General features: G+C 75.2%; 31 protein-coding genes, 1 pseudogene and 1 riboswitch. Of the genes and pseudogenes, 9 read left to right on the forward strand and 23 right to left on the reverse strand.

The genetic code is table 11. From position 1 onward, the window contains the following. From ACIGZJ_RS15415 to eccD, 9 genes and pseudogenes are all read right to left on the reverse strand, one after another. Positions 1-3,182, reverse strand: a pseudogene (locus ACIGZJ_RS15415) (hypothetical protein); the annotation flags it as partial. 74 nt (positions 3,183-3,256) lie between these two features. Next, positions 3,257-3,556, reverse strand: coding sequence for a hypothetical protein (locus ACIGZJ_RS15420; RefSeq protein WP_396457675.1), 300 nt, complete (start codon positions 3,554-3,556; stop codon positions 3,257-3,259). Beyond that, the gene (locus ACIGZJ_RS15425) at positions 3,549-4,013 is read right to left on the reverse strand and encodes a YbaB/EbfC family nucleoid-associated protein (RefSeq protein ID WP_396457676.1); all 465 of its coding nucleotides are present in this window, start codon (positions 4,011-4,013) and stop codon (positions 3,549-3,551) included. Before ACIGZJ_RS15425 ends, ACIGZJ_RS15420 begins: the two co-directional genes overlap by 8 nt. Positions 4,014-4,054: 41 nt before the next feature. Continuing rightward, a complete protein-coding gene (locus ACIGZJ_RS15430) occupies positions 4,055-6,328 on the reverse strand; it encodes a hypothetical protein (RefSeq protein ID WP_396457677.1) in 2,274 nt (757 codons plus the stop codon). 144 nt (positions 6,329-6,472) lie between these two features. Beyond that, positions 6,473-6,817 (reverse strand): hypothetical protein, encoded by a 345-nt coding sequence (locus ACIGZJ_RS15435; RefSeq protein WP_392934236.1) that lies wholly within the window; start codon positions 6,815-6,817, stop codon positions 6,473-6,475. Positions 6,818-6,862: 45 nt separating this feature from the next. Further along, positions 6,863-7,165: a hypothetical protein gene (locus tag ACIGZJ_RS15440; protein ID WP_396457678.1), complete on the reverse strand. Its 303-nt coding sequence runs from the start codon at positions 7,163-7,165 to the stop codon at positions 6,863-6,865. A gap of 111 nt (positions 7,166-7,276) precedes the next feature. Continuing rightward, positions 7,277-7,633 carry a hypothetical protein gene (locus ACIGZJ_RS15445; RefSeq protein WP_396457679.1) on the reverse strand — a complete coding sequence of 119 codons (357 nt, stop codon included), beginning with the start codon at positions 7,631-7,633 and terminating at the stop codon, positions 7,277-7,279. A 125-nt stretch (positions 7,634-7,758) separates the two neighbouring features. Then, positions 7,759-9,207 carry a type VII secretion protein EccB gene (gene eccB, locus ACIGZJ_RS15450; RefSeq protein ID WP_396457680.1) on the reverse strand — a complete coding sequence of 483 codons (1,449 nt, stop codon included), beginning with the start codon at positions 9,205-9,207 and terminating at the stop codon, positions 7,759-7,761. Between the two features lie 50 nt (positions 9,208-9,257). Next, positions 9,258-10,637 (reverse strand): type VII secretion integral membrane protein EccD, encoded by a 1,380-nt coding sequence (gene eccD / locus ACIGZJ_RS15455; RefSeq protein WP_396457681.1) that lies wholly within the window; start codon positions 10,635-10,637, stop codon positions 9,258-9,260. Between the two features lie 340 nt (positions 10,638-10,977). Between eccD and eccCa the strand changes: the two genes are divergently transcribed. Beyond that, complete coding sequence (gene eccCa / locus ACIGZJ_RS15460) at positions 10,978-14,967, forward strand: type VII secretion protein EccCa (protein ID WP_396457682.1); 3,990 nt, start codon at positions 10,978-10,980, stop codon at positions 14,965-14,967. An 85-nt stretch (positions 14,968-15,052) separates the two neighbouring features. Further along, positions 15,053-17,656, forward strand: coding sequence for a hypothetical protein (locus tag ACIGZJ_RS15465; protein ID WP_396457683.1), 2,604 nt, complete (start codon positions 15,053-15,055; stop codon positions 17,654-17,656). 60 nt (positions 17,657-17,716) lie between these two features. Here ACIGZJ_RS15465 and ACIGZJ_RS15470 read toward each other — a convergent pair whose 3' ends face one another. Next, positions 17,717-18,127 (reverse strand): tautomerase family protein, encoded by a 411-nt coding sequence (locus ACIGZJ_RS15470; RefSeq protein WP_396457684.1) that lies wholly within the window; start codon positions 18,125-18,127, stop codon positions 17,717-17,719. Positions 18,128-18,227: 100 nt separating this feature from the next. On the opposite strand from ACIGZJ_RS15470, the gene ACIGZJ_RS15475 reads away from it, so the two are divergent. Continuing rightward, the gene (locus tag ACIGZJ_RS15475) at positions 18,228-18,569 is read left to right on the forward strand and encodes an ArsR/SmtB family transcription factor (RefSeq protein ID WP_396457685.1); all 342 of its coding nucleotides are present in this window, start codon (positions 18,228-18,230) and stop codon (positions 18,567-18,569) included. A 66-nt stretch (positions 18,570-18,635) separates the two neighbouring features. Here the strand turns inward: ACIGZJ_RS15475 and metE are convergent, their stop codons facing one another. Then, positions 18,636-20,972, reverse strand: coding sequence for a 5-methyltetrahydropteroyltriglutamate--homocysteine S-methyltransferase (gene metE / locus ACIGZJ_RS15480; RefSeq protein ID WP_396457686.1), 2,337 nt, complete (start codon positions 20,970-20,972; stop codon positions 18,636-18,638). 137 nt (positions 20,973-21,109) lie between these two features. Beyond that, positions 21,110-21,330, reverse strand: a riboswitch (cobalamin riboswitch). Positions 21,331-21,625: 295 nt separating this feature from the next. Here metE and dhbA point away from each other — a divergent pair. From dhbA to ACIGZJ_RS15510, 6 genes are all read left to right on the forward strand, one after another. After that, positions 21,626-22,369, forward strand: coding sequence for a 2,3-dihydro-2,3-dihydroxybenzoate dehydrogenase (dhbA, locus tag ACIGZJ_RS15485; RefSeq protein WP_396457918.1), 744 nt, complete (start codon positions 21,626-21,628; stop codon positions 22,367-22,369). A gap of 81 nt (positions 22,370-22,450) precedes the next feature. Further along, complete coding sequence (locus ACIGZJ_RS15490) at positions 22,451-23,626, forward strand: isochorismate synthase (RefSeq protein WP_396457687.1); 1,176 nt, start codon at positions 22,451-22,453, stop codon at positions 23,624-23,626. Continuing rightward, positions 23,623-25,233, forward strand: coding sequence for a (2,3-dihydroxybenzoyl)adenylate synthase (locus tag ACIGZJ_RS15495; protein WP_396457688.1), 1,611 nt, complete (start codon positions 23,623-23,625; stop codon positions 25,231-25,233). The genes ACIGZJ_RS15490 and ACIGZJ_RS15495 overlap by 4 nt, the downstream gene beginning before the upstream one ends. A gap of 20 nt (positions 25,234-25,253) precedes the next feature. After that, the gene (locus ACIGZJ_RS15500; protein ID WP_396457689.1) at positions 25,254-25,886 is read left to right on the forward strand and encodes an isochorismatase family protein; all 633 of its coding nucleotides are present in this window, start codon (positions 25,254-25,256) and stop codon (positions 25,884-25,886) included. After that, a complete protein-coding gene (locus tag ACIGZJ_RS15505; RefSeq protein WP_396457690.1) occupies positions 25,883-26,695 on the forward strand; it encodes an ABC transporter ATP-binding protein in 813 nt (270 codons plus the stop codon). Before ACIGZJ_RS15500 ends, ACIGZJ_RS15505 begins: the two co-directional genes overlap by 4 nt. Beyond that, the gene (locus ACIGZJ_RS15510; RefSeq protein ID WP_396457691.1) at positions 26,692-27,189 is read left to right on the forward strand and encodes a GNAT family N-acetyltransferase; all 498 of its coding nucleotides are present in this window, start codon (positions 26,692-26,694) and stop codon (positions 27,187-27,189) included. The genes ACIGZJ_RS15505 and ACIGZJ_RS15510 overlap by 4 nt, the downstream gene beginning before the upstream one ends. A 137-nt stretch (positions 27,190-27,326) precedes the next feature. Here the strand turns inward: ACIGZJ_RS15510 and ACIGZJ_RS15515 are convergent, their stop codons facing one another. From ACIGZJ_RS15515 to argB, 12 genes are all read right to left on the reverse strand, one after another. After that, positions 27,327-28,439, reverse strand: a complete 1,113-nt coding sequence (locus tag ACIGZJ_RS15515; RefSeq protein ID WP_396457692.1) for a FecCD family ABC transporter permease — start codon at positions 28,437-28,439, stop codon at positions 27,327-27,329. After that, a complete protein-coding gene (locus tag ACIGZJ_RS15520) occupies positions 28,436-29,500 on the reverse strand; it encodes a FecCD family ABC transporter permease (RefSeq protein WP_396457693.1) in 1,065 nt (354 codons plus the stop codon). Before ACIGZJ_RS15520 ends, ACIGZJ_RS15515 begins: the two co-directional genes overlap by 4 nt. Next, on the reverse strand, positions 29,497-30,336 hold the full coding sequence (locus ACIGZJ_RS15525; RefSeq protein WP_396457694.1) for a siderophore-interacting protein: 840 nt from the start codon (positions 30,334-30,336) through the stop codon (positions 29,497-29,499). Before ACIGZJ_RS15525 ends, ACIGZJ_RS15520 begins: the two co-directional genes overlap by 4 nt. Before the next feature lie 147 nt (positions 30,337-30,483). Further along, complete coding sequence (locus ACIGZJ_RS15530) at positions 30,484-32,244, reverse strand: ABC transporter ATP-binding protein (protein WP_396457695.1); 1,761 nt, start codon at positions 32,242-32,244, stop codon at positions 30,484-30,486. Continuing rightward, positions 32,237-34,063 (reverse strand): ABC transporter ATP-binding protein, encoded by a 1,827-nt coding sequence (locus ACIGZJ_RS15535; RefSeq protein WP_396457696.1) that lies wholly within the window; start codon positions 34,061-34,063, stop codon positions 32,237-32,239. Before ACIGZJ_RS15535 ends, ACIGZJ_RS15530 begins: the two co-directional genes overlap by 8 nt. 99 nt (positions 34,064-34,162) lie before the next feature. Beyond that, positions 34,163-34,375 carry an MbtH family protein gene (locus ACIGZJ_RS15540; RefSeq protein WP_396457697.1) on the reverse strand — a complete coding sequence of 71 codons (213 nt, stop codon included), beginning with the start codon at positions 34,373-34,375 and terminating at the stop codon, positions 34,163-34,165. Between the two features lie 40 nt (positions 34,376-34,415). Continuing rightward, positions 34,416-40,997 (reverse strand): amino acid adenylation domain-containing protein, encoded by a 6,582-nt coding sequence (locus tag ACIGZJ_RS15545; RefSeq protein ID WP_396457698.1) that lies wholly within the window; start codon positions 40,995-40,997, stop codon positions 34,416-34,418. Further along, positions 40,994-53,485 carry an amino acid adenylation domain-containing protein gene (locus tag ACIGZJ_RS15550; RefSeq protein WP_396457699.1) on the reverse strand — a complete coding sequence of 4,164 codons (12,492 nt, stop codon included), beginning with the start codon at positions 53,483-53,485 and terminating at the stop codon, positions 40,994-40,996. Before ACIGZJ_RS15550 ends, ACIGZJ_RS15545 begins: the two co-directional genes overlap by 4 nt. 130 nt (positions 53,486-53,615) lie before the next feature. After that, positions 53,616-54,605 carry an ABC transporter substrate-binding protein gene (locus ACIGZJ_RS15555; protein WP_396457700.1) on the reverse strand — a complete coding sequence of 330 codons (990 nt, stop codon included), beginning with the start codon at positions 54,603-54,605 and terminating at the stop codon, positions 53,616-53,618. Positions 54,606-54,720: 115 nt separating this feature from the next. Then, entirely contained in the window at positions 54,721-54,981 is a 261-nt protein-coding gene (locus ACIGZJ_RS15560) for a phosphopantetheine-binding protein (RefSeq protein ID WP_396457701.1), read from the reverse strand. Next, on the reverse strand, positions 54,978-56,411 hold the full coding sequence (locus ACIGZJ_RS15565; RefSeq protein ID WP_396457702.1) for a lysine N(6)-hydroxylase/L-ornithine N(5)-oxygenase family protein: 1,434 nt from the start codon (positions 56,409-56,411) through the stop codon (positions 54,978-54,980). The genes ACIGZJ_RS15560 and ACIGZJ_RS15565 overlap by 4 nt, the downstream gene beginning before the upstream one ends. Before the next feature lie 259 nt (positions 56,412-56,670). Next, on the reverse strand, positions 56,671-57,612 hold the full coding sequence (argB, locus tag ACIGZJ_RS15570) for an acetylglutamate kinase (protein WP_396457703.1): 942 nt from the start codon (positions 57,610-57,612) through the stop codon (positions 56,671-56,673). Positions 57,613-57,671: the final 59 nt, after the last annotated feature.

The following is a 57,671-nucleotide window of genomic DNA, read 5'->3' on the forward strand; positions in this document are numbered from 1 at the left end:
CGATCCGCCGTCGGCTCACCCGCCGCCCGCTTCTGCTCCTGCCGCTCCAGAACCAGCTTCGCCGTATCCGAACGCGCCGCATCACCCGACCCACCCAGGCCACGACCCTTACCCGGGAACGGCTCCGGCTTCGGAGCCGCATCACCCCGGCCCTCGACATCCGTCAGCGTGACGATGTTCGAATCCTTCTTCGGGGCCTTCCCCGCGTTCTCCGGCTTCACCGGAGCAGGCGTATCCGCCGTCGGCTCACCCGCCGCCCGCTTCTGCTCCTGCCGCTCCAGAACCAGCTTCGCCGTATCCGAACGCGCCGCATCACCCGACCCACCCAGATCACGACCCTTACCCGGGAACGGCTCCGGCTTCGCAGCAGCCTTCTCGGAACCCGTGTCACCCCTGCGCGCGACATCCGTCAGCGTGACGATGTTCGACCCGTCCTTCGGAGCCTTCCCCGCGTTCTCGGGCTTCACCGGGGCAGGCGTGTCCGCCGTCGGGCCGCCTGCGGCCCGCAGCTGCTCCTGCCGCTGCAGGACCAACGCTCCCGGCGACAGGGCTTCCTCGACCTGGTTCCGGAGGTTGCCGGAGGCGGCCGAATCGCTCTTCTCGGACGGGTTCGGCGCGGGGTCGGACTTCTGGCCGGGCTTCGGGGCAGGCGCGGGCTCGGGCTTCGGCTCGGGCTTCGGCTCCGGCCGATTGGAGGGGGGCTTGACGTCTGAGCCGTTCGGGCCGCCGTCCCGCTGTGCGCCCGGGCCGCCCTCGGTCCGCGGCAACGGGCCGCCGCCACCGCCGCCGCCCTTCGGGCCGGGGCCCTGGTCCGGCCGAGGGGGGTCGGGCCTGAGGTCGGGCCTGAGGTCGGAGCCGTTCGCGCCCCCGTCCCGGCGCCCGCCCGGACCACCCGGGCCGCCCTCGGTCAGCGGCGGCGTACCACCACCACCGTCCTTCGGCGGCTGACCGCCCTTCGGGCCGGGACCCTGGTCCGGCCGAGGGGGGTCGGGCCTGAGGTCGGAGCCGTTCGCGCCCCCGTCCCGGCGCCCGCCCGGACCACCCGGGCCGCTCTCGGTCAGCGGCGGCGTACCACCACCACCGTCCCTTGGCTGCTGACCGCCCTTCGGGCCGGGACCCTGGTCCGGACCGGGACCGGCGTTGGGCTCCGGGTGCGGCTTCGAACCGCCGCCGTGCCCGGCGCCGTTCCCGCCGGTGGAGCCGGACGGCACAGTGGCCCCGGAGGTCGCGGTCGAGTTGCCGAGGCGATTGTCGCCGCCCGTGATCCGCCGGGCCTCGGGTCCGCCGTCACCCGAGGACTCGGTGCCGCGCTTGGTGGCGGGCTCGGGGGTCTTCTGACCGCCCGAACCGTCCTTCGGGACGGAGCCGGACTTGTCGCCCCCGCCGGACTTGTCGCCGCCCGACCGGTCGCTGCCACCGGACCTGTCGCCGCCGGACTCCGTCACGACGCCGTGCTTCGGGGCCTCCGGCTTCGCCGGGCCGCCGGAGGAGGACGAGGAGCCGCCACCGCTCTTGTGGTCCGAGCCGGAGGCGTTCGCCCCGCCCTCGGTCCGGTGGGAGGCCGGCGGCGGGGTGAGCGAGGCGGTGGAGCCCGCGGCGTCGCCGCTGTGGAGGTGCACACTGCCGGGGATCTGGTCGTGCCCGCCGGGCCGGGGCACCGGGAAGGGCGCGGGGTGCCCCGCGATGTTGCTCATCGCCGACAGCAGGTTCAGCGGGTGCAGCGCGCCGTAGTACTTGCCGTTCGTGGCGTTGATCTGGGCGCTGTCGAGCCCCCGGACGAAGTCCACGTACTTCGTGGTCAGCGGCGAGGCCAGCCCCAGGATCATGTGGCGGGCGCCGCCCATCATGAAGCCGCCCAGGAAGCTCATCCCGCTGGCCGACCACTCGCCGTAGTAGATCTTGTTGAAGAAGCCCTCGGTGAGGTACTGGTTGGTCCCCATCTTGATCTGCTCGCCCAGGACGTGCCCCAGGACGAACATGGTGTTCATCCGGTCGATCCGGCCCGCGAGTTCGGGCAGCTTCTCGGCCAGCGCCCGCAGGCCCGCGGACGGCGCGTGGGCACCGCCCTCGGCGATCTCGCGCAGGGCGGTGCCGAGCGCCGTGCGGCCCGCGGCCGACCTGGCGCCGTTCTCCACGAAGGTCTTGCCGAACCGCTCCCCGAGCTCCTTGGCGGTCGCGGCGCCGAGCTCCTTGCCGAGGCCCTTCTCGAAGATCCTCCCGAGGTTCGTGGTGAACCGCTCCCCGGCCGCGGCGGCCACCTTGCCGCCGGCCCCGAAGCCCTTCGCCAGGTACTGGGCGTTCTCCTTGAGGAGCTTGCTGATGTTGACGGCGAACTCGGACGCCGCCTTGTTCGCGACCAGGCGTCCGGCCTCCTTGCCCGCGCCCTTGGCGGCACCGCCCGCCGCACCGCCCGCGGCGCCGGCCCCGAGCTCCTTGATCAGGGTGGTCAGTTCCTTGGTCACGAAGATCTTGGCGAGGCCGGCGCCCAGCAGCTTGCCCAGGCCCATGCCCAGCAGGTGCAGCGGGCCCGCGATGGCACCGCTGATCGCGCCCATGATCGCGGCCTGCTTGGTGAGGTCCTTGTCCCACTCGTGCCGGTTGCCCTGGCCGAACTGGATGCCCTGGAGGATCGAGTCCAGGACCAGTCCGCCCAGCACGCCGAAGAAGGTGTGCGTCAGGATCACCTGGACGAGCTTCTTCAGCAGGTTGATGATGATCACCTTCACCACCTGCTTGAACCCCTCCGCGGCGGCCATCGAGGCCCCGAAGGTGAACGGGAAGAAGGCGATGGCCAGCGCGATCTCGATCAGCAGCTGGACGATCTGACCGATGATCATCCACTTGGTGTACTCGACGGTGTTCGCGACCTTGCCCGCGAACTCGCCCAGCTCTCCGGCGAGTTTGCCCGCCGTGGCGAGGTAGTCGATCTCCTCCTTCTCGCCGATGAACCGCCCCATCTCCTTGGCGAACGCCTCGGCGGCCTCCCCCTCGAACTGGGTCCGGCAGCTCGTCACCAGCTCGGAGATGTACCCCCGGAGGGTCGGCAGGTCCTCGGCGAGCGCGGCGTACTCGTCCCGGACGTCCCGCAGCAGGCCCTCGTCGGACGTCGGCCACGGCATACCGGTGAGGATGTGGAAGAACGTCGCGACGCCGGGCGAGACCTGGATCGACGAGTGGGCCATGGCGGGGAGCCTCCGACTGCGAAGCTGGCTGGTGCGGGTGGGGAAAGGCGCGGGAGGCTGCTACCGGTGGGCGGTCAGACCAGGTCGGCGGCGTGCTCGTCGGCCGCGTCGAAGCTGTCGGCGGTGTTCTGGCCGTGCTCTCCGACGCTCAGCAGCTTGAGCCTGATGCTGTCGACCAGGTCGTTCAGGCTCACGGTCGGTTTGTCGACCTTGCTGTGGTACTGCATGCCGATCTGGTCGCTCCCGCCGCCCTTGAGGTTCTTCGCCCCGATGTCCTTGAGCTCGCGCCCGATCTTCTCGATCAGCGCCGCCATCTCCGGGAACTTGGTGAACTCCGCCTTGAGGTCCTCAAGTTTCTTCAGCTGCTTAGCCATTGAACTCCTCCTGCTTGTCGGAGCGCTTGGACCCGTCGGCCCCCGGCCGCATCGCGGTCAGCGGGGCGAGCAGCGCGTCCAGGTCCAACCCACCCGATCCGCCGAGCAGTTCGTCCTCCCGCTCGCCGGTGAAGGCCAGCCGCATCGACTCGCCCACGCCGTCGAAGGAGCGCATCGCCGCAGCGACCTTCTCCCCCATCCGGGCCTGGGCCTCGTTGAGCACGTCCTTCAGGACCGCGGCGAGGTGCGCGGGGGCCATGTCCTGGTAGGCGGTGGTGTGGAAGGTCAGCGCGATGACCTGGCCCTGCGGGCCGACCTGCGCCGTGACCAGCCGGTCCTTGGTGGTCACCGAGGCGCTCGACCGCTGCAGCTCCCCGGTCATCGCGGCCATCCTGGCCTGCTGCTCCTCCAGGGACGCCATCGCCTTGGCGAGGTGCTCCTCGAACGAGAACTCCATGTGTCCGTACCCTTCTCGACTGTGGAAAGCGCGGGACCGGCTCAGCGGCCGATCACTCCGTGCACCGCACCGGTGTCGGTGCCCCAGACGTCCTCGTCCTCGGACAGCCAGGTGGTGCGCTGACGGTCCTTCTCGCCCTGGGCGCCCATGCCGCCGCCCATGCCGCCGCCCATCGGCATCATTCCGCTGCCGGTGCCGCCGCCGCTGGTCGCCACCGAGCGGCCCCGCATCGCGGCCTCCTCGGCGGCGAGGGCCTCGGCCTTCTGGGCCGCCGCCTTGGCCTCCGCCTCCCCGCCGGCGAGGAGCTTGTTGGTGGGTGCGATGCCGTTGCTGTTCTCGATGCCCTTGGGGCTCATCCCGCCGCCGGAGCTGACCAGCCGCGGCAGTTGGCCGGAGCCGCCACCGCCCCCGGCACCGCCGCCGAAGACGCTCCCGTAGGAGCCCGGCACCAGGGTGCTCGAACCACCGGAGCCGTCCGAATCGCCGGACCCGTAGCTCCCGTAGCTCCCGTAGCCGCCGGAGCCGCTTCCGAGGCCGCTGGACCCGCCCCCGAGACCACCGAAGATGTTGGGGTCCAGGGTCCAGGTCGACCCGGTGGACGGCGGACGGGAGATGACCGTCCCGCCGCCGCCCGCGCCGATGGCGTCGAGCGCGTGCTGCTGGTCGCGGTACCGCTGGATGGAGTCGGCGATCGGCTTGCCGCCCGCGTCCAGCAGGGTGCCGTCCGCGGCGATCGAGCCGCCCTTCTCCAGCACCACGGGGTTGCCGTAGGCGTCGAGGACGGGCTTGCCGTCCGGGCCGAGCACCGTGCCGTCCTCCCGGACGGTCGAGCCCTTGGGCACCTTCGCGTTGGGACCGTAGATGCCGCCGCCGGCTCCCGGCGCGACGGTAGAGCCCTCGGGCACGGTGACCTGCTTGCCGTTCTTGTCCAGAACGGGCTTGCCGTTGGCGTCGAACAGCTTGCCGCCGGCGCCGATGTACCCGCCCGGCGGGAGCAGCACCGGCTTCTTGTCGGCGCCGAGGACCGGCTTGCCGTTCTTGTCCAGGATCTGGGCACCCGAGCCGGGGCCGCCGCCGAGGCCTCCGCCGCCGCCCCCGAGGCTGCCGCCGTTCGGGTTCGGCGGGAGCTTGCCGCCGGATCCGCCGCCGATGTCGGTCTTGGGCCCGCCGCCGCCCGCGCTGAGGGACGGCGGCTTGGGGCCGTTCTCGCCCGTGGGCGGCGGCTTGGGGCCGCCCTCACCGGTCGGGGGCGGCTTGGGGCCGTCCTCGCCGCCGGGCCCGGCGGGGGGCTCGACCGGGGGGAGCTGCAGCGGCGTCTTCCTGAGGCCGGCCTCGTACTTGGCGTTCGCGGCCGTGAACTTGCCGTCCAGGAGGTCCAGTACGGTCCGTGCGCCCCACTGGACGGTGTTGTCGATGTGGGCGGACCAGAGCCGCTTGGCCTCCTGCTCGATCTTGTCGAAGAAGTCCTGGTTGTGCGGGTCGCCGTACGAGCTCGTCACCTTCACCACGGGCGGGGCCCCCTGGTTCGACATGGTGACGGTGACCCGCGCCTTGGACAGGACGGTGGTGAGGAGGTTGTAGGTGACCAGGGTGGGCCAGGCGTCGTCGCTGTGGTACCAGTTGAAGTAGGCGCTGTAGATACCCCCGATCGCCTTCGTGAGCTCCGTCTTCAGGGTCTCCAGGTCGGCGGCGAAGTTGCCCCGGGCCAGCTGGTACTGCAGCGCGTCGAGCTCGTCGCCGAAGGACTGCAGCAGGGCCTTGAACTCACCGGCCGCGCTCCCCTGCCAGCTGCTGTCCGGGGCGTCGGTCCGCTCGGCCCACCTCCCGACGGCGTCCTTCCAGGTGCCCAGCCACGTCGTCACGTCGGTGATCGCCTTGGCCGCCGTGGTGAAGGTGTCGGCGTTGACCGTGTCGGTCCACTTCGGGGCCGCGCCCAGCATCGGGTAGAACACCTCGTCGCCGAGGTGCATGAACTTGGAGAGGTCGCCGGCCGGGTCGTTGCCCCAGTCGGTGTAGTTGATGGAGATCCCCACCACGAAGCTGTGCGGGTCCCCCCAGGCGTCCAGGTAGTTCCAGGCCCACCAGACGTCCGTGGGCGCTCCGTCGTGCCCCTTGTCGGTCAGCGTCGCCTTCTTCGTGTACGGGGCCTTCGACCCCGTGAAGTGCTTGTAGTGCTCGACCTTGAGGTTGCTGCCGCTCTTGTACCAGCTGGGCAGACCCGCGCCGATGATCTTCTTCCGGTCGGCGAGGCCGCCCTTCTGGGAGGCGGAGGACGCGAACGCGGCGGCGATCTGCTCCCACGTCAAGTCGGACAATGCTGACACCCTCTCAAGGCGTGCGAAACGGCGGTGTACGGAGGAGTTGCGGGTCTCGGTGCGGAGCCGGTGCACCCGGTCGGCCGCCCCTGCGGGTGGCCGGTCCGCCGGGACGGGTCCGCACACCGCCGCCGGAGGGGAGGGCTACTTGCCGCCCGCCATCACCTTGTTCAGGACTTCCATCATCTGCGCGGCCGTCAGCGCCTCCTCGTGAGCCCGCTTCATGATCTCGATGGCCCGGTGGATCGCCAGTTCGGCATCGAGCATCTGGGTGTCGAAGCTCTTGAGGATCTCGTGGAGGGCCTTGGAGAAGGCCGCGAACCTGGCCTGGATGTCCGCCCCGGCCTGGAAGGGCGCGGATCCGGCCAGCAGCTTGAGCTGGCCGCCCTCGAACTTCATCACGGCCTGGTACCCGGTGTCGGCCAACAACGCCGTCTGGAAGGCCTGGAGGCACTCCTTGATGAAGGTGTTGAGGTCCTCCTCGTTCATGCTGAGGGTGGGACCGCTGCCGATCGGCTCGTTGCTCCCCACCTGTCAGCCCGTCGCGGCGGCGGCGCGGTAGTCGGCGTCGCGCAGGAGGCCGTGCATCTCGCGCAGCTTGTTGGCCGCATCGGTGATCTGTCCGCTCATGACGGTGTCGAGCGCGTCCAGCTTGTCGGCGAAGGACTTCGCGGCGGCGGCGAGTTCACCGCTGAGCTTCAGCTGCTCCGTCCGGAGCGAGTCGCGGAAGCTCTCCATCTCCGTCTGCATCTTCGCGCCGGCGGCCTGCAGGTCGTCCGCCGCGTCGTCGATGTTGGCGTGGTTGAGCATGATGCCCGAGGGCGCAGGGGTTGTCATCAAACGTCCTTTCGATTGGTCGCCGTGCGGCCTCGCGAGGCCTGCGCGAGCAGGCGCGGGGCGGTGCGGGGCCGGACGGTGCGGATCAGGTGGGAGGCGGCGGCGGGACGGTCAGCCGGTGGGGTTGAGACCGGACTCCACCATGGCGGAGTAGCCGCCGCCCATGCCCCCGGCCACGTGGTAGGCGGCGTCGTGGCCGGAGAAGACCGTGTTGCTGCCCGCCGCCAGGTCGGCGTGGAAGGTGTCGTACTGCTGCGTCAGCCGCGTGTACTCGTCGTGCCACTCCTTCATCTTCTGCACGTAGACGCTGCTGCACGCGGCCTGGAAGTGCTGGTGGATCTCCTTGTTGATGTCCTCGACGGCGGTGGCGGCGGACCGCATGGTGCCCATGTGGGTCTCCACCGTCTGGAGCACGTTCTTGATGGTCGCGTTGTCGATCTGGAGAGTGCCGGGGTTGGGAGTGGTCACCGGATTCCCTTCGTCGGTGGGTACGCCCGCGGCGGTTGCCGCGGGAGGGGTCGCAGGACCCGACTAATCCGTTCAACGGGACGACGGCGCAGGCGGGTTCAACCGGCCGCCGGTCCGGCCCGGGGTCACCGCGAGCAGGCCGGGGCGGCGGCTCGCGCGGCCGGGGCGGCGGCGGTCAGGGCGGTCGGGTCGAGGCTGGGCCCGGTCGGGAGCAGGGTCAGCAGGGCCTCGGGGGCGGCCGAGGGGGCGGGCCCGCCGTAGCCGAGCTGTTTGGCGACGGCCGCCGAGGCGAGCGGGTACTTCACCCCGGAGTCGGTGACCAGGTAGAGGGTGCCGCCGAGGCCCGCGCTGGACAGGGCCCGGACCAGGGCGCCGCCGCCGGGCCGCACCGCGATGCTGTCGGCGCCCGCGCAGGCCGGCTCCACGCCCGGCTGGGCGGCCGGCGGCGGGCCCGCGACGGCGGCGGCGTCGAGCAGGGTGACCGAGGTGGTCGGCGCCTGGTCGGTGAGCCTCGACTCGGCGCAGACGCCCCGGCCCTGGGGGACGGTCACCAGCTCCGGCGGCGCGGTGGGCAGCCCGGCTGCGGCGGGGGTCGCCGGGACGGCCGGAGCGGTGTGCCCGGCGAGGTCGGCCGGGCTGAGGGCGGCGGGGGTGACGGCCGCTCCCCCGTAGGCGGCGCTCTGGGTGCGCAGGTCGTTGCGGAGCAGCTCGAAGGCCATCCGGCTGAGCGGGGTGAGTCCGGCCTGGGTCAGCAGGTACGGGTCGCCGCCGGGGCCGGTGAAGAGCTGGCCGAACCGGGTCGGGCCGGCGGTGAGCTGCGGGCCCGCGGTGCCGCGGGAGTCCACCTCGGGGGCGGCCAGGTCCGGGCCCGCGGGCAGCGAGTTGAGGAAGGCGGCCGTCACCTGGTAGGCGGTGACGGCGCTCTGGCCGAGGGCCTGACGGGCGCCGTTGCGGCTGTCCAGGCGCAGCCGGCGGCCGTGCCAGAGCAGGTACTCGGCGCCGTCGGGGGCGGCCACCAGGGTGCCCTGCGCCTCGGTGAGGCTGGTGCCCCGGCCGCCGGTGCCGATGGCGAGGGCGAGTTCGGTGCGGCGGCCGCCGGAGGGGCCGGGCCGGCTGACGGCGCAGGCGAGCCAGGGCGCGTCGGCGAGCCGGTCGGGGCCGGGCAGGCCGTCCGGGGCGCCGAGGATGCCGATCGGGGCGCCGCGCGGGGTGTCGGCCAGCGAGTTCACGCTGACCTGGTCGACCACCAGCTGGTCGCCGGCCAGCAGCCGGGCGCTGGCCTCGTTCAGGACGGGGCGCAGGCTGCCGTCCAGGTAGAGGTAGCGGGCGCCGCTCTCCTTGACCACCACCAGGGTGCCGGGCTTGCGCCAGCCGGTGGCGCCGCCGGGGACGAGCGCCCCGTACACGGCGACTCCGAGGCAGACCAGGACGGCGATGACCAGTCCGGTCACGGTGCCCCGCGAGGTGCGCCCGGACGGGGTGTCGGGGGCGTCGGGCTCACCGCGCAGCATGCCGGTGGCGAGCCTGCCCATCACGAACAGGTGGGCCTGCACCTGGTCGCGCTTCGACTGCATCTCGTGGTTCTCCTCGGGGCGGCGGAAGGTGGTGGTGCGTCAGGGCCGGGTCAGCCGGCGATGGCCCGCAGCGCGTGGTAGACCCCGGCCACGGCCAGTGCCAGCGGGAGCACGGCGATCGCCGCGGCCGAGTGCAGCAGGTCGGCGGCCCGGCCCCAGTAGGGCAGCAGCCGGCGGCCGGGGATGGTCCAGGCGGTGATCGCCAGGGCGGCGGCCACGGCGAGCAGTCCGGCCAGCAGCAGCAGGCGCCCGCCGGTCGGCTGGTCGAGGACGGCGCCGCCGAACAGCAGCGCCAGCCCGTAGACGCCGGGGAGCAGGACGGCCAGCCGCTGCGGGATGCTGCCGACGGCCCGGCCGTGCAGCAGCAGCAGGACGGACAGGGCGGCCGTCAGGGACGGTGCGGCCCAGCCGGCGACGCCGGCCAGCTCGGTGGTGCACAGCGTGAGGATCAGCCCCAACGCCAGGTGGAAGGAGGTCAGGTAGCCGTCGGCGACGTCGCTGCGGCTCAGCACGGTGCTGCTGGGGAAGGGGGCGATTCCCTCCTGGAGCTCCTCGGCGTTGCGGGGCAGCGCGGGCAGCCGCAGTCCGGACAGCCGGAAGCAGATCCCGGGCACGAACGCGCCGATGACGACGGCCAGCACGGCGAGGGCCGCGGCCGCCTCGGAGGCGCTCATGCCGTTCAGCAGGAGCACCCCGGCCAGGACGGCGTGCAGGGCCACCAGGACGGTGCCGAGGAAGAGCGGCGCCGAGCAGCCGACGGCGGCCACCGCGAGTACCGCCGCGCCGGCCGCGGCGGAGCCGCCGGCCAGCAGCCGGACGCCGGTCGCCCCGGCCCCGCCGCCGGTCGGCAGCAGGCCGCCGGCGAGGGCCAGGTAGGGCACGGCCATGGCCCCCAGCGCGGTGCCCGCGCCGGCGTCGCCCACCGCCCGGGAGGCGCTGAGGGCGCCGAGCAGCAGCAGGACCCCGGTGACGGCGGCGGCGAGGTCCCGGGTGTGCTGCGGGCCGGGGAGCAGCAGCAGGGCGAGCCCGCCGGCCAGGGCGGCGACGGCCAGGGCCAGCGCCAGGTGGTGGGTCAGGGCGGGCCGCCAGGTGTCGGGGCGGGCCCGCATCCCGGTGGCGACGCCGTCCGCCATGTCGTCGAAGTGCACCTCGGGCAGCGGTTCGCGGCGCGGGCGCAGGTGGAGCTCCTCCCCGTCGTGCAGGCCGAGCGCGTCGGCGCCGAGCTCCTCGTCCAGCGGTGCGCCGCCGAGCCGTTGGAGGATCCAGCCGTCGTGCTCGATGCCCTGTTCGTCCACTCCGGGCCCCGCGTAGCCGAGTACGGCCGGCAGCAGGTCGGCCAGGGGAACGTCCACGGGCACCGCGAGCTCGAACACCGTGTCGGGTGTCCGGAACCTCAGGCGGCACAGTCCGGCAACGGCAGTCCCGTTCAAGACTCTCCAATCTCCACCGACCCGGCCGGCGGCGGCGCAGCGCGGCGCCCCGGCGGGATGTCCTGACGGGGTGGGCGCCCCGGCCGCCTGGGGGATTGGCGGGCCGGGGCGCCGCCCGCACCGGGAGATACGGCGGGCGGGGGCCGGGAGGTTCACCGGCCGCCGCAACCGGTCGGGGCGGCCCGTCCGCGGCAGGCCGGGGCGGCAGGCCCGTGCGGCAGGCCGGGGCGGCCGGTCCGTGAACCGCCGGGGGTGCGCCATCCGTGCACCTGGACGGACGACACGCGTCCCGGGCCGCGGATCACCGGCCGGCCGTCCCCCCATCGCGAGGAGCCCTGCGTTGAGCGTGGTGCTGGTCAACCGTCCGCCGAGGCGCCCCGGACCGGAGATGCCCGACGGCGAGATCCAGTTGCAGGAGCCGCCCGCCCTCCCCGAGGCGCAGAGCGGCATGGCGAGCGTGATCAGCATGGCCCCGATGGCGCTGAGCTCGCTCTCGATGGTGTTCATCTTCCTGCGCCCGGGTGAGGGCGGCGGCATCCTGATGTACATCGCGATGGGCATGATGGGGCTCTCCGCCGTGGGCATGCTGGTCACCCAGCTGATCCGCGGCTCCAGCGACCGCAAGCGGGAGCTGCGCGCCGAGCGCCGGGACTACCTGCGCTACCTGTCCCAGATCCGCCGCCAGGTGCGCGGCCACATCGCCCGTCAGCAGGAGGCGCTGGCCTGGCGCCACCCCGCGCCGTCCGTGCTGGCCGCGGTGGCCCGCACCTCCCGGCTGTGGGAGCGGCGCAGCGCCCACCCCGACTTCGGGGACGTCCGGATCGGGACGGGTCCGCAGCGCCTCGCGGTGCGGCTGGCCCCGCTGGCCACCAAGCCGGTGGAGGACCTGGAGCCGCTCTGCGCGCACGCGCTGCGCCGCTTCATCAACGCCTACGGCACCGTCGCCGACCAGCCGATCGCGGTCTACCTCCGGGGCTACGCGCAGATCCTGCTGCGCTCCGACGACCGCGCGGCGGCCCGGTCACTGGCCCGGGCGGTGCTGGCCCAGCTGGCCGTCTTCCACGCCCCCGACGAGCTGCGGATCGCCGTCGTCACCGACCCGGAGCACCGCGCCGAGTGGGAGTGGACCAAGTGGCTGCCGCACGCCCTGCACCCGGTGGACACCGACGGGGTGGGGCCGGTGCGCCTGGTGGCGGGCTCGGTCGCGGAGATCGAGCAGCTGCTCGGCGAGGAGTTCGGCGCCCGGCCGCCGTACGAGCAGGACGCCCAGCCCGGCCGGGACGAGCCGTACACGGTGATCGTGCTGGACGGTCCGCAGGTCGCCGCGACCAGCCGGGCGGCGCTGGCGGGGTACCGCAACGCCACGCTGCTCGACCTCGGCGACACCCTGGAGTGGAAGCCGCTGCGGTACCGGCTGCGGCTGCGGATCGAGGACGGCGCGCTGGCGATGGTCGGCGCGGACCGCAACCACCGGGACGACATCACGCCCCTCGGCCGCCCCGACGCCCTGTCGGCCGCCGCCGCCCGCCGGCTGGCGGTGGGCCTGGCGCCGTTCCGGATCGGGGACACCACCGAGAGCGGCGAGCCGCTGGAGACCGACTTCGACCTCGCGATGCTGCTCGGGATCCGCGACCTGAACCAGCACGACGTGGTCGAGACCTGGTCCCGGCGCGGCATCGCGGACCGGCTGCGGGTGCCGCTGGGTATCGCGGGCGACGGCTCGCCCGTCGAACTGGACATCAAGGAGTCGGCGCAGGGCGGCATGGGCCCGCACGGCATGCTGATCGGCGCCACCGGCTCCGGCAAGTCCGAGCTGCTGCGGACCCTGGTGCTGGCGCTCGCCGTCACGCACTCCTCCGAGGTGCTGAACTTCGTCCTGGTGGACTTCAAGGGCGGTGCGACCTTCCTCGGCCTGGACCGGCTGCCGCACACCTCGGCGGTGATCACCAACCTGGCCGACGAGGCCTCGCTGGTGGACCGGATGCGGGACGCCCTGCACGGCGAGCTGGTCCGCCGCCAGGAGCTGCTCCGGGCGGCCGGCAACTACAGCTCGCTGCTGGACTACGAGACGGCCCGCGCCGCCGGGACCCCCCTGGAGCCGCTGCCGACGCTGTTCGTCGTGGTCGACGAGTTCAGCGAACTGCTCGCCGCGCACCGGGACTTCATGGACCTCTTCATCATGATCGGCCGACTGGGCCGCTCGCTGGGCGTGCACCTGCTGCTCGCCTCGCAGCGCCTGGACGAGGGCCGGATGCACTCCCTGGAGTCCCACCTGTCCTACCGGATCGGCCTGCGGACCTTCTCCGCCATGGAGAGCCGGGGCGTCCTCGGCGTACCGGACGCCTACCAGCTGCCCTCGCAGCCCGGCAACGGCTTCCTGCGCAGCGACATCGCCACCCTGACCAGGTTCAAGGCCGCGTACGTCTCGGGTCCGTACCGGGCCAGGCGCCGGGCGGCCCGCCAGGAGGTGGTGGCCGGCCAGGTCGCCGCCTACGGCACCGAGTACGTGGCGCCGCGCCGGCCGGCCGCGCTCCCCGTGGAGGCGGAGCAGCCGGAGGCGCCCGAGGAGACCCGCACCCTGCTGGACATCGCGGCGGCCAAGCTGACCGACGCCGGGCCGCCCGCCTACCAGGTGTGGCTGCCGCCGCTGGGCGTCCCGCCGACCCTGGACGAGCTGCTGCCGCCGCTGGCCCCGCACCCCGAGTTCGGCCTCACCACCGAGAGCGCGGCCGACCGGGGCTCGCTGACGGTGCCGGTCGGCGTCGTCGACCGCCCCTTCCAGCAGGTGCGCGACCTGCTGGTCGCCGACCTCTCCGGCGCCGACGGCCACGTGGGCATCGCCGGCGGCCCGCAGAGCGGCAAGAGCACCCTGATCCGCACCCTGCTGACCGGGCTCGCCCTCACCCACACCCCGAGCGAGGTGCAGTTCTACTGCCTGGACTTCGGCGGCGGCACGCTCTCCGCGCTGCGCGGGCTGCCGCACGTCGGCGGGGTCACCGGCCGGCACGACCCGGAGCGGGTGGTACGCACCATCGCCGAGGTCAACGCGATCCTGGGCCGGCGCGAGCTGCGCTTCGCCGAGCTCGGCATCGACTCCGTCTCGTCGTTCCGGCGGCGCCGGGCGGCCGGCGAGCTGCCCGAGGAGCAGCACGGTGACGTCTTCCTGGTCATCGACGGCTGGAACACCATCCGCCAGGAGTTCCCGGACATCGCCCCCGCGCTGACCCTGATCGCCCAGCGCGGCCTCAACTACGGCATCCACCTGATCGTCGGCACCACCCGCTGGGGCGAGGTCTCCGGCGCGCTGCGCGACCTGCTGGGCACCCGCTTCGAGCTGCGGCTCGGTGACGCGGTCGACTCCGCGATCAACATGCGGGCGGCGGGGAAGGTCCCGAAGATCCCCGGCCGCGGCCTGACCTCGGACGAGATGCACTTCCTCACCGCGCTGCCCCGGATGGACGGCGGCAGCGGCACGGAGGACCTCGGGGAGGGCGTCGCCGACCTGGTCGACGCGCTGGCCGACCACTGGACCGGTCCGCGCGCGCCCGAGGTGCGGATGCTGCCGCTCTCGTTGGAAGCCGCCTCGCTGCCCGCCCCCGAGGGCCGGCTGCGGATCCCGATCGGCCTCCAGGACACCACCATCGCGCCGCTGTGGCACGACTTCGAGGAGTCGCCGCACCTGGTCGTGGTCGGCGACAGCGAGGCGGGCAAGACCAACCTGCTGAAGCTGGTCACCGCGGCCGTCACCACCTCGTACACGCCCGAGGAGGCGCGGATCATGCTGGTCGACTACCGGCGCGGTCTGCACGAGGCCGTCCCGGAGGAGTACCGGCTGGGCCACGCGGTCGCCGTGGACGTGCTGCGGCAGATCGTCGACGGCGCGGCCCGGGCGATGGCCAACCGGGTGCCCGACGCGGACATCGCGCCGGCCCGGCTCAAACTGCGGGACTGGTGGCAGGGGCCCGAACTGTTCATCGTGGTCGACGACTACGAGCTGGTGTCGGGATCGTCGGGCAGCATGGCGTCCGGGCATCCGTTCGCGGCGCTGTTCGACTTCCTCGCGCAGGGCACCGAGTTGGGCCTGCACCTGATCGTGGCCCGCAGTGCCAACGGCGTCGGCCGCGGCGCCAGCGACGCCCTGATGCGCAAGCTGGAGGAGGTCAACACCCCGGCGGTGCTGCTGTCCTGCCCGCCGAGCGAGGGCTACCTGTTCGGCAACGTCAAGCCCCGGAACCTGCCGCCCGGCCGCGGCCTCTACATCACCCGCCGCCGCACCGTCCAGGTGCAGACCGCGATCGCGACCCCGGTCGGCGACGGGGACGGGGTATAGGCCCTCGGTGAACCCCCGCCGGTCCGGGGCCCGTAGAGCCGGTTGGAGCCCCGCCGATGGGACCGGGCAGGGAGAGGGCGGAACGATGAGCACAACAGCACCGACCGGCGGAGCCGTGGGCGGCACCGACACCGGCCACGGCTCCGCCGCCGGCCCCGGGTGGCGTCGGCTGACCCGCCGCCGCGGCGGCGCCGATCCGGCCGGCTCCTCGGCCCTGCACCAGGCCGGCGACCACTTCGTGATCGCCCCGACCGCCGGGCCGGCCGGGCTGGCGGCGGCGCTGGAGCGGCTGCAGCCCGCCCCGCACGCGCTGATCCTGCTCGCCGCCGCCCCCGACGCGGCGGCCGTCCTGCTCGGGCGGCTGGCGGACCTGACCCGGACCGCCGCCGCCCGGGGTGCCACCACCCTGGTCCTGGCCGCGTCCGGGCTCGCCGCCGCGCCGGCGGTCGGACGGCGGCCGGCCGAACAGCTCGCCGAGCTGGCCGGGATGACGGTGGTGGCCCCGGACGGGATGGTCACGCTCCGGCCCGACGGCACCCTGCTGACCAGCGGCCCGGAGGAGGGCACCGGCTCCTCCTGGTGGCTGTGCCCGCCCGCCGGGGCCGTCCAGGCGCTCGGCCCGGTCTGGCCGCCGGCCGCCCCGGCGGGCGCGGCGGGCGCGGCTGGTGCGGCTGGTGCGGCTGGTGCGGCTGGTGCGGCTGCGGCACCCGCTGCGGTGGCCGCTGCGGTGGCCAACCCGGCGCCGGTCCCCGCGCCCGTGTCCCGGGCCGCGTCCCCCGCCGTACCTGCCATACCGGCCGAGCCGGCCGCCCCCCAGGCGCCCGCCCCCGGCCCCGAAGGCCTGCTGGTCACCACGCTGCCGCACGGCTTCTGGATCAGGACCGGGCCCGGCGAGGCCGGCCGACCCGGCACACTGCAGCGGGCCGACGCCGCCGAGGGCACCTTCGTCCTGGTCGTCGGCCACCCCGGCGGCCCGCTCCCGGCCGCCCCGCGGCTGGCCGCCACCGTCCGCCGGCTGATCCCCTCCGACCAGGGTGAACTGCTGCTCAGCGCACCGTGGTCGACGGTCCGCGCGCTCAGCCGACTGGCCGCCGAACTCGCGGTCGCCCTGGAGCGCGACGTCCGGGCGGCCGTCGGCCTGCCGATGCGCACCGCCGGCGGGTACTCGTCCCGCCTCCTGGACGCCGACGGCAACGCGACCTGGGAGCCGTGGCTGACCGAGCTGACCGCCTCCGCCGAGCTGCGCCGCCTGTTCGCCTCCGCCTGGCGCGACGCGCCGAACGGCCTGGCGTCGTGCGGACCGGCGCTCTTCGAGACCGACGTACCGGGGTGGTGGCTGGAGGCCGTGCCCGCCGGTCTGTGGCTGCGCCCGGCCGACCCCGGCGCGGACCGGGATCCCCGGCTGCAGGAGCCGGACCCGACCCGGCCGCGACTGCTGGTCGGCGCGGGCCGCCAGCCGGTGCCGCCGGAGGTCCTGGCGGGCCTCGGCCGACTGCTGGAGGCGCTCGCCCACCCGGGGGCGGCCGAGCCGGCCCTGATGGTCAACGGCGTGCCGAGCTCGGGGGCCGTGACCTTCGGCCGGGTCGTCGGAGTGCCGGACGAACCCGTCCGACCGGGCGTCACCGCCACGACCTCCTCCGAGCCGCCCGTCGTCGAACCGGCCGTCGTCGACCCGGCCGCTCCCGCGCCGCCCGTCGCCGCACCCCCCGTCCTCGAAGCCGCCGTCCCCGAGCCGCCCGTCGTCGAAGCCGCCGTGCTGGAACCGCCCGTCGTCAGCCCCCTGCACAAGCAGCCGGACGAGCCCGCGGCCGAGCCCCCGGCGGAGCCCGTGGTCGAACTCCCGGCCGAACCCGCGCCCGAGCCCGCGCCCGAGCCCCCCGCCGAGCTCCCCGTAGCGGCCCTGCCGCTCGCCCCCGAGCCGGCCACCGCCTCCCCCCGGCCCGGCATCGCCGCCGAACGCGCCGCGTTCAAGGACCTGTTGGGCAGTCACTTCCAGCGCTGCGCAAGCCACGCCGACCAGGTGGCCATGCGCCTCCCGGCCCTGCGCTCCAGCGCGCGGGAGGACCTGAAGAGCGACCTCGCGGCGGTCTACCTGCACCATGTCGACACCGGCGTCCCGGTCTCCCGCGCGGAGCTGGTCGCGGCGGCCCGCCGGCCCGACCCGGGCCCGCTGGCCTCCTTCCTGGCCTGCCTCGGCTCCGGCCTGCGCAGGCTGCCGAGCCACCACGGCGCCGTCCTGCTCGGCGCCCACGCCGGCGAGTCGGAGCTGCGGCACTACGTCCCGGGGGCGCTGCTGTCCGAGCCCGCCCCGGTCGTCGGACTCCCCTCCCACGAGATCGACTTGGGGACGCCCGTCGAGTTCGCGGTGTGGTCGGTGACCGGCCGCAGGACCGCGGTGTTCGCCGAGGACGGCGAGCACGAGGTGGTCTTCCCGCCCGGCTCGCGGTTCTCCGTCCTGGAGGTCGTCCCCGCCGAGGACGGCCGGCCGACCAGGGTCCTGCTCCGCGAGGACGGCCTGCCCACCACCCCGCAGCCCGCCGGGAGCGGCCTCCCGGACCGCCGGGACCAGCACGCCCGACTGCGCCTGCTCGCCTGGCTGGCCCGCCGGGACCTCCTCACCCCCGAGGAGCGCCGTACCGTCAGCCGCCCGGAGCGCTACCAGCTCACCCCCGGCGTCGCCCGGCAGTAGGGCTTTCGCGTCGGGATGTCGGGGGCCGGCCGGCGCGCACGACAGCCGTGATGCGACGCATCACGGCTCGACGCGGACTCCCGCCACACCACCCAGGTCGACCAGTTGCGCCCTGCCGTTGCCCACCGACCAGTTGTCGAGGGCGTTCTCGACGAGCGTGACGAACACGTCCTCGGGCCGCACGCCGACATCGGCCAGGTTGGCCGCGATCTGTCGGTACAGGGCGAGCTTGACCTCCCGGGGCCGACCCGCGACCAGGGTGATCTGCACGCAGACGACGTCCCGGCGGGCCACGTCGAGGTAGTTCGGGTCGAAGACCAGCTCCTCGGGATCGTGCGGGGTGACGATCTGGAAGCGGTCGCCGGCCGGGATGCCGACGGCGTCGACGAGGGCCTGGTGCACGCCGTCGGCGATGGCGCGCCGGAGGGCGGGCGGCCGGGTGACGGACAGGTCGATACGGACCAGAGGCATGGGAACGCTCGCTTTCCGGAGGGCCCGGGCTACAGTGTTCGACGAGCATCGACCATAACAGTGTACGACGACCGTCGAACACCCTGCCGAGGGATCAACCGTGTCCGCCCGCACCCGCAGCCTCACCCACGCCCATCCGACCGAGGTGTCGCTCCAGGACGCGCTCGACGCGCTCGGCGACCCCGTGCGGCGCACCATCCTCAGGGAGTTGGCCGGCGCCCCCGACTGGACCCGGGCCTGCGGCACGTTCGACCTCCCGGTGACCAAGGCGACACGCAGCCACCACTTCACTGTGCTGCGGGCCGCCGGCCTCGTCGAGCAGCGCGACGAGGGCCCGCGCCGGCTCAACCGGCTCCGCCGCCCCGAGTTCGACCAGCGGTTCCCCGGTCTCCTCGATCTGGTCCTGGCCGAGCCCGCACCGGACCGGTCCGGTGCGGCCTAGGTACGCGCGGAAGTGCCGGGGCGGGTGCGCACGCAGCCGATGCGCGCACCCGCCCCGGCGTGGCGGTCAGCCGTCCAGTTCGGCGCGGACCAGTCGGGCGGCCTCGACCAGGCTCTCCAGCGAGGCGCGGGTCTCGGGCCAACCGCGGGTCTTCAGACCGCAGTCGGGGTTGACCCAGAGCCGCTCGGCGGGGATCGCCGCCAGCCCCCTGCGGAGCAGCGCGGCGGCCTCCGCGGTGCTCGGCACCCGGGGCGAGTGGATGTCGTACACGCCCGGGCCGACCTCGCGCGGGTAGCCGGCGCCGGCCAGCTCATGGGCCACCTGCATGTGCGAGCGGGCGGCCTCCAGGGAGATCACGTCGGCGTCCAACTCGTCGATCGCGGCCATGATCTCGCCGAACTCGGCGTAGCACATGTGGGTGTGGATCTGGGTGTCGGCCCGGACGCCCGAGGTGGAGATCCGGAACGACTCGGTGGCCCAGTCCAGGTAGGCGGGCCGGTCGGCGGCCCGCAGCGGGAGGGTCTCGCGCAGCGCGGGCTCGTCCACCTGGATCACCGCGGCGCCGGCCGCCTCCAGGTCGGCGACCTCGTCGCGCAGGGCGAGCGCGACCTGGCGGGCGGTGTCGCCGAGCGGCTGGTCGTCGCGGACGAAGGACCAGGCGAGCATGGTGACCGGGCCGGTGAGCATGCCCTTGACCGGACGGTCCGTCTGGTCCTGCGCGTAGCGGAACCAGTCGACGGTCATCGGGTGCGGGCGGGAGATGTCGCCGGCCAGCACCGGCGGGCGGACGTAGCGGGTGCCGTAGGACTGCACCCAGCCGTGCTGGGTGGCCAGGTAGCCGCTCAGCTGCTCGGCGAAGTACTGGACCATGTCGTTGCGTTCGGGCTCGCCGTGGACCAGGACGTCGAGGCCGGCCTTCTCCTGGTAGGCGATCACCTCGCGGACCTCGGCCCGCATCCGGTCCTGGTAGGTGCCGGCGTCGATCCGGCCGGCCCGCAGGTCGGCGCGGGCGGTGCGCAGTTCGGTGGTCTGCGGGAAGGAGCCGATGGTGGTGGTCGGCAGCGGCGGCAGGTCGAGGCGGGCGCGCTGGGCGGCGGCACGTTCGGCGTAGGCCTGGTCGCGGCGGGCGTCCCGGGCGGTGGTGGCGCCGACCCGGGCCCGGACGGCCGGGTCGTGGGTGAGTGCCGAGGCCGCGCGGGAGGCCAGTCCGGCCCGGTTGACGGCGAGTTGGGCCGTGATGGTGTGGGTGCCCTCGCGCAGGCCGCGGGCCAGGGTGGTGATCTCGGCGGTCTTCTGGCGGGCGAAGGCCAGCCAGCGGGCGACCTGCGGGTCGAGGTCGCGCTCGGCCTCGGCGTCCAGCGGGACGTGCAGCAGGGAGCAGGACGGGGCGACGTCGACCCGGTCGGCGAGCCCGAGCAGGGTGCCGAGGGTGGCGAGGGACTTCTCCAGGTCGTTGAGCCAGATGTTGCGCCCGTCGACCACGCCGGCGATCAGGCGCTTGCCGGGCAGGCCGCCGACCGCGGCGAGGTCGTCGAGGTTGGCGGCGGCGGGGCCGGTGAAGTCCAGTGCGAGGCCCTCGATCGGGGCCTTGGCCAGCACCGGGAGGGCCTCGCCGAGGCGGTCGAAGTAGCCGGCGACCAGCAGCTTCGGCCGACTCGTCAGGGCTCCGAGCTCGCGGTAGGCGCGGGCGGCGGCGTTGAGTTCGGCCGGGGTGCGGTCCTGGACCAGGGCGGGCTCGTCCAGCTGCACCCATTCGGCGCCGGCCGCGCGCAGTTCGCCGAGGAGCTCGGCGTAGACGGGCAGCAGCCGGTCCAGCAGGGTGACCGGCTGGAAGTCGGCCGCGACGCCGGGGGCGGGCTTGGCCAGCAGCAGGTAGGTCAGCGGACCGACCAGGACGGGGCGGGCGGTGAGGCCGAGGCCGAGGGCCTCGCGCAGTTCGCCGACCGGCTTGGCCGGGTTGGCGGCGAAGACCGTGTCCGGCCCCAACTCGGGTACCAGGTAGTGGTAGTTGGTGTCGAACCACTTGGTCATCTCCAGCGGCGCCACCTCCTGGGTGCCGCGCGCCATGGCGAAGTAGCCGTCCAGCGGGTCGGCGTCGACGGCCGCGCGGTGCCGGGCCGGGATCGCGCCGACGGCGACGGTGGTGTCCAGCACGTGGTCGTAGAGCGAGAAGTCCCCGGTGGGGACCTCGGAGACGCCGGAGTCGGCGAGCCGCTGCCAGGTGTCGCGGCGCAGCCGCGCCGCGGTGGTCTGCAGGGCCTCGGCGCCGACCCGGCCGGCCCAGTACCCCTCGATCGCCTTCTTCAGCTCCCGGTTGGGGCCCTGCCGCGGGTAGCCGTGGACGGTGGCCTGCGGGGCGGTGGTGGAGGGGGTGGCGGCAGCGGTGGTGGAACTCGATGACACGGAACTCTCCTTCGCGAGTCGCGCTGCGATCCCGGGAGAGCACGAGGACGTGAAGGTACGACAGTGGGTGCGCGACACCAGGATGTGCCCGCCCGCTCCGCCGACCCGCCCACGAGGTCACCGAGATCTCCGCGTGCGGGGTGCACACGGGCAGTGGCAGGTCTTCGGACTCGTCGGCACGTCCGCCTGAGTCAGGCGGACACCTACTGGCCGTCGCTTCCCAGGCCCCTCGGGGCCCAGTGCATGTGACGGCGGTCGTTCCCACTCACCGCTGCGGGGCAGTCCCGGATTCCCACCGGGTTCCCTCTTACGACGCCGTGGCTGGAGGACACGGCGAACCGACTGCACCTCCACCCTAGGGCCCGCGAGCCCCGCCCGTCACGACCGGGTCCGGATTCCGGACGGCCGCGCGGTCCGGGGCGCACGGGCACGACGACGGCCGCGCGGGCGCGTCCCGGGCGGCGCTGGAGCCCCCCGATGCGGTTAGGCTAACCTTACCTCGTTGTCTCGCAAGCCTGTCCGACAGCCGCCGCGCTCCGACCCCAGGGAGAACGTCCATGCCACCCGCCTTCAGCCGCGTCCCCAGACCGCGTCGCACCGGCCTGGACGCCGCCAAGTCGGCCGCCACGAAGGCGCGGTGACCCGTGGCATCGATATCCACCGAGGAGTTCGAGGGCCGGACCGCCCTGGTCACCGGCGCCGCCCAGGGCATCGGGGCCGCCGTCGCCCGGCTGCTGGCCGATCGCGGGGCCCGCGTCGTGGCCTGCGACCTCTCCCCCTCCGGGCCCTCGGTCCACCGCCTCGACGTCACGGACGCCGAAGCCGTCGATCGGCTGGTGGACCAGGCCGAGCGTGAGTACGGACCGCTCGACATCCTGGTCAACGTCGCGGGCGTGCTGCACGCCGGACCGGCCATCGAAACCAGCGACGAGGACTGGCAGCGCACCTTCGCCGTCAACACCACCGGGGTCTTCCACACCTGCCGCTCCGTCGGGCGCCGGATGGCCGGGCGCGGCCGGGGCAGCATCGTCACCGTCGGGTCCAACGCCGCCGGCGTCCCCCGGATGAACATGGCCGCCTACGCGGCCTCCAAGGCGGCCACCACGATGTTCATGCGCTGCCTGGGCCTGGAACTGGCCGCCTCCGGTGTGCGCTGCAACCTGGTCTCGCCCGGGTCCACCGACACACCGATGCAGCGCGCGCTGTGGACCGACGACGACGCCGAGCGCCGGGTCCTCGAAGGCGACCCGGCCACCTACCGGGTGGGGATCCCGCTCGGCCGGATCGCCGCCCCCGAGGACATCGCCGAGGCCGTGCTCTTCCTGGCCGGCGACCGCGCGCGGCACGTGACCATGCACGACCTCTACGTCGACGGCGGCGCCACGCTGCGGGCCTGACCCCGACCCGGGCGGCCCGGAAGCGCGCCCCTTCGAGTCCCCTCACCCCGGTGCCCCCGGCACCGGGCAGAACGGAGCACCATGACCACGGCTTCCGAGGCCCGGTCCCCCGTCGCGACCCCGCTGGACGGCAGCGGGCTGCTGGCCGCCTACCGCCCGGCCGCCGACCGGGCCTTCCTCGTCGGCCCCACCCGGACCCTGCTCGCCGAGGGCGTGCACCGGTCCGTCCCCGACCCCGCCGAGGCCGGCCGACTGCTGGCCGCGGCGCGGGCCGAGGGCCGCGACCCGCTCGTGGTCGGCGCGATCCCCTTCTCCCCCGGCCGCCCCGCCGAACTGTTCGTCCCCGAGCGGGTGCTGCGGGCCGAGCCGATCCGCGGCACCCGGACCGCCGCCCCCGCCCGCCCGGCGCAGTCGGCGTGGACCAGGCGCCCCGTCCCCGCGCCCGAGGGCTACCGGGACGCCGTCGCCGAGGCGGTCCGGCTGATGGACGCGGACCGGGAGCTCGCCAAGGTCGTCCTCGCCCGCACCCTGGAGCTCACCTCCCCCGGCGGTACCGACCTCCCCGCCATGCTCGGCCGGCTGCTGGACCGCGACCCGCACGGCTACACCTTCGCCGTGCCGGCCGGCGGCACCGCCACCCTGATCGGCGCCAGCCCCGAACTGCTGGTCTCCCGTCAGGGCCGCCGTGTGGTGTCGAACCCGCTGGCCGGGTCCGCCGCCCGCAGCACCGACCCGGTGGAGGACCGGCGCCGGGCCGAGGAGCTCGCCCGCTCCCCCAAGGACCTCGCCGAGCACGCCTTCGTGGTCGACGCCGTCCGGCAGGCGCTCGCACCGCACTGCGACGACCTCGTCGCCCCCGCGCAGCCCTCGCTCGTCCGCACGGCCGCCATGTGGCACCTGTCCACCACCGTCACCGGGACCCTGCGCGACCCCGCCACCAGCGCCCTGGACCTCGCGCTGGCCCTGCACCCCACCCCGGCGGTCTGCGGCACCCCGACCGACCGCGCCCGGACGCTGATCGGCGCCCTGGAGCCCTTCGACCGCGGCCTCTACACCGGCGTGGTCGGCTGGGGCGACGCCGACGGCGACGGCGAATGGGTCGTGACCCTGCGCTGCGCCGAGGCCGACGGCGAGCGGCTGCGGCTGTTCGCCGGCGCCGGCGTGGTCGCCGCCTCCGTCCCGGAACACGAACTGGCCGAGACGGCCGCGAAGTTCCGGACCTTCCTGCACGCCGTCGGACTGGAGAACGCCGAATGAGCCACTACCCCCAGGAGGTCGCCGACCGCTACCGCGCGGCCGGCTACTGGACCGGCGAGACGCTGGACACCATGATCCGCCGCCACGCCGCCGCCACCCCGGAGCGGATCGCCGTCACCGACGGCGACCGCCACTGGAGCTACGCCGAGCTGGACGCACGCGCCGACCGGCTCGCCGCCGGGATGCTCGCCCGCGGGCTGCGCAAGGGCGACCGCGTCGTGCTGCAACTGCCCAACGTGGCCGAGTTCTTCGAGGTGTTCTTCGGCGCGCTGCGGGCCGGTGTCGTCCCGGTGATGGCCCTCCCGGCGCACCGCCGGGCCGAGATCTCCTACTTCTGCGCGTTCGCCGAGGCCAGGGCGCTGTTCGTCGCCGACCGCCACGAGGGCTTCGACCACCGCGAACTGGCCGCCGAGGTGTGCGCGGCGGTGCCCGGCCTCGGGGAGGTCTTCGTGGTCGGCGACCCCGGGCGCTTCACCCCGCTCGCCGAACTGCGCGCCGACGCCCCGACCGACCCGGCCGCTCCGGCAGACCCCGCCGACCCCCCGCAGGCCGGCGACCTCGCCTTCCTCCAGCTGTCCGGCGGCAGCACCGGGCTGCCCAAGCTCATCCCCCGCACCCATGACGACTACCTGTACAGCGTCCGCGAGTCGGCCGTGATCTGCGAGCTGTCGCCCGCCAGCGTGTACCTCTGCGCACTGCCCGCCGCCCACAACTTCGCGCTCAGCTCGCCGGGCACGCTCGGCACCTTCCACGCCGGCGGGCGGGTCGTGCTGGCCCGCGAGCCCAGCCCGGCGACCGTACTGCCGCTGATCGCCCGCGAGCGGGTCACCATCACCGGCGTGGTTCCGCCGCTGGCCCTGGTCTGGGCGCAGAGCGCCCCCGGCAGCGGCCACGACCTGTCCAGCCTCGAACTGCTCCAGGTCGGCGGCGCCAAACTCAGCGAGCAGGCCGCCCGCCGACTGGGCCCGGCGCTCGGCTGCCGGCTCCAGCAGGTCTTCGGGATGGCCGAGGGCCTGGTCAACTACACCCGCCCCGAGGACCCGGAGGAGACCGTCCTCACCACCCAGGGCCGCCCGATCTCGGCCGACGACGAGATCCGGATCGTCGACGACGAGGACGCCGACGTGCCCGAGGGCACCACCGGGCACCTGCTGACCCGCGGCCCCTACACCATCCGCGGCTACTGGCGGGCGCCCGAGCACAACGCGCGCTCCTTCACCGCCGACGGCTTCTACCGCACCGGGGACCTCGTCCGCCGCACGCCCACCGGCCACCTGGTCGTCGAGGGCCGCGCCAAGGACCAGATCAACCGGGGCGGCGAGAAGGTCGCGGCCGAGGAGGTCGAGAACGTCCTGCTCGCCCACCCCGCGGTGCACGACGTGTCGGTCGTCGCGATCCCGGACGACTACCTGGGCGAGCGCAGCTGCGCCTACGTGATCCTGCGGCCCGGTGCCGAGCGGCCCCGCCCCGCCGCGCTGAAGGCCTTCGTCCGCGCCGCCGGACTCGCCGACTACAAGGTCCCGGACCGCGTCGAGTTCGTCGACGCGTTCCCCAGCACCGGCGTCGGCAAGGTCAGCAAGAAGGACCTCCGCACCACCTCCCGCTAGCCCAGAAAGGCCCCCCTCGCATGGCACTGCCCGCCATCGCCCCCTACGAACTGCCCGGCCCCGCGGACCTCCCGCCGCGCAAGGTGCCGTGGCAGGTCGACCCGGCGCGGGCCGCGGTACTCGTCCACGACCTGCAGAACTACTTCCTCGGCGCGTTCCCGGCCGAGGGCCCCCCGCTGGCCCCCGCCCTGGCCAACACCGCGCGGATCCTGGAGCGGGCCCGGGCGCAGGGCATGCCGGTGGTCTACTCCCACCAGCGCGGCGGCCAGACCCCCCGGGAGCGCGGCCTCCAACTCGACTTCTGGGGCCCGGGGCTGCCCGCCGACGAGCACGCCCAGGGCGTGCCGGACGTCGTCGCACCCGCCGAGCAGGACGTCATGCTGCTCAAGTGGAAGTACAGTGCGTTCGCCCGCACCGACCTCGCCGAGCTGCTGGAGAAGGCCGGCCGCGACCAGCTCGTCATCGTCGGCGTCTACGCCCACATCGGCGTCATGATGACCGCGTCCGACGCGTGGTCACGCGACATCCAGGCGTTCGTGGTCGGCGACGCCGTCGCCGACTTCTCCGCCGACAAGCACGCCGAGGCGCTGCGCTGGGCCGCCGAGAAGTGCGCCGTCGTCCTGACCACCGACGAACTCCTGGAGGGGAAGTGACCACCACCGACGGGCGGCTGCTCACCGAGAAGGTGACGCTGCGCTACGGCGACCGCGCCATCGCCACCGAGCTGTCGGTGGCGGTGCCGGACGACTCGTTCACGGTGATCGTGGGCCCCAACGCCTGCGGCAAGTCCACCCTGCTGCGGGCCTTCGCCCGGCTGCTGAAGCCCGCCGCCGGGCGGGTGCTGCTGGACGGCGAACAGATCGGGGCGCTGCCCGCCAAGGAGCTGGCCCGCCGGCTCGGCCTGCTCCCGCAGAGCTCCACCGCGCCCGACGGCATCACCGTCGCCGACCTGGTGGCCCGCGGCCGCTACCCGCACCAGGGCCTGTTCCGGCAGTGGTCCCGGGAGGACGAGCGGATCGTCGCCGAGTCCATGGCGGCCACCAACGTGGACGCCCTCGCCGACCGGTTCGTCGACGAGCTCTCCGGCGGCCAGCGCCAGCGCGTCTGGCTCGCCATGGCGATCGCCCAGCAGACCCCGCTGCTGCTGCTCGACGAGCCGACCACCTTCCTGGACATCGCCCACCAGGTCGAGGTGCTCGACCTGTGCGCCCGCCTGCACCGGGACCAGGGCCGCACCCTGGTCGCCGTGCTGCACGACCTCAACCAGGCCACCCGCTACGCCACCCACCTGATCGCCATGCGCGACGGCGCGGTGGTCGCCGAGGGCGTGCCCTCCGAGATCGTCACCGCCGAACTGGTCGAGCAGGTCTTCGACCTGCCCTGCCAGATCATCGAGGACCCGCAGACCGGCACCCCGCTGGTCGTCCCGCTGGCCCCCGCACACCGCGGCTCCTCGCGGTGACAGCGGCGCTGCGCCCGGCCGCCGCCCTGCGGGCGGTCCGCGCCACCGGGGCGGACGCGCAGGCGCTCTACGCGCTGTCCGCCCCGTTCATGCGCTCCGGCGCGCTGCGCGAGCGGACCCCGGACGCCTACCGGCACCCCGACGACACCTTCCTGATGGTCCGCGCCGAGGACGCCGGGCCCGCCCGGCTGGACGCCTGCGTCGCGCTGCGCGCCCTGGCCCCCGAGGCCGACCGCCCCGCCACCGGCCTGCTGCACAACTTCTGCGTCCGCACCGACCGCCAGGGCGCGGGCCTCGGCTCGCTCCTGGTCACCGCCGTGGTCGCCGAGGCCCGCCGCCGGGGCCTGCGCGCCCTGGTGACCGCCACCACCGGCGGCGGCGCCCTGTTCCTGCGGCACGGCTTCCGGCGGATCCCCGCCTCGGCCGCCCCCCGGGCGTGGGCGGCCGGCCTGGACCCGACCCGCGACTCCCAGGTCTTCACCCGGGATCTCTGAACGGGCGACACACGGCACGGACACGGCGGCGGGGGGGGGGGGGGGGGCCCCCCCCCCCCCCCCCGGGGGGGGGGCCGGGGGGCCCCCCCCCCCCGCCCCCGCCGCCGTATTCGTGCGTCTCCTGAAGTCCCGGGCGGTCAGCCGCGCTTGGTGCGCCACTGGCCGAGGATGAGCCAGACCAGGTAGCAGCCGCCCACCACGCCGGTGAGGACGCCGACCGGGAGCTGGGTGGGGGCCAGCAGGCGCTGGGCGGCGAGGTCGCTGAGGGCCAGCAGCAGGGCGCCGAGCAGGGTTGAGCCGAGCAGGTTGGGGCCGGTGGCCCGGGTGAGGCGGCGGACGGCCTGCGGGGCGATCAGGGCGACGAACGGGATCGGGCCGGCGGCGGCGGTGGCCGCGGCGGTCAGGCCGACGCCGATCAGCACCAGCCAGACCCGGGCGCCCTCCGTGCGGACGCCGAGCGAGGAGGCCGCGTCGTCGCCCATCTCCAGCATCCGCAGCGGGCGGCCGAGCAGGACGGCGGCGGGCAGCAGCACCGCGAGGGCCACGGCCATCGGGACGCAGTGCTCCCAGCCGCGCGCGTTGAGGCTGCCGGTGAGCCAGACCGCGGCGCTCTGGGCGTCGCTGAAGGAGGCGCGGGCGATCAGGTAGGCGTTGAGCGAGGAGAGCAGCGAGCTGACGCCGATGCCGACCAGCACCAGGCGGTAGCCCTGGGTCCCGCCGCGCCGGGCGAGCAGGTACACCGCGACGGAGGTGAGCATGCCGCCCGCCACCGCACCTCCCGCCACGGTGGCGGCGCTGCCGCCGATGACCAGGATCACCGCGAGGGCGCCGGTCGCCGAGCCGACGGTGAAGCCGATGACGTCGGGGCTGCCCAGCGGGTTGCGGGCGAGGGTCTGGAAGAGCGCGCCCGCGAGCCCGAGGGCCGCCCCGACCAGCAGGGCGGTGAGCAGCCGGGGGAGCCGCACCTCCATCACGATGTAGCGGTCGGCGCGCCGCCCGCCCCCGGTGAGCACCTCGACCACGTCGGAGACGGGCAGGGGGTAGTCACCGGCCGTCAGGGTCCAGACGACCGCCGCGCACAGCGCGGCGGCGATCAGCAGGCCGACGATGGTCGCGCGGGCGTGCCAGCGCAGCGAGAGGCCGCCGGGCAGCCGGACGGCGCGCAGCGGGACGGCGGTACGGGGAGCGGGCGGTGCGGGGGCGGGGGCGGCGGCGGCCGCCGACCGCTCGACCGTGGTGGGGCTGTTCACAGTTGGGCGATCCTCCGGCCGCGTACCAGGGCGATGAAGAGCGGGGCCCCGATGAACGCGGTGACGACGCCGACCTGGAGTTCGGCGGGGTGCAGGGCGATCCGGCCGATGATGTCGGAGGCGAGCAGCAGCACCGGGGCGAGGACGGCCGACATCAGCATGATCCAGCGCTGGTCCGGTCCGCAGATGTGGCGGGCGAGGTGCGGGACGGCCAGGCCGATGAAGGCGATCGGGCCGACCGCGGCGGTGGCGGCTCCGCACAGCAGGGTGATCGCGAGCAGGCTGAGCAGCCTGGTCCGGCCGGGGTTGGCGCCGAGCGCGTGCCCGGCGTCGTCGCCGAGGGCGAGCGCGTTCAGCGGCCGGCCGAGGAACAGCGCGAGGACGGCGCCCGCCGCGAGGAAGGGCAGCACCTGGCCGAGGACGGCGGTGTCGATGCCGGCGAGGGTGCCGACCTGCCAGTACCGGAAGCGGTTGAGGGTCAGCGGGTCGAGCAGGATCAGCCCGTTGACGAAGGCGGTGAGCACGGCGGTGACGGCGGTGCCGGCGAGGGCGAGCCGGGCCGGGGTGGCCGAGGCGCGGCCGCCGCCGCCGAGGATCTGGACGACCAGGGCGGCCACCGCGGCGCCCGCGAGGGCGAACCAGACGAAGGCGCCGAAGGAGCGCAGGTCGAACAGCGCGGTGCCGGCCGCGACGGCCGCCGCGGCGCCGCCGTTGATGCCGAGCAGGCCGGGGTCGGCGAGCGGGTTGCGGGTGAGCGCCTGCATCATGGCCCCGGCGATCCCGAGGGCGGCGCCGACGGCGATGCCCAGCAGGGTGCGCGGGATCCGCGAGTGGTGGACCACGATCCAGTCCTCGGAGGCGGGTTCGTGGTTCAGCAGGACGTGCAGGACCTGGCCGGGGGCCACCGAGCGGGCGCCGACGGCGATGCCGGCGAGGGCGAGCAGCGCGAGCAGCAGCACGGAGCCGAGCAGCCAGGCGGTGCGGCGGGCGGCGCCGGCCCGCCGGCGCGGCGCGGGCGCCGTCCGGGTCGGGGCCGGCCTGCGCAGGGTGTCGGCGGTCATGCGTGCGGCTGGTGGTCGTCCTCGTGGTGGTCGTGGTTGGCCACCCCGCGCTTCCAGTAGCCGTCCACGTCGACCTGGTTCTTGGTCAGGCCGCACTCGTTGCGCAGGTAGCGGCGGATCGGCTTGAGGGTGTTGGCCTCGCCGGCGACCCAGGCGAAGCCCATGCCCTCGGGCAGTTCGGCGGCCCGGATGGCCTGCTCCAGCAGGTCGGTGCTGCCGGACCCGGCGTCGCCGCGGTGCACCCAGGTGACGGTGGCGTCGGTGGCGGTGGCCAGGGGCTGCTCGTGCTCGGGGCCGGGGACCTCGACGAAGGCCAGGACCTTGACGCCGGCCGGGAGCAGCTCCAGCCAGCGGGCGAGCGCGGGCAGGGCGGTCTCGTCCGCGCCGAGGAGGTACCAGTCGTGGACGAAGGGGATCTCCTCCGAGCCGCGGGGGCCGAAGACGCCCAGCTTCATGCCGGGCTCAGCGGCCGCGGCCCAGCTGGAGCCGACGCCCGTCCCGTGCAGGACCATGTCGATGTCCAGCTCGCGGGCCTCGCGCCGGTAGTGACGGATGGTGTAGTCGCGGGTCAGCGGCTCGGACATGCCCTCGGGGGCGTCCATCCAGGTGTCGTTCTCGACGACCGGCTCGACCGGGAGCTCGTCGCCGGGGAAGGCGAAGCAGAGCTTCACGTGGTCGGTCGGGGCCTGCTCGCAGAAGCCCTCCAGGGCGTCGCCGGCGAAGGTCACCCGGACGGTGCCGGGGGTGACCCGGACGACCTGCTTGACCTCCAACAGGCGGTACTTGAGCGGATGGCGGACGATCCGCATGCGCGGCGGTGCCGTGTCGGTGTTCATCGGTCAGCCCAATCCGTGGGGGGTGTCTGCGAGCCCGGACAGACCCGTGCCGCCGTCCCGGGGGGAGCCGGGCGGCGGCACAGGGCGATCATCACATGATTAGGTTAGCCTAACCTGGGGTTCGGAGACCAGCCGGGGTACCGGCTTTCACGCCCCGGCCTGCCGGTTCCTCACCTTCAGGACGCCCGCCGGCTCGTCACTCGCAGAGCCCCCGCCCGCCGACTCGTCACCGACCAGGCGTCCGCCGTCCAGCCGGACCACCCGGGGCAGCCGCGCGATGGTGGCCGGCCGGTGGGCGATGACCACCAGCGTGCAGTCGGCCCGCAGTTCGTCCAGCGCGTGCTCCAGCCGGGCCGCGGTCACCGGGTCGATGTCCGCGGTGGCCTCGTCCAGGACGAGGACGGCCGGGTCGGCCAGGACGGCGCGCACCACGCCCAGGATCTGCCGCTCGCCCGCCGAGAGGTTGCCGCCGCGCTGGCCCACCTCGGCGTCCAGGCCGCCGGGCAGGCCGTCCAGCCACTCGCGCAGGCCCAGCTGCTCGACGGTCCGCTCGATCCGCTCCCGGTCCGGCGCCCCCTGCACCAGCGCCAGGTTGTCGGCGATCGTGCCGGAGACCATCCGGACCTCCTGCGGCACCAGGACGATCCGGCGGCGCAGCTGCTGCTCCGGGATGTCCGCGAGGTCCGTCCCGGCGAAGCTGACCGAGCCGGCGTCGGGGTGGTAGAGGCCGCAGAGCAGCTTGGAGAGGGTGGTCTTGCCGGAGCCGGTCTCGCCGACCACCCCGGTGCGGCTGCCCCGGGGGAAGTCCAGGGTGAGCCCGTGCAGGGAGAGCCGGTCGGCGCGGTAGCCGTAGTCGACGGCGACGCAGCGCAGGTCGCCCCGGGCGGGGAGGTCCTCGATGCGGGCGGGGCGGCGCCCTGGGGCGGTGGCGGCCAGCAGGTCCAGCAGCCGGGCGAGGCCGGTGCGGGCCGTCTGCACCTCGCCGACCAGCTGGGAGAGGTCGGCGAAGGAGTCGAAGAGGTTGCGGCTGGCGATGACGAAGACCACCACGGTGCCGACCTCGACGGTGTCGCGGGTGATCATCCAGCCGCCGACCAGCAGCAGCACGACCAGCGCGGTGCCCTCGATCAGGCTGACCAGGTCGATCCGGTTCTCCACCCGCAGGGCGCGGCGGGCGGCGTGCACCGCGTGCCGGTTCTCGCGCCCGAAGCGGGCGCTCCAGCCGGCCAGGCCGCGGGAGGTCTGCAGGGCCTCACGGGCGGTCAGGGTCTCGGAGAAGGTGGCGGCGACGGTCGCCTCCGCGGCCGCCTTGCCGCCGAAGGCCGCCGCCGCGTCGCGCTGGAACCAGCGGGTGACGAGCAGGGTCAGCGGCAGGAACACGGCGAGCTGGACGAGCAGCAGCAGCCAGGAGTAGCCGGTCAGCATGATCAGGGTGAAGGCCAGCGTGGCGACCGAGGAGACCAGGTTGCGCAGGTGCAGCCGGACGAACGCCGCGAGCGCGGCGACCTCGCCGGTGGCCCGGCGCAGCAGTTCGCCGCTGCGGTGGCTCTCCAGGAAGCGCAGCGGGGCGGTGGCGAGGTTCTCCACGGCCTGCTCGCGCAGGGTGCGCACGACGTTCTCGCCGTTCTTGATGAGCAGCAGTTCGCCGACCCGGGCGAGGACGAGCTGGGCCGCCCCGAGGACGACCAGCAGGGCGACGGCCAGGCCGAGGCCGCCGCGGTCGCGGCTGACCGCCGAGCTGGTGGCCAGGCCGATCAGCGGGGCGACCGCGACCAGCGCGGCGGAGTCGGCGAGGCCGACGCCGAGCGCGAGGCCGAGGCGGGCGCGGTGCGGGCGCAGGTAGGGCATGGCGCGGCGGAGCACCCCGCGCTCGTCGGCCTCGTCCTGGAGCAGGGGCTGCTCAGCCACGGGCCACCTCCATGGTGTTCGGGGCGGTCACGGCGTCGGGCCCTTCGGTGGCGGTGTCGTTCCCGCCCGGGCCGCCGCGCGGCGGCTCCAGGGTGACGACGCGGTCGGCGGCGTCCAGGACGGCCGAGCGGTGGGTGGCGAACAGGACGGTGCGGTCGGGGCCGGCCCAGGTGCGCAGCCGGTCGAGGACGAGCTGCTCGGTGGTGGTGTCCAGCGCCGAGGTGGAGTCGTCCAGCAGCAGGACCCTGGGGTCGCCGAGCAGGGCCCGGGCGATGGCCAGGCGCTGCACCTGGCCGCCGGACAGCGCGGTGCCGCCCTCGCCGAGTTCGGTGTCGTAGCCGTCGGGCATGGCGGTCAGCTGGTCGTGGATGCCGGCGGTGCGGCAGGCCTCGTGCAGGGTCTCCAGCGGGATGTCGCGGCCGAGCCGCAGGTTGTCGGCGACGGTGCCGGAGAGCAGGACGGGCCGCTGGGCGACGTAGGAGATCCGCTCGCGGACCTGGTCCAGCCGGGCCTCGCGCAGGTCGGTGCCGCCGTAGCTGACGGTGCCTGCGTCGGGGTCGTCGAGGCGGACGGCGAGCCGCAGCAGGGTGCTCTTGCCGGAGCCGGTGGCGCCGTTGACGGCGACGAACCCGCCGTGGGCGACGCTGAGGGCGACCGGTCCGAGGACGGTGCGGCCGTCCCGGACGGCGGTGGCCCCGGCGAACTCCAGGGTGCCGTGGTCGGGGAGGTCCTTGGCCCGGCCCGCGGGCGGTTCGGCGACGACCGGGCTGATGGAGAGCGCCTCGTCGATCCGGGCGGCGGCGACATCGGCCTGGCCGCGCTCCAGGAGGCGGTCGACCAGGACCCGGGTGGCGAGGGTGACGATGGCCATCCAGACGGTGAAGGCGACCAGTCCGCCGCGGGTCAGGCGGCCGTCCACGACGGCGAGGCCGCCGAAGCCGAGGCCGGCGGCGACGGCCAGGCGCGGGACGAATGGTGCGACGGCGGCCCAGCCGGCCTCGATCCGGGCGGCGATGACCGTCCGTTCGGTGACTTCGGCGCTGGCGCCGTGGTGCCGGTCGACCAGCGGGCGGTGGCCGCCGGTGCCGCGCAGGCCGGTGCCGATCTGGAGCAGGTCGGCGACGGCGTCGGCGCGGTCGCCGTGGGCCTTGGCGAGTTCGCCGCTGGCCGCGGTGAAGCGCTTCGGGAAGTAGAGGTTGACCCAGACCAGGAACGGCAGGGTGGCGAGGGTGACCAGCAGCAGGCTGAGGTCGAGGGTGGCGATGGCGGGCAGCACGGTGAGGAAGGTCGTGCCGAGGACGACCCAGATGGCCAGGCCGTGCACCCACTCGCGGACGAGGTCGGTGTCCCGGGTGGCGCGCATGGCGAGGTCGCCGTGGCCGCGCGAGGCGAGGGCCGCCCGGTCCAGGCCGGAGAGGTGGTGCAGCAGGCGGGCGCGCAGGTCGGCGCCGACCTTGGCGTCGGCGTAGCCGGCCCAGTACTGCCAGCCGTAGAGCCCGGCGAACTGGATGAGGGCGGCGAGCGCGGTGGCGCCCGCCCAGGTGAGCAGGGCGCCGTTGTCGTGCTTCTCGAGGCCCTGGTCGAGGGCCTTCTGGACGCACCAGGGCACGGCGAGCAGGGCGAGCTGGCGGATCGCCGCGGCGGTCATGGCGGCGGCGACCGTGCCCCGGTGGGGGCGGATCGAGCCGCGGAGCAGGGCCTTGGCCCGGCGGCGGCGCTCGGCCGAGAGGGCACCGGGTTCCAGTTCCTCGTCGGCTAGTTGCTCGGCGGTCAGGCCGTCGGACGGCCCGGCGGCAGGTGCTGGCTGATTGGTGCTCACGGCGATGGCCATCCGTCGGGTAGCTGCGGGAGAAGCGGTACGGGAGGGGGCGGCCGGTGCGCGGCCGCCCCCTCCCGGGTGATCAGGCGCTGGGGCCGGTCACGCGCTGCGGGCGATCAGGCTCGCCGGGCGCAGGTCGGTCCAGTTGGCTTCGATGTACTCGGTGCACGCCTGGCGGCTGTCCTCGCCGTGGACGGCGGTCCAGCCGGCCGGGATCTCCGCGAAGGCGGGCCACAGGGAGTGCTGGTTCTCCTCGTTGACGAGCACGAGGTAGCGGGCGTCGTCGTCCTCGAAGGGGTTGGTGGCGCTCATCTGGTTCTCCTTGGGGTCGTGGGGATGTGGTCGGGGGCGGTCAGCCGGAGCAGGCGGTGCCGTCGCCCGGCTCCGCCCCGAGGGCGGTGTGGACCAGGCGGTCCACCAGGAAGTCGGCGAGGGCCGCGACGGTCGGCCTGGCGAGCAGGTCGGCCAGGCAGATGTCGCCCTCGAACTCCGCGCGGAGCCGCTGGAGCAGCGACATCGCGAGCAGCGAGTGGCCGCCGAGGTCGAAGAAGTTCTCGTCGATGCCCAGCGAGGGCAGGCCCAGCACCCGGGCGAACGCCGTGTGTACCGCCTTCTCGCTCGGGTAGCGGGGCTCGCGCTGCGATCCCGACGCTGTGTAGTCCTCGGCGCCGGGCTCCGGGAGGGCCTTGCGGTCGAGCTTGCCGTTCACGGTCAGCGGCAGGGCGTCGAGGACGACGAACGCCGAGGGGACCATGTACTCGGGCAGCCGGGACGCCAGCATACGCCGGATCTCGGAGGCCTCGATAAGGGTACCCTCACCTGACACCAGGTAGGCGGCCAGGCGCTTGACGCCGGGGGTGTCCTCGCGGACGACGACGGCGGCCTGGGCGACGTCCTCGTGGGCGGCGATGGCGTCCTCGATCTCGCCGGGCTCGACCCGGTAACCGCGGATCTTCACCTGGTCGTCGGCCCGGCCGAGGAAGTCCAGCAGGCCTCCCCCAGCCTCCGGCCGGGGGGACCCCCAAGCCCGCCAGCGCACCACGTCGCCCGTCCGGTACATCCGCCCGCCGGGCTCGCCGAACGGGTCGGCGACGAACCGCTCCGCCGTCAGACCCGGACGGTTGAGGTACCCGCGCGCCAGACCGACACCGGAGACGTACAGCTCGCCCGGGACGCCGACCGGGACGGGCCGCAGGTGGCTGTCCAGGACGTGCGCCACGGTGTTCCAGATCGGCCGCCCGACCGTGGCGGTCGCCGAGTCCAGCGTCCCGCCGCCGAGCGTGTTGATCGTGTACTCGGTCGGCCCGTACAGGTTGTAGCCCATCACCCCCGGCGTGTCCCGCAGCTTCGACCACAGCGTCTCCGCCACCGCCTCACCGCCCAGCAGCACCAGCACCGGACGGTGCCGCCCCTCGTCCAACAGACCGCACTCCACCAGGGCCTGGGCGTAGGAGGGCGTCACGTTGACGACGTCCACGGCGTGCTCGTCGCAGTAGTCGGCCAGCCGCTGGGCGTCGCGGCGCAGCGCCTCGTCCAGGACGTGCACCTCATGGCCCTCGACCAGCCAGAGCAGCTCCTCCCACGACATGTCGAAGGAGAACGACACCGTGTGCGCGATCCGCAGCCGCCGGCCCCCGGCCGAGGCCACCACCGGGTCGAAGATCTCCTGCCGGTGGTTCAACTGCATGTTGGTCAGACCGCGGTACGGCGTCACCACACCCTTGGGACGCCCGGTGGAGCCCGAGGTGAAGATCACGTACGCGGCGGCCTCCGGGTCGTAGGGGGCCCGGTAGGGCTCGGCGGAGAGGCCGGCCAGCTCGGCGCGGACGTCCTCGGCGTCGAGCAGCACGGTCGCGGCGTGGGCCGGCATCAGCGCGGCCGCGGTGGAGTCGGTGACCAGGCAGACCGGGGCGGTGTCCTCGACCATGAACGCCAGGCGCTCCACCGGGTAGTCCAGCTCCAGCGGCAGGTACGCCGCACCCGCCCGCAGCACCGCGAACAGCGCCGCCACCATCTCCAGCGAACGCGGCAGCCCCAACGCCACCACCCGCTCCGGCCCCGCCCCACGCGCCGTGAACAACCGCGCCAGACGGTTCACCCGCGCATCCAGCTCCGCATACGTCCACGACGACGCACCGAACACCAGCGCCACCTCGTCCGGCACCGCCACCGCACGCTCCGCCAACAGATCCGCCACCGACGCCGCCGGCAGCTCCCGACCCGTCGCCGCCCACTCCCCCAACAACCCGCGCTCACCCGACGTCAACACGTCCAGGGCGCGCACCGGGCGGTCGGGGTGGTCGACGAGCTGTCCGAGCAGGGCGACCAGGCGCTCGGCGTGCGCCTCGACGACGGCGCGCTCGAAGACGTCCGGGCGGAACTTCCACTCGAAGGAGAGCGCCTCACCCAGGTTGGTGATAAAGATCAGCGGGAAGTGCGTGGCGTCGACGTCGACGACGTCCCGGACGCCCAGGCTCTCCCGGATGCGGTCGCGCACGCCCTGGTCGGCGGGCGTGTTGCGGAGCACCTGGAGGGTGTCGAACAGCCGACCGAAGCCGGTACCGCGCTGGATCTCGCCGAGGCCGACCTGGTGGTGCGCCAGCAGGGCGGTCTGCTCCTCCTGCAGCCGGGTGAGGAAGGCGGTGACGCTCTCGGCGCCGTCCAGCCTCGCCCGGACCGGCACGGTGTTGAGGAACATGCCGATGGTGGCGTCGATCCCGGCCAGCTCGGCCGGGCGGCCGGAGACGGTCGCGCCGAACACCACGTCCTCGCGGGCCGTCAGGCCGGACAGCAGCAGGCCCCAGGCGCCGGAGAGCACGGTGTTGAGGGTCAGGCCGCGCTCGCGGGCGAAGGCGGCGATCCGGGCGGTCAGGTCGGCGGAGATTCCCGCGGTGACCTCCTGCGGCAGCAGCGCGGCCCGCTCGCGGGCCTGCGGCGCCAGCAGGGTCGGCTCGGCCAGGCCGGCCAGCGCCTCGCGCCAGGCCGTGCGGCCCTGCTCGGCGTCCTGGGCCGCCAGCCAGCGCAGGAAGTCCCGGTAGGGCAGGCCGGGTTCGGGGGCCTCCTGGCCGGCGCAGCCGGTCAGCAGCTCCTGCAGGAACAGCCCGGCCGACCAGCCGTCCCACAGCAGGGCGTGGTTGGTGATCAGGATCCGCTGCCCGCCGTCCGGGGCGAGCACCGACACCAGGCGCAGCAGCGGCGGGGCGGCCAGGTCGAAGCGGGTGGCGGCCTCGCGCTCGGTCAGCCGGCGCAGCTCGGCCTCGAACCCGGCCGGGGTGAGCGCGGACAGGTCGGTCTCGGTGAGCGGCACGTCGACGGCGCGCGGCACGAACTGCAGCGGGCGCCCGGGGCCGTCCTGCAGGAACCCGGCCCGCAGGTTGGGGTGGCGCTCCAGCACGGCGGCGACCGCGGAGCGCAGCACCTCCAGCGGCACCCGGCGGGTCAGCGTGACGAGGTCGCGGGAGGTGTAGACGTCCAGTGCCTGGTCGTCGTAGCCGGCCTCGAAGAGCAGGCCCTCCTGGAGCGGGGAGACCGGCCAGAGCTCCTCGATCTCCAGCTTGGGCGCGGCGGCGCGGACGGCGGCCAGCTCGGCCTCGGTCGCGGCGGGCAGCTCGGGCAGCTCGGGGGCCTGGGCGGCGGCGCCGCGGGCGTCGGCCAGGGCGGCCAGCGCGGCCGGGGTGCGGCCCTCGAAGACGTCCCGCGGGCTGAGCGAGAGGCCCTCGGCGCGGGCCGCGCCGATCAGGCGGATGGAGGAGATGCTGTCGCCGCCGAGGCGGAAGAAGTCGTCCTCGGCGCCCGTCCCGGGCAGGCCCAGGACCTCGGCGTACAGCTCGCAGAGCAGCTGCTCGGTCTCGGTCTCGGCGGCCCGGCCGGCGCCGGGCCCGGTGTAGTCGAGGGCGTCGTCCGCGGGCAGCGCGGCACGGTCGAGCTTGCCGTTGACGGTCAGCGGCAGCGCGTCCAGCACGGCGAACGCCGAGGGGACCATGTACTCGGGCAGCCGGGCCGCGACGGCCTCGTGCAGGGCGGCGGTGTCCAGGGCGGCACCGGCGGCGGGGACGACGTAGGCGACCACCCGGTCGACCGCGCCGGAGCGCACCAGCACCGCGCTGTGCGCCACCCCGGGCTGCTCGGCGAGCACGGCCTCGATCTCGCCGAGCTCGATCCGGTAGCCGCGGATCTTGATCTGGTCGTCGACCCGGCCCAGGTAGTCGATGGTGCCGTCGGGGCGGCGGCGCACCAGGTCCCCGGTGCGGTACATCCGGGTGCCGGCCGCGCCGTGCGGGTCGGCGACGAAGCGCTCGGCGGTCAGGCCCGGGCGGTCCAGGTAGCCCCGGGCCAGCTGGACGCCGGCCAGGTACAGCTCGCCGGGCGAGCCGGCCGGGACGTGCCGCAGCAGCGCGTCGAGGACGTAGGCGCGGGCGCCGGCCAGCGGGCGCCCGACGCTCGGGGTCTCGCTGTCGGCGAGGTCGGCGAGCAGCGCGTCGACGGTGAACTCGGTCGGGCCGTAGTAGTTGAGGACGGTGACGCCGGGTTCGGCCCGCAGCCTGGTCCAGAGCGGTTCGGGGAGCGCCTCGCCGCCGAGCAGCAGGACGGGCGGGCGGTGCGCGCCGGCCAGCAGGCCGGAGTCCAGCAGCTGCCGGGCGTAGCTGGGGGTGACGTCCAGGGCGTGCACCCGCTGCTCGCGGGTGTAGGCGACGACGGCCTCGGCGTCGCGCCGGTCCTCCTCGCCGAGGATGTGCAGCTCGTGTCCGCCGATCAGCCAGATCAGCTGCTCCCACGAGGAGTCGAAGGAGAAGGAGGCGGTGTGCAGGGCCCGCAGCCGGCGCAGCCCGGCGGCCTCCAGGGCGGCGGCGAACGGGCCGGCGAGGTGGTCGTGGGCCAGGTTGGCGAGGCCCTCGTGCGGGATGACGACGCCCTTGGGGCGGCCGGTCGACCCGGAGGTGTGGATGATGTACGCGGCCTGTCCGGGGAGGACGGGGCCGCCGCGCTCGGTGTCGGTGAGCGGGCCGTCCGGGAGGGCCGCGAGGGCGGCCCGGGTGTCCTCGGTGTCGAGCAGCAGGACGGTGGTGCCGGGCTGCCGCGGGAGCCGCGCGGCGACCGCCGAGGTGGTCAGCAGCACGGCCGGGCGGGCGTCGTCGAGCAGCAGGGCGAGCCGCTCGTCGGGGTGGTCGAGGTCCAGCGGCAGGTAGGCGGCGCCGGCCCGCAGCACGGCGAGGACCGCGGTGACGGTGTCGGTGGAGCGGGGCAGCGCGATGGCCGCGGTGCCGTCCGCGCCGAGGCCGCGGCGGAGCAGCAGCCGGGCCAGCCGGTCGGCGGCGGTGTCGAGTTCGGCGAAGGTCTCGGCGGTGGGGGTGCCGGTCAGCGACGGGCCGACCAGCGCGCGGGCGGCGGGCGTGCGGCGGGCCTGGGCGGCGAACAGGTCGGCGACGGTGCCGGCCGGCACCTGGTGGGCCGGGCCGGCCACGGTGGCGGGCAGGGCCGCGCGCTCGGCCGGGTCGAGCAGGTCGAGCCGGGCCAGCGGGGTGTCCGGGCCGTCGGCGAACGCGGCCAGCAGGGCGAGGAAGCGGTCGGCGATCCGCTCGGCCTCGGCCGCGGTGAAGAGGTCCGGCCGGTACTCCAGCTCGACCCGCAGCTCGGCGCCGGGCAGCACGGTGAGGCCGAGCGGGAAGTGCGTGGCGTCGCGGGCGCCGAGCGCGGTGACGGTGAGGCCGGCGGTGTCGCCGAGGGCCTCGCGCAGGGCGTCGCCGCCGCCCTGGTAGTTCTCCACCACGAGCAGGGTGTCGAACAGGCTGCCGTCGACGGCGCTGCGGCGCTGGATCGCGCCGAGGCCGAGGTGCTGGTGGGCCATCAGCTCGGCCTGCTCGCGCTGCACCCGGGCGGCGGCACCGGCCAGGGTGGCGTCGGGGGCGAGCCGGACCCGGACCGGCACGGTGTTGATGAACAGGCCGACCATGGCCTCGGCGCCCGGCAGGTCGTCGGGGCGGCCGGAGACGGTGGTGCCGAACACCACGTCGGTGGTGCCGGTGAGGGAGCCGACCAGGACGCCCCACAGGGTGTGGGCGAGGTTGCCGAGGGTCAGGCCGCGGCCCCGGGCGGCGGCCGCGACCCGCTCGGACAGCACCGGGTCGGCGTACCGGGTGACCACGCCCGGCTCGACGGCGGCCGCGGTGCCCGCGCCGGGTGCCACCGGGTGGGCCTGCTCGAAGCCGGCCAGGGCGGTGCTCCAGGCGGCCTCGGCGGCGGCGGTGTCCCGGGTGGCCAGCAGCGCGAGGTGGTCCTTGTAGGGGCGGGCGGCGGCGAGCACCGAGGGGTCGCCGGCCGAGCCGTACAGGGCCAGCAGCTCGCGGAACACGATCGGCATCGACCAGCCGTCGAGCAGCAGGTGGTGGCAGGTCAGGACGAGCCGGGAGCGCTCGGCGTCCAGCCGCAGCAGGGCCAGCCGCAGCAGCGGCGGGGCGTCCAGGTCGAAGCGGCGGTGCCAGTCCTCGTCCATGGCCGCGCGGACGGCGGCGTCCTGGGCGTCCCCGTCGAGCGCGGTCAGGTCGACCTCGCGCAGCGGGGTGTCCACGGTGCGCTGGACGAACTGGACGACGGCCTCCGGGTCCTCGTACCAGAAGCCGGCCCGCAGGTTGGCGTGGCGGGTCAGCAGGGCGTCCAGGGCGGCGGCGAGGCGGGGCGTGGCGAGCGGGCCCGCCAGGTCCAGGTGGGACTGGACCACGTAGACGTCGCGGGCCCCGTCGTCGTAGAGGGCGTGGAAGAGCAGGCCCTCCTGGAGCGAGGACAGCGGGTAGACGTCCTCCAGGTCCGATGCGGCCGCGCCCTCGGCCTGGGGGTCGTCGATCGGTGCGGTGGAGTCGTTCATCACGGTCTTCTCGGTCCTGGGGGTGGTCGGGGCGTGGTGGTCGGTCGGGTCCGGACGGGCGGGCTCGGTGGTCATCGGCGCCGCCGTCCGCGCAGCCGGGACTCCAGCCGGTCGATCTGGGCCTGCTTGAGCGAGACGAGGCTGAGGTCGGAGGGGGTGACCCCGCCGGCCCCGCCGCCGGCGGTGTGCCGGGCCAGTGCGTCCAGGGCGGTGAACCAGGCGTCGGCGAGCTCCGCGACCTCGGTCTCCGTGAGCAGGGCCTGCGGCCAGCTCCACTCGACGGCCAGCTCGGGCTTTCCGTCGGCGCCGGCGCGGATCACCGCGTCGATCTCCAGCGGGTAGCCGGCGGCCATCCGCGGGTCGGGGCCGGCGCCGGCCGCGACGGCGTCCCGCTCCGGCTGCGGGGCGAGCGGCCAGCCGCCCGGCGCCCCGGTGGCGCCGTCGGCGCGTCCCCGGTAGTTGAACAGCACCTGCGAGCGCGGCGCGGCGGCCAGCAGCGACGCGGTCTGCGGGTTGAGGTGGCGCAGCAGGCCGAAGCCGAGCCCCTTGTCGGGGGCGGCCCGCAGCTGCTCCTTGACCTGCTTGAGCACCTGGCCGGCGGCCGGGCCGCCGGTGAGCGCGGCGGCCGGGTCGATCCCGGCGAGGTCCAGCCGGACGGGGTGGACGGTGGTGAACCAGCCGACGGTGCCGGCCAGGTCGGGGGCGAGCCCGTCGTGGCCGCCGCGGCCGTGCCCCTCCAGGTCGACCTGGAGGGCCGGGGCGGCGCCCGGGCGGGCGGTGGCCACGCCGAGCACCAGGGCGGCGAGCAGCACGTCGTCGACGCCGGCGCCGAAGGCCCTGGGCACCTCGGTGAGCAGCGGTGCGGTGCGGTCGGCCGGCAGCGTGCGGCGCAGGGTGCGCACGGTGGCGACGGTGTCGCGGTCGGGGTCGGCGCTCAGCGCGGCGAGCGGTCCGGCGGGCCCGGCGAGCGCGGTGCGCCAGTGGGCGGCCTCGGCGACCCGGCTGCGTTCCTGGGCGTGCGCCAGCAGGTGCTCGGACCAGGCGCGCAGCCCGTACGCCTCGGGTTCGAGGGCGGGCCTGCGGCCTGCGGCGAGGGCCTGGTAGGCGGCGGCGAGCCCGGGCAGCAGGGTGCGCCAGGAGACGCCGTCCACCGCCAGGTGGTGGACGGTCAGCAGCAGGCGGCCGTCCCGGGTGTCGCCCGCGTCGAACCAGACGGCGCGCAGCACCCGGCCGGCGGCGGGGTCGAGCGCGGCGGCGCTCGCGTCGGCCTCCCGGGTCAGCAGCGCGGTGAGGTCGCCCTCGCGGGCGTCGACGCGGCGCAGGGTGTCCGGCTCGGTGGTGGCGGGTGCCTGGGCGGTCGGCAGGATCTCCTGGGTCCACAGGCCGTCGGTCCGGTCGAGGCGCAGCCGCAGCGCCGGGTGGTGGGCGGCCAGCGCGGCCAGGGCGGCGCGCAGCGGCTCCTCCCGCAGGTCGGCGGGGACGCCGACCAGCACCGACTGGTTGAAGCGGTCGACGGGGCCGCCGCGCTCGCGCAGCCAGTGCACCACCGGCAGGGCGGGCAGTTCGCCGTCGGCGGGTGCCTGCGGCGCGGCCGCGGCCGGAGCGTGGTCGGCCGGGCGGGCCGTCGGCAGGCCCTTGGACTCGGCCAGGGCGGCCGGGGTGGGGTACTGGAAGACGTCCTTGGCGGCGAGCTGGTAGCCGGCCTTGCGGGCCCGGCTGATCAGCTGGATCGAGACGATGCTGTCCCCGCCGAGGGCGAAGAAGTTCTCGTCCTCGCCGACCTCGGCCAGGCCGAGCACCTCGGCGAAGACCCGGGCGAGGGCGGCGGCCGGGGACGGTCCGGCGGCCGCGGGGGCGGCCTGCCCGGTGCGGCGGCCGGGGGCGGGCAGCGCCTTGCGGTCGAGCTTGCCGTTGACGCTCAGCGGCAGCGCGTCCAGGACGGTGACGACCGCGGGGACCATGTGCTCGGGGAGCACGGCGGCGACGGCCGCGCGGACGGCCTCGCCGCCCACGCCCGCCCCGGCCTGCGGGACGACGTAGCCGAGCAGTTGGCGCGCACCGCCCTCGGTGACGGCGCGGGCGGTGACGGCGGCCTGGCCGACGCCGGGGACGGCGGCGAGGGCGGACTCGACCTCGCCGAGCTCGATCCGGAAGCCGCGGACCTTGACCTGGTCGTCGGTGCGGCCGAGGTACTCGACCTCGCCGTCGATCCGGCGGCGCACCAGGTCACCCGTGCGGTACATCCTCCCTCCTTGCCCGCCATCGGGCAGGAGGGGCCCAGCCGGCGCGAACGGGTCGGCGACGAAGCGCTCCGCGGTCAGGCCGGGGCGGCCGAGGTAGCCGCGGGCCAGCTGGACCCCGGCGAGGTACAGCTCGCCGGGGACGCCCACCGGGACGGGCCGCAGCCGGGCGTCCAGCACGTGCAGGCGGGTGTTCCAGACCGGACGGCCGATCGGGACGACGCCGGAGCCGGCCCAGGCCCGGTGGTAGGTGACGTCGACGGCGGCCTCGGTGGGGCCGTACAGGTTGTGCAGCCCGATCTGCGGCCACAGGGCGAGGAAGCGGTCGACCGCGGCGGCGGGCAGCGCCTCGCCGGAGCAGAAGACCCGGGACACGCCCGCGAAGCCCTGCCGGACGCTCCCGTCCTGCTCGGCGGCGCCGGTGAAGGCGGTGAGCATGGACGGCACGAAGTGGCAGGCGGTGACGGACTCGCGGGCGGCGAGGGCGGCCAGGTACTCCGGCTCGCGGTGGCCGCCGGGGCGGGCCAGCACCACCCGGGCGCCGCTGACCAGCGGCAGGAAGAACTCCCAGACCGACACGTCGAAGCTGGCCGGGGTCTTCTGCAGGACGCGGTCCTCGGCGGTGATGCCGTAGACCTCGCGCATCCAGTCGAGCCGGTTGACGATCGCCCGGTGGGTGACCACGACGCCCTTGGGCCGGCCGGTGGAGCCGGAGGTGAAGATGACGTACGCGGCGTGGTCGGCGTCCAGGACGGCGGGCGGCACGGGCGCCGCCGCCCGGGCGTCGACGGTGAGCACCGGCACGCCCGGCACGGCGGGCAGGCCGGCCTCCAGGCCGGGGACGGTGAGCACGCACACCGGGGCGGCGTCCTCGACCATGCCGGTGAGGCGCTCGACGGGGTACTCGGTGTCCAGCGGCAGGTAGGCCGCGCCGGCCTTGAGGACGCCGAGCAGGGCGACCATCAGCTCGGCGGAGCGGGGGACGGCGACGGCGACGATCCGGTCGGGGCCGGCGCCGGCGGCGCGCAGCGCCCCGGCGAGCCGGGCGGCCCGCTCGTCCAGCTCGCGGTAGGTCAGTTCGGCGCCCTCGAAGACGACCGCGACGGCGTCGGGGGTGGCGGCGGTGCGCTCGGCGATCCGGCTGACCAGGGTGCCCTCGCGGACCGCGATGGCGGTGGCGTTCCACTCCCCCGCGAGGCCGCGGCGCTCCTGGGCGGCGGTCGGCTCGATCCGGCTCACCGGCCGCTCGGGGGCGGCGAAGGCCTGCTCCAGCACCCGCATCAGCCGGGCGCCGAACAGCCGCGCGGTGGCGCGGTCGAACAGGTCCTCGGCGTGGATGACGGTCAGGTCGGTGCGGCTGCCGTCGGCGGCCTCCACGAAGGTGAAGGCGAGGTCGAAGCGGGCCGCGTGGACGGGGTCGGGCAGCAGCGCGGTGGCGGCGCCGAGCAGGTGGTCCAGGCCGTCGGCCTCCCGGCGGTGCTGGACCATCACCTGGAACAGCGGGTGGCGGCCGAGCGAGCGCTCGGGGTTGACGATCTCCACCAGCCGGTCGAACGGCAGGTCCTGGTGAGCGAGCGCGCCGAGCACGCTCTCCCGGGAGCGGGCGACCAGCTCGTCGAAGTCCGGGTCGCCGGCCAGGTCGTGGCGCAGCACCAGGGTGTTGACGAAGAAGCCGACGACGGACTCCAGCACCTCGTCGGTGCGGCCCGCGACGGGCGTGCCGAGCACGACGTCGGTGGTGCCGGCCAGCTTGCCGAGCAGCAGCGCGGCGGCGGCCTGGGTGACCATGAACGGGGTCGCGCCGGTGCGCTGCGCGTAGCCGCGCAGGGCGGTGTGCAGCTCGTCGGGCAGCCGCAGCCGGACGGCGCCGCCGCGGCCGCTCGCCTCGGCCGGGCGGGCCCGGTCGGTGGGCAGCGCCAGCTCGGCGGGCAGGCCCGCCAGCCGCTCGGTCCAGTAGCGGCTCTGGTCGGCGGCCGGTCCCTGCTCGGCGGCCAGCAGCTCGCCCTGCCACAGCGCGTGGTCGGCGTACTGCAGCGGCAGCGGCGCGAACCGCGGGGCCGCACCGGCCCGGCGGGCGGCGTAGGCGAGGTCGAGGTCGCGCAGCAGCACGCCCTCGGACCACTCGTCACCGGCGATGTGGTGCAGGGCGATGCTGAGCACGTGCCGGGTGGGCCCGGCGGTCAGCAGGGTCGCCCGGACGGGGATCTCGGTGGCCAGGTCGAAGGCGTACGCGCCGGCCGCGGCGACCTCGGTGTCCAGGCGGTGCCCGGAGGCCTCGGCCCTGCTGAACGGCACCCCGGCGCTCTGCGGTTCGAGGATCCGCTGGTAGGGCCGGCCCTCGTGGTCGGGGAAGACCGTGCGCAGCGCCTCGTGGCGGGCCAGCACGTCGGCGAAGGCGGCGCGCAGCGCGTCCGCGTCCAGCTCGCCGTCGATCCGCAGCGCGCACGGGATGGTGTACGCGGTGCTCGGGCCCTGGAGGCGGTAGAGGAACCAGAGCCGGGCCTGGGCGGCGGACAGCGGGATCCGCTCGGGGCGCGGGCGGGCGGCGGGGGCGGTGCGCCCGGTCGCCGCGCCGTCCAGGCGGGCGGCGAAGGCGGCGGGGGTACGGCTCTCGAACAGGTCGCGGACGGCGACCTCGCCGCCGAGGGCGGCGCGCAGCCGGCCGATCACCCGGGTGGCGAGCAGCGAGTGCCCGCCGAGCTGGAAGAAGTCGTCGTCGATGCCGACCGCGGGCAGGCCGAGCACGTCGGCGTAGACGCCGCAGATCACGGCCTCGCCCTCGGTGCGCGGGGCCCGTCCGGCCGGGGCGGCGAAGGCCTCGGCGCCGGGCTCCGGCAGGGCCTGCCGGTCGAGCTTGCCGTTGACGTTCAGCGGCAGCGCGGGCAGCGGCACGATCGCGGCCGGGACCATGTACTCGGGCAGCGCCTCGGCGAGCGCGGTGCGCAGCGCGGCGGGGTCGGCGGCGGCGCCGGGCGCCGCGACGACGTAGCCGACCAGCCGCTTGGCGCCGGCGGCGGCCGGGCGGGCAAGCACGGCGGCCTGGGCGATGCCGGGCAGGGCGGCGAGGGCGGCCTCGACCTCGCCGGGCTCGACCCGGAAGCCGCGGATCTTCACCTGGTCGTCGTCGCGGCCGAGGTAGTCGAGGCTGCCGTCGGGGCGGTGGCGTACCAGGTCGCCGGTGCGGTACATCCGCGCGCCGGGGGCGCCGAACGGGTCGGCGGTGAAGCGGCTCGCGGTGAGCGCGGGGCGGTTGCCGTAGCCGCGGGCCAGGCCGGGGCCGGCGATGTACAGCTCGCCGGGCACGCCCGCCGGGACGGGCCGCAGCCGGGCGTCCAGCACGTAGACCCGGGTGTTGCCGATCGGGCGGCCGACGAACGGGGTGGGGCTGTCGTCGAGCGCGGCGCCGAGGGTGTCGACGGTGTACTCGGTGGGGCCGTAGAAGTTGTGGCCGAGCACGCCCTCGGTCTCCCGGATGCGGGTCCACAGGGCGTCGCCGACGGCCTCTCCGCCGACCAGGAAGAGCAGCGGGCGGTGCCGGTCGGAGTCCAGCAGGCCCCACTCGACGAGCTGCTGGCCGAAGGACGGGGTGACGTCCAGGGTGTCGACCCGGTCGGCGAGCAGCCGCTGGACCAGGGCCTGCGGGTCGCGGCGCAGGTCCTCGCCGTAGACGTGCAGCTCGTGGCCCTGGATCAGCCAGAGCAGCTGCTCCCAGGACGAGTCGAAGGAGAACGAGGCGGTGTGCGCGGCGCGCAGCCGGCGCCCGCCGGCCAGGGCGGCGGCCCGGGCGAAGACGGTGTTGCCGTGGTGCTCCAGCATGTTGGCCAGGCCGCGGTGCGGCACCTGCACGCCCTTGGGGCGACCGGTGGAGCCGGAGGTGTGGATGACGTACGCCAGGTCGTCGGCGTGCGGGCGGACGGGGTCGGCGCTCAGCGTGCCGAGTTCGGCGAGGGTGACGACGCCCTTGCCGTGGGCGGCCAGCACCGGGTGGCGGCCGGCGACCTCGGCGGTGCTGAGGGTGAGCAGCGGGTCGGCGTCCGCCAGCATCAGCGCGATCCGCTCGTCCGGGTGGTCGAGGTCGATCGGCAGGTAGGCGGCGCCGGAGGCGAGGACGCCGAGCAGGGCGGCGACCAGGTCGGCCGAGCGCGGCAGGGCCAGTGCGACGACCCGGCCCGGTCCGGCACCGAGCGCGGCGAGGTGGCGGGCCGTGCGGTCGACCCGGGCCGCGAGCTCGGCGTAGTCGAGCCGCTCGGCGCCGAAGACGACGGCGGTCTCCTCGGGCATGGCGGCCGCGCGGGCGGCGAAGGCGTCGACGACGGTGCCCTCGGGGACGGGGCGCGCGGTGGCGTTCCAGTCCTCCAGGACGGTGCGGCGCTCGGCCGGGGAGAGGACCTCCAGCGCGCCGACGGCGGTGTCGGGCGCGGTGGCGATGGCGGTGAGCAGCCGCAGCAGGCGCTCGCCGACGGCGCCGGCCTGCTCGGCGGTGAACACGTCGGGGCGGTACTCGACGGTCAGCTGCGGGGCCTCGCCGGGCAGGGTGAGGACGGTGAGCGGGTAGTGGGTGGCGCCGCGGTTGCCGATGCCGGCGACCCGCAGGCCGCGGGCGGTGAGGTGGTCGGGGTCGACCGGGTAGTTCTCGAAGACCAGCAGGGTGTCGAACAGGGTGCCGTGGCCGGCCGCCGCCTGGATGTCGGCGAGGCCGAGGTACTGGTGGTCGAGCAGGGCGGACTGCTGGGCCTGGAGGCGGACCAGCATCCGGGCGACCGGCTCGTCCTCGTCCGGTTCGAAGCGCACCGGGACGGTGTTGCTGAACAGGCCGACCATCGACTCCACGCCGGGCAGGTCGCCGGGGCGGCCGGAGACGGTGGCGCCGAAGACCACGTCGGTGCGGCCGGTGAGCCGGCCCAGGAGGACCGCCCAGGCGCCCTGGACGAGGGTGTTGAGGGTCAGGCCGTGCTCGCGGGCGGTCGCGGTGAGGGCCGCGGACAGCTCGGCGGGGATCGGCAGTTCGATCTCCCGTCCGGCGGCGGCCGGGCCGGCGGCGGGGGTGCCGAGGCCGTCGGCGAGCAGGGTCGGCGCGGCGAGGCCCGCCAGGGCCTGCCGCCAGGCGGCGGTGTCGGCGCCGGTGTCGCGGGCGGCCAGCCAGCCGAGGTGGTCGGCGTAGGGGGCGGTGGCGGGCAGCGCGGCGGGGTCGCCCCCGGCGCCGTACGCGGTGATCAGCTCGCGCAGCAGGACGGGCGTGGACCAGCCGTCCATGACGATGTGGTGGCGGGTCAGGACCAGCCGGTGGTGGTCGGGGCCGAGGGCGACCAGGGCGCAGCGCACCAGCGGCGGGCGGGCCAGGTCGAAGCGGCGGGAGGCCTCGGCGTCCTCGATCCGGGCGGTCTCGGCCTGCTGCCGGTCGGCGGGCAGCGCGGTGAGGTCGTGCTCGGTCCACGGCACCCGGACGTGGCCGGCGACCAGCTGGAGCGGCTCCGGCAGGCCGTCACCGAGGAAGCCCGAGCGCAGCGCGGTGTGCCGGTTGACGACCGCGTCGACGGCGCGGACGAGCGCGGCGCGGTCGAGCGGGCCGCGCAGGTCGAGCGAGGTGAGCGAGGTGTAGAGCTCGTCGGCGCCCTGGTCGTCCTGGAGCAGGGTGTGGAAGAGCAGGCCCTCCTGGAGCGGGGAGAGCGGCAGGACGTCCTCGGTGTCCGGGTGCTCCTCGGCCAGGCGGTCCAGGACGGCCTGGGTGACCGGGGCGAGCGGCACGTCGGAGGGGGTCAGGCCGCCCGCGTCGGGCCGGTCGGCGTAGCGGGTGAGTGCGTCGAGGTGGGCGAACCAGCCGTCGGCGATCTCCCGGACGGCGTCCTCGCCGAACACGCCCTGCGGCCAGGACAGCTGGACGGTCAGCTCGGGGCCGGCCGGGCCGTCGTGGACGAACGCGCCGATCTCCAGCGCGTGGACGCAGGGCAGGCCGGGGTCGGTGGAGGCGGTGACGGCGTCCCCGGCCTCCGGGGCGACGGTCCACTCCTCGCCGGTGGCGCCGAAGCGGCCCAGGTAGTTGAAGAGCAGCTGGGGCTCGGCCAGGTCGGCGAGGGCGGCGGCGGAGGTCTCGTCGAGCCGGCGCAGCAGGCCGTAGCCGGCGCCCGCGTTGGGCAGCGCGCGCAGCTGCTCCTTGACCAGTGCGAGGGCGCGGCCGGCCGCGGGCCCGCCGGCCAGCGCGGCCTCGGGGTCGACGCCGGTGAGGTCGAGTCGGGCGGGGAACTCGCTGGTGAGCCAGCCGACCGTGCGGGAGGTGTCGGCGCCGGGGACGAGCTGGTCCTCGCGGCCGTGGCCCTCCAGGCGCAGCAGCAGGTCGGGGCGGGCGTCGGCGCCGAGGCGGGCGCGGCGGCGGGCGAGCAGGGCGAGGGCCAGGCCGGTGAGCAGGACGTGGTCGACGCCGGCCCGGTGGGTGGCGGGGACGGCGCCGAGCAGCGGCGCGGTGCGCTCGGCGGGCAGGGTCAGCCGCAGGCGGCGGGTGTCGGCGGCGGTGTCCCGGCCGGCGTCCAGGGCCCGCTCGCCGAGCAGCGGCCCGTCGCCGTCGGCCAGGACGGCCTGCCACAGGGGCAGTTCGGCGCGGATCCGGTCCTCGGCGGCGGCCTCGGCGAGGCCGCGGGCCCAGGCGCGCAGCGGGGTGGTGACGGGCTCCAGGGCGCGGCCCTCGTAGGCGGCGCGCAGGTCGGGCAGCAGGATGCGCCAGGAGACGCCGTCGACGGCGAGGTGGTGGACGGCGAGGACGAGCAGGCCGGGGGTGTGGTCGCCGGCGTCGAGGTGGACGGCCTGGAGGACGACGCCCAGTTCGGGGTCGAGGCGGTCGGCGGCGGCCTCGCGCTCCAGGGCGGCGGCGGTGGCCAGCTCCTCGGCGGTGACGGTGATGTGGCGCAGCCGGTCGGCGGCGGGGGCGCTGCCCGCGGGCCGGACCTCCTGGGTCCAGCGGCCGTCCTCGGCGACGTTCAGGCTCAGCCGCAGCGCGTCGTGGTGGTCGGTCAGGGTGTCCAGGGCGGCGGCCAGGCGCTGCCGGTCGAGGCCGGCCGGGACGGTGACGACGGTGTGCTGGCCGAACCGGGCGACCGGGCCGCGGCGCTCGCGCAGCCACTCGCTGATCGGGGTGGTGGGCAGCGGGCCGGTGGCGTCGACGGCGCGCGGGGCCGGGGCGCCGGCCGTGCGGGTGTCCTCGGCGACGGCGGCGATGCGGGCGACGGTGCGGCGCTCGAAGACCACCCGCGGGGTGATCCGGAAGCCCGCCCGGCGGGCCCGGCTGCCGAGCTGGATGGCGGAGATGCTGTCCCCGCCGAGGGAGAAGAAGTTGTCGTCGACGCCGACCTGGTCGCCGGGCAGGGCGAGGACCTCGGCGACCAGCGCGGCGAGGATGCGCTCGGCGTCGGTGCGCGGGGCGCCGCCGCCTGCGCCGCGGCCGGCGGCGGGCGCGGGCAGGGCCTTGCGGTCGAGCTTGCCGTTGAGGCTCAGCGGCAGGGCGTCCAGGCCGATCAGGACGGCCGGGACCATGTGCTCGGGCAGGGTGCGGGCGAGCTCGGAGCGCAGCTCCTCGGGGTCGGCGGGGGCGGGCACCAGGTAGCCGACCAGCTGGCGGGCGCCGCCGGGGGTCAGCTCACGGGCGGTCACGGCGGCCTGGACGACGCCGGGCAGGGCCTCCAGGGCGGCCTCGATCTCGCCGAGCTCAATCCGGAAGCCGCGGACCTTGACCTGGTCGTCGGTGCGGCCGAGGTACTCCACGGTGCCGTCGGGCGCCCAGCGGACGAGGTCGCCGGTGCGGTACATCCGCTCGCCCGGGCCGCCGTGCGGGTCGGCGACGAAGCGCTCCGCGGTCAGGCCGGGGCGGCCGAGGTAGCCGCGGGCCAGCTGGACCCCGGCGAGGTACAGCTCGCCGGGCACGCCGACCGGGGCGGGGCGCAGGGCGGCGTCCAGCACGTACAGCCGGGTGTTCCAGACCGGGCGGCCGATCGGGACGACGCCGGCGGCGGGCGCGGTGTGGTGGTGGGTGACGTCGACGGCGGCCTCGGTGGGGCCGTACAGGTTGTGCAGCGGCACCCCGGGGAGGGTGGCGTACCAGCGGTCGACGACGTCGCCGGGCAGGGCCTCGCCGGAGCAGAAGGCGCGGCGCAGGCCGGCGCAGCGCTCGGCGACCGACGGCTCCTCCAGGAAGGCGCGCAGCATGGAGGGGACGAAGTGCAGGGTGGTGACGCTCTGTTCGGCGATCAGCGCGGCGAGGTAGGCCGGCTCCTTGTGGCCCTCGGGGCGGGCGAGGACGACGGTGGCGCCCTCGCAGAGCGCCCAGAAGAACTCCCAGACGGACACGTCGAAGCTGGCCGGGGTCTTCTGCAGGACGCGGTCGTCGGCGCCGAGCCGGTAGGTGTGCTGCATCCAGGCGAGCCGGTTGACGATGGCCCGGTGGGTGACCACGACGCCCTTGGGGCGGCCGGTGGAGCCGGAGGTGTAGATCAGGTAGGCGGCGTGGTCGGGGTCGGGCGCGGCCAGCGCGGGGCCGTCCTGGGCGGGCGCCGCGGCGGCCGCGTCGTCGATCACCAGGGCGGTGGCGCGGGCGGCCTCGGGCAGCCGCTCCAGCAGCGCGCGGACGGTGACCACGCGGACCGGGGCCGCGTCCTCGACCATGTGGGCGAGCCGCTCGGCCGGGTAGTCGGCGTCCAGCGGCAGGTAGGCGGCGCCGGACTTCAGGACGCCGAGCAGGGCGACCATGAGCTCGGCGGAGCGGGGCACGGCGACGGCGACGACCCGGTCGGGGCCGGCGCCGGCGGCGCGCAGCGCCAGGGCGAGTTCGCCGGCGCGGGCGTCGAGCTCGGCGTAGGTCAGCTCGACGCCCTCGGCGACGACCGCGGTGGCGTCGGGGGTGGCGGCGGCGCGCTCGGCGATCCGGCTGACCAGGGTGCCCTCGCGGACCTCGCGGGCGGTGTCGTTCCAGCCGTGCAGGATGTCCTCGCGCTCGGTGTCGGCGAGCAGCGGCAGGCCGGCCAGCGGCTGTCCGGGCGCGGCGGCGAGGCGGGTCAGCAGGCCGGCGAACCGGTCGGCGTGGCGGGCGAGTTCACCGGCGCCGTAGAGCGCGGGGTTGGCGTCGAACTCCAGCACCAGGCGGTCGTCGGGGGTCTTGAGGACGGACAGCGAGAAGTCCTCGACTGGTCCGGAGGCCAGGTTGACGGTGGTACCGGGGCTCCCCGCGAAGTCGAGGTCGAGGTCGAAGGGCTTGATGTTCAGCATCGGCCCGTGGAAGCGGTCGTCGCTGCCGACCAGGCCGAGGTCGCGGCGGATCTCCTCGCCGCGGTGCAGCTGGTGGCGGCGCACCGCCTTGAGCTCCTGCGCGGAGCGGCGCATCAGGTCGGTGAAGGTGTCCTCGCCGCCGACGGGCAGCCGCACGGGGAGGATGTTGACGGCCATGCCGGGGACGCGCAGGGTGCCGGGGGCGGTGCGGGCCATGAAGTGCATGCCGAGGACGGCGTCCGCGGTGCCGGTCATCCGGTGCAGGTAGGCGGCGAGGGCGGCGTTCGCGGCCTCGGCCCAGGTGGCCTTGGCGGCGCGGGCCGCGGCGAGCACCGCGGCGCTCGGCCCGGCCGGGAGCTCGACGCGGTGGCGCAGGCCGGCCGGGGAGGCCGCGGCGGCCTGCTCGGTGAGGCTGACGACGGTCGGGCGGTCGGCGAAGCGCTCGCGCCAGTAGGCGCGGTCGGTCTCGGCGCGTTCGGAGGCGAGGTAGTCGCGCTCGGCCTCGGCGAGCAGGGCGGCGGGGCGGAACGGGCTCTCGGGGACGTCGGCCCCGGTGGCGAGCGCGGTGTAGACCTCGGCGACCCGGCGGCTGAACAGGGCGACGCTGTAGCCGTCGACGACCAGGTGGTGGAACCACTGGAACCACAGGTGGTCGGCGGGGCCGACGCGCACCAGCAGCGAGCCGGTGAGCGGGCCCGCGCCGGGGCCCTCCAGCACGGTCGGGACGGCCAGCTGCTCGTGGACCAGGGCGGCGGCCGCGGCGACCGGGTCGGTGGCGCCGCTGGTGTCGAGCCGGTGCAGCCGCCAGGCCTCGGCGTCGAACGCGCCGGGCAGCAGGACGGTGCGGTCCTCCTGGCCGGTGAGCCGGATGTGCAGGCCGTCGGCCTCGGTGAGGGTGCGGCGCAGCGCGGCCTCCAGCAGGCCCTCGTCGAGGTCGCCGGCGATGCGCACGTACTGGCCGACGTTGTAGGCCGGGTTGTCGGGGTCGATCCGTTGCGCGGCGAGGATGCCCGCCTGCGCTGCCGTCGGCTCCTGCGGAGCGTCCTGCTCGGCGTGCTGCGTCGTCGTGCCAGCCATGGGTCGGCCCTTCCCGGGTTCACGGCCCCGCCGACCGTGCCAGCCCGGGGCGCTCGTGCGCTTGGTGCGATGTGGTGGTGTCCGTCCGGGCGGCCGCGGGGGGGTGGGCGGCCGCCCGGACGGGAGGGGCCTAGAGGCCCTTGAGGATGGTCTCGATCTGGTCGAGGACGTTCAGCGAGGTGCCGTAGCGGTCGCTGGTGGCGTAGGTGACCGGGATGACCTTGCCGGCCTGGACGGCCTTGAGGTTCTTCCACGACGGCTGCTTGTCGAGGTCCTTGGTGTCCTGCGGGACCTCGCCGGTGGCGGCCGTCCTGGGCACCAGGACGATGTCGGCGTCGGCGAGGACGTCGAGCTTCTCGGTGGAGTAGGTGACCTCGTGCTCGGCCGGGTCGGTGGAGGCCTGGGAGAACTTGGCGCCCGCGTCGTTGAGGACCCGGCCGACCCAGGAGCTGCTGGTGTCGACCAGGAACTCGCCGCCGCCGTAGGAGGAGGCGATGGTCCACTTCACGGAGTTGAGCTTGGCCGCGTAGTCCGTCTTGATCTTCGCGGCCTTGGTGTCGTAGTCGGACTTCAGCTTCTTGAACTCCGCCTCCCTGCCGACGGCGGTGGCGATCTTCTCCTGCGCGTTGAGCAGGTCGACCGGCTTGTCCACGCCGAAGTACAGGGTGGGGGCGATGCCCTCGAGCTTCTTGACGCCCCAGTCGAAGGCGGTGGCGCCCTCGACCACGATCAGGTCGGGCTTGAGCGAGGCGACCTTCTCGATGTTGATCTCGATGCCGGAGCCGATCGGCTCGATCTTCTTCGCGGCCTCGGTCTGCGAGGGCAGCAGCTCCATCGGGTTGTTGTCGTCGATGGTGCTGGTGCCGACCGGCTGCACGCCGAGGTCCAGCAGCGCGCCGGTGGCGTAGGAGACGCTGACGATGCGCTTGACGCCGGCCGGGACGGTGATCTTGCCGTTGGTGGCCTCGACCACGACCGGGCCCGACGCGCCGGCCGAGCCGGCCGGCGCCGCGGCGTCCTTGCTGTCCCCGTTGGAGCCGCAGGCCGCGAGGGTGAGCGCGGCGGTGACGGCGGCGGCGCCGACTCTGACGCTGCGGGAGGTCAGGGCACGGGTGTTCATGGTTCTCCTTGAAGGTGATACGCGGTGCGCGGCGGGTTCGCGGCAGGTCGGGCGAACCGCCGGAGTCAGGGGGCCCGGTGCGGGCGGTTCAAGCGGTTCGGGTGCTGGAGGGCTCTCAGGTCCGGCTCAGGTACGCCGACCAGGAGCGGACGGTGGGTCCGGTGCCGAGGTCGGCCAGGTCGGCGAACTCGGCCCGGGCGCCCCGCCCCCGCCAGATCTCGACCAGGTGCATCAGCCGCATCGAGTCGAGGCCCAGGTCGCGCAGGTCCTCGTCGTCGGCGATGTCCTCCGGGCGCTCGCCGAGGATGTCGGCGATGTCCGCCCGGACGGTGTCCGGGTCGAAGCCCTGCGGGCCTGGTGCGGTGGTGTCGCTCATGCGGGGGTCCGTTCGGTTGCGGGGGTGGGCGGTCCGGCGGGATCGGGGGCCCGGGGGCCCTGATCCGTGCTCAGCCGGCGACGCCGAGGGCGGTCGTGCTGGGCGCGCAGCTGGCGCCCGGTCTGCCGCAGCAGCAGCGAGTCGCAGATCTCGCCGGAACGGACGGCGAGCGTCGAGAGCAGCGAGGAGGTGATCCCGTGGGTGTGCTCGGTGCCGCCCTGGAGGTAGATCCCCACGTCGACGTGGTCCTCCGTCAGCACCCGGTGGTCGCGGTCGACGCGCAGCCGGCCGGACTCGTCGGTGAGGCACGCGGGGGCGAGGTCGCCGAGCAGCTCGCGCGGGTCGACGTGGGTGTAGCCGGTGGCGAGCACGACGGCGTCGCAGGCCAGCACCTGCTCCTCGCCGGTGGTCAGCGAGCGGACCCGTGCGCTGACGCCGTCCGCCTCGTGGCCGACACCGGTCAGGCGGTTGGCGTTGAGGATCCGCAGTCGCTCGGTGCCGGCCACCTTCTCCTGGTAGACCGTCCGGTACAGCTGCTCGATCAGGTCGCCGTCGACCACCGAGTAGTTGGTGTTCGCGTGGTAGCCGAGCAGCGCCCGCTTGGCCTCCTCGGACGCCCCGTAGAACTCGTCCACCGCGGAGGGGTCGAAGATCCGGTTGGCGAACGGGCTGTCGTCCGCCGGGCTGTAGCCGTAGCGGGTGAGGACGGCGCAGATCTCGGCGTCGGGGAAGGTCCGGTGCAGGTACTCGACCGTCTCGGCGGCCGACTGCCCGGCGCCGACGACGGCGATCCGGCGGTGGCGCAGCTCCTGGCGGGCCAGCGCGGGCGCCTTCACCAGCAGGTCCCGGGTGTGCCAGACGCGCTCGCCCACGGTGACGCCCTCGGGCACCCGCGGGGTCAGCCCGGTGCCCACCGCGATGTTCCGGGCCCGGCGGACTTCGCGGTCGCCGCCGGTGACGGCCTCGGAGACGACCTCGACGCCGTCGATCCGGCCGTCCGACTCCACCGGGCGGATCGCGGTGACCTGGCGGCCGTAGCCGGTCTGGTCGGCGAACTCCGCGGCGCACCACTCGAAGTAGTCGTGGAACTCCAGGCGGGTCGGGTAGAAGGACTTCAGGTTGATGAAGTCGACCAGCCGGCCGCGCTCCTGGAGGTACGTCAGGAAGGTGAAGCGGCTGCGCGGGTCGCGCAGGGTCACCAGGTCCTTGAGGAAGGACACCTGCATCGTGGCGCCGTCGAGCAGCATGCCCCGGTGCCATCCGAAACGTTCCTGCTTCTCCAGGAAGCGGACCCGCATCGACTGCTCGGGGTTGCGCCGGTTGTGGTCGTCGATCGCGATGGCCAGGGCCAGGTTGGCGGGGCCGAAGCCTATGCCGACCAGGTCGTCGGCGCCGCCGCCTCCGTAGATTGCGCCGTTCTCGCGCGACATGACTCGTCCTTCCGTCTACCTGCTGCTCGTTCGCGGACCCGGAGACGGGCTCCGGGACTTCAAACCCCCGGCGAGACCACCGAAGACCCTTTGGTTAGGCTTGCCTAAGTTCTCTTATCGGAGCAGCAGAGTCAAGTTCGCCGCCGCCGGCCGCTCTCCGCCACACCCTCCGGGACCAGCCCGAACGGGCCTCCTGACGCACGGTCGGCCCCGCCTGGACCCGTCCCGGCGCCGTCCCGACACGCGCCGGGAGGCCGGCTCACCGCAGGGCGAGCTCGCCCGGCACCGGGCTCCGCGCCCCGGCCTCCCGGTCCGGCGCCCGCCCGACCACCGAGGGCACCACCTGGGTGCCCGGGGCCGAGGCGCCGAAGGCCCGCAGCACCGCGTACGGCACCCGGCCGTCCAGCACCCGCACCCCGCCCACTCCCGAGCGCAGCGCCGCCAGGCAGGCCTCCATCTTCGGCACCATCCCCCCGGCCAGACCGGGCATCAGGGCGGCCAGCTCCTCGGAGCCGAGCCGGGGGATCACCTCACCGTCCGTGGGCCACTCCCGGTAGAGGCCGGGGACGTCGGTGAGCATCAGGAACACGTCCGCGCGCAGCGCACCCGCCACCGCGGCCGCCGCCGTGTCGGCGTTGACGTTGTAGACGCTCCCGTCCCCGCCCGGCGCCACCGAGGACACCACCGGGATCCGGCCGTCCGCGAGCAGGGACTCCAGCAGCGCGGGCCGCACGGACACCACGTCCCCGACGAGCCCGATGTCGACCCGCTCCCCGCCGACCTCCGCGAACCGCTTGGCCGCGGTCATCGTGTGCGCGTCCTCGCCCGTCATCCCGACCGCGAACGGCCCGTGGGCGTTCAGCAACCCGACCAGTTCGCGCTGGACCTGACCGGCCAGCACCATCCGCACCACGTCCATGGCCTCGGGCGTGGTCACCCGCAGGCCCCCGGCGAACGAGGAGGCCAGGCCCAGGCGGTTCAGCTGCGCACCGATCTGCGGGCCGCCGCCGTGGACGACCACCGGGCGCAGCCCCGCGTACCGCAGGAAGACGATGTCCCGGGCGAAGGCGGCCTTCAACCGCTCGTCCACCATCGCGTTGCCGCCGAACTTCACGACGACCGTGGACCCCCGGAAGCGCCGCAGGTCCGCCAGACACGTCTGAAGGTCGGGGGGATGCCGCTCGGCCCCGGACCGACCCAAGCCGGAAGGGTTCACGCTCTCTCCGCCCACCAGTCCCCCGCGCCAGCGATCTGGCCCCT

The sequence above is a fragment of the Kitasatospora sp. NPDC052868 genome (genome assembly GCF_044547105.1).
Classification (GTDB): domain Bacteria; phylum Actinomycetota; class Actinomycetes; order Streptomycetales; family Streptomycetaceae; genus Kitasatospora.

Excerpts from the sequence above, each read along its gene's own strand:
- ACIGZJ_RS15420 (WP_396457675.1), bottom strand. The coding sequence starts at position 3,556 with ATGGCTAAGCAGCTGAAGAAACTTGAGGACCTCAAGGCGGAGTTCACC.
- ACIGZJ_RS15540 (WP_396457697.1), bottom strand. The coding sequence starts at position 34,375 with ATGAGCGCCACCAACCCCTTCGAGGACGACGACGCCCGCTACCTCGTG.
- ACIGZJ_RS15520 (WP_396457693.1), bottom strand. The coding sequence starts at position 29,500 with ATGACCGCCGACACCCTGCGCAGGCCGGCCCCGACCCGGACGGCGCCC.
- ACIGZJ_RS15555 (WP_396457700.1), bottom strand. The coding sequence starts at position 54,605 with ATGAACACCCGTGCCCTGACCTCCCGCAGCGTCAGAGTCGGCGCCGCC.
- ACIGZJ_RS15560 (WP_396457701.1), bottom strand. The coding sequence starts at position 54,981 with ATGAGCGACACCACCGCACCAGGCCCGCAGGGCTTCGACCCGGACACC.
- ACIGZJ_RS15440 (WP_396457678.1), bottom strand. The coding sequence starts at position 7,165 with ATGACAACCCCTGCGCCCTCGGGCATCATGCTCAACCACGCCAACATC.
- ACIGZJ_RS15470 (WP_396457684.1), bottom strand. The coding sequence starts at position 18,127 with ATGCCTCTGGTCCGTATCGACCTGTCCGTCACCCGGCCGCCCGCCCTC.
- ACIGZJ_RS15550 (WP_396457699.1), bottom strand. The coding sequence starts at position 53,485 with ATGGCTGGCACGACGACGCAGCACGCCGAGCAGGACGCTCCGCAGGAG.
- ACIGZJ_RS15465 (WP_396457683.1), top strand. The coding sequence starts at position 15,053 with ATGAGCACAACAGCACCGACCGGCGGAGCCGTGGGCGGCACCGACACC.
- ACIGZJ_RS15490 (WP_396457687.1), top strand. The coding sequence starts at position 22,451 with ATGACCACGGCTTCCGAGGCCCGGTCCCCCGTCGCGACCCCGCTGGAC.
- ACIGZJ_RS15495 (WP_396457688.1), top strand. The coding sequence starts at position 23,623 with ATGAGCCACTACCCCCAGGAGGTCGCCGACCGCTACCGCGCGGCCGGC.
- ACIGZJ_RS15435 (WP_392934236.1), bottom strand. The coding sequence starts at position 6,817 with ATGAACGAGGAGGACCTCAACACCTTCATCAAGGAGTGCCTCCAGGCC.
- ACIGZJ_RS15525 (WP_396457694.1), bottom strand. The coding sequence starts at position 30,336 with ATGAACACCGACACGGCACCGCCGCGCATGCGGATCGTCCGCCATCCG.
- ACIGZJ_RS15545 (WP_396457698.1), bottom strand. The coding sequence starts at position 40,997 with ATGACCACCGAGCCCGCCCGTCCGGACCCGACCGACCACCACGCCCCG.
- ACIGZJ_RS15500 (WP_396457689.1), top strand. The coding sequence starts at position 25,254 with ATGGCACTGCCCGCCATCGCCCCCTACGAACTGCCCGGCCCCGCGGAC.
- ACIGZJ_RS15425 (WP_396457676.1), bottom strand. The coding sequence starts at position 4,013 with ATGGAGTTCTCGTTCGAGGAGCACCTCGCCAAGGCGATGGCGTCCCTG.
- eccB (WP_396457680.1), bottom strand. The coding sequence starts at position 9,207 with ATGCAGTCGAAGCGCGACCAGGTGCAGGCCCACCTGTTCGTGATGGGC.
- ACIGZJ_RS15565 (WP_396457702.1), bottom strand. The coding sequence starts at position 56,411 with ATGTCGCGCGAGAACGGCGCAATCTACGGAGGCGGCGGCGCCGACGAC.